The following is a 57340-nucleotide window of genomic DNA, read 5'->3' as shown; positions in this document are numbered from 1 at the left end:
AAGCCAACGTCGTCTGGATCAGCGCGACGGTCAGATTCGGCAGAGCACTCAGATCACGCATAGTTTTTCCGCTGCTTCACGCAGGGTCTCCTCGCGTTTGGCAAAGCACAGCCGCACCAGGCGCTGGCCGAGCGGAGGTGACTGGTAGAACACCGAGATCGGAATACTCGCCACGCCATGCTCTCGGGTCATCCACAACGCCATCTCGACATCATTGAGATCCGGACGAATCTGCGAGTAATCGACCAACTGGAAATAGGTGCCCGCTACCCGGGTGAAACTGAAGCGCGACGGCGAAAGCAGATCGCAGAACAGGTCGCGCTTGGCCTGATAGAAGGCCGGAAGCTCTTCGACGTGTTGCGGCTGCTCGGCCATGAAATCAGCCAATGCGTACTGCAGCGGCGTCACACCGCAGAAACTCACATATTGGTGAACCTTGCGCAGCTCCGCCGTCAGCGCCGGTGGCGCGACTACATAGCCGGTTTTCCAGCCGGTAACGTGGTAGGTCTTGCCGAACGAGCTGACCACAAACGCACGTTGATACAGCTCTTCATGATTGAGCACACTGACGTGGGGTACGCCGTCAAACACCAGGTGTTCATAGACTTCGTCGCTGACCAGATAGATATCGCGATCACGGATCAAATTCGCCAGCTGATCCAGCTCGGCACGGTTGATCAACGCGCCGCTCGGGTTGTGCGGAGTGTTCAGCACAATCATCCGCGTGCGCGGCGTAATGGCTTCAGCCAGTTTCTGGAAATCGATAGAGAAGTCATTCAGCCCGAGCTGCACATGCACACAACGACCACCGGCCAGCTCCACCGACGGCTCGTAACTGTCGTAGCACGGATCGAAAACGATCACTTCGTCGCCGCTGTGGATAACGGCCTGAATCGCGCAGAAGATCGCTTGGGTAGCACCAGGAGTGATGGTCACTTCGTTGTCGGCATCGACATGCACGCCATAACTGCGAGCAATCTTCGCCGCCACTTGCTGACGCAGTGCCGGCAGCCCGGTCATCGGTGAATACTGGTTATGCCCATTGGCAACGTGACGCCCGACTGCATCGCACAGGGCCTGCGGGGCAGCGAAATCAGGGAAACCCTGGGACAGATTGATGGCCCCGGTTTGCGCCGCGAGCTGAGACATCTGAGTGAAGATAGTGATGCCGACATTCGGCAGCTTGCTGGTGATCATCGGTGATTCCCTGCTCTACACCCGGCTCTACGACGGCGCGGGAGAGCCCGAGGATAGCCCAAACGGCAGGCATGAAAAAGGGCGCCTTAAAGACGCCCTTCTTCAATTGATCACCACCAAACCTGTGGCGAGGGAGCTGGCTCCCGCTGGACCGCAAAGCGGTCCCAAGATCAGCAACCGAGAATGATCAGATTAAACGCATCGACTGTTTTTGCGACTGCTGCGCAGCCGAGCGGGAGCAAGCTCCCTCGCCACAGAGTGCCCACACACATATGTGTGGGCTGGCTTGAATCAACGCTTGTCGCGGCGTTTCTTGTCGGCCTTCTTGTGGTGCGACATCAAGCGACGCTTCTTGTTGACCTGGCGGTCGGTGAGCGAGTTCTTGTTGCCTTCGTACGGGTTCTCGCCGCCCTTGAACTCGATACGGATCGGCGTACCGACCAGTTTCAGGACACGGCGGTAAGTGTTCTCCAGATAGCGCACATACGACTTCGGTACTTTCTCGATCTGGTTACCGTGGATCACGATGATCGGCGGGTTGGCACCACCCAAGTGCGCATAGCGCAGCTTGATCCGGCGGTTGTTGACCATCGGCGGCGCGTGCTCGCCAACTGCATCTTCCAGAATCTGGGTCAGGCGGTTGGTTGGCCAGCGGGTGACTGCGGACTTGAACGAATTCTGTACGGATGCGTAGAGGTTGCCCACGCCCGTGCCGTGCAGTGCCGAAATGAAGTGGATGTCGGCGTAGTCAACGAAGAACAGGCGACGCTGCAGCTCGACCTTCACGAAGTCGCGCTCGCTCGGCGTCATGCCGTCCCACTTGTTGATCGCGATAACCAGTGCACGACCCGACTCAATGGCGAAGCCCAGCAGATTGAGGTCGTGATCGACCACGCCTTCGCGGGCGTCCATCACGAAGATCACCACGTTGGCGTCTTTGATCGCTTGCAGGGTTTTGACCACGGAGAACTTTTCGACTTCTTCGTGGATCTTGCCGCGCTTGCGCACACCCGCGGTGTCGATCAGTGTGTACTTCTCGTCGTTACGCTCGAACGGGATGTAGATGCTGTCGCGGGTGGTACCGGGCTGGTCGTAGACGATGACTCGATCTTCACCGAGCATGCGGTTGACCAGGGTCGACTTGCCGACGTTCGGACGGCCGATGATGGCGATCTTGATCCCGTCTTTTTCGCTTGGGCCAGGAATGCGCTTGGCTTCCTCGCCTTCGGCAACGATCTCTTCCTCGCCTTCTTCCGGCTCTTCTTCGTCTTTCGGGAAGTCGCTCAGGGCGATTTCCAGCATCTGGGTGATGCCACGGCCATGAGCACCGGCGATCGGGATCGCGTGGCCCATGCCCAGCGGAGCGAATTCGGCGCGGGCCATTTCAGGGTCGATGTTGTCGACCTTGTTGGCAACCACGTAGGAACGCTTGTTACGTTTGCGCAAATGCTCGGCGATCATCTGGTCGGCGGCGGTGAAACCGGCCTTGGCATCTACCAGGAACAGAACAACATCCGCTTCTTCAATGGCCAGCAGCGACTGCTCGGCCATTTTTTCGTCCATACCGTGCTCGTCACCGGAGATACCACCGGTGTCGACCAGAATGTAGGAACGCCCTTGCCACTTGGCCTCACCGTATTGGCGATCACGGGTCAGACCGGACAAGTCGCCGACGATGGCGTCGCGAGTCCTGGTCAGGCGGTTGAACAAGGTGGACTTGCCGACGTTCGGTCGGCCCACCAGGGCGATTACGGGAACCATGCGGCTCTCCACTTCGTTATTTCAGAAAATACAAAAGCCGCTGCGAGGCAGCGGCTGGTGCTCGGGGCAGCGCCTGTAAGCGCTGCGAGCCCCGCAAAACGGGGCCGCTTGGGGATTAACCCCAAGCATAGTCAAACCTTTACTTAATGGTCAGGGCTTCCAGTTTGCCGCTGTTGCCATATACATAAATCGTGTCACCCACCACCAGCGGACGAGCGCGAAGGCCGTCGCTGTCGATGCGCTCGCGGCCGACGAAACGACCGTCCACCTGACTCAGCAAGTGCAGGTAACCTTCCAGGTCACCGACTGCAACGTAGCTGGAGAACACTTCCGGAGCCGACAGTTGACGGCGGGCCAGCGAGTCGTTGCTCCACAATGCGGTGGTGGAACGCTCGTCGACGCCTTCAACGGTGCCCGAAGACAGGCTCACATACACGGTACCGAAACCCTGGGCGACACCGGCATAGCTGGAAGCATCACGCTGCCAGAGCTGACGACCGCTTTCCAGGTCCAGTGCCGCAACGCGACCCTGGTAGCTGGCGACATACAAAGTACCGCCGGACAGCAGCAAGCCGCCGTCGATGTCGACAACACGCTCCAGTTCCGAACGGCCTTGCGGGACCGCTACACGCTGTTCCCATACCGGCACGCCGTTGGAAATATCCAGAGCAACCACTTTACCGGTCGACAGGCCAGCCACCGCGAGGCGGTTGGTTACGATCGGCGCACTGGTGCCACGCAGGGTCAGCACCGCAGGTGTGCTGTCATACAACCAGCGCTGGTTGCCGGTCGCGGCATCCAGACCGATCAGACGATCATCCTGGGTCTGAACCACCACAACGTCGCCGTTGTTGGCAGGTGGTGCAAGAACTTCGCTGGACACGCGAGCGCGCCATTTCTCTTCGCCGTTGATGGCGTCGAGGGCAACGATTTCACCCTTGGTCGTACCAATCGTCAGCAGACCGTAACCTACGCCAACGGCGCCGGAAACAGGCAGTTCGAGATCTTTCTTCCACTTGACGTCGCCGTTGCTGCGATCCAGTGCCATCACCACACCGGTCACGTCGGCGGCATAGATGGTATCGCCTTCGACTGCTGGTACCAGCATGTTGTAGGTTTCGCCCTGACCGTCACCGATCGAACGACTCCACTGTTTCTGCAGGACCACTTCTTCTTTGAAGTCAGTCAACTCGGCCGGTGGCAATTCTTTCTTGCTATTGCTGCTGCAACCCGCGGCCAGAATGGCCAGGGCCAGCAATGCTGCATGTTTCCAACGGATCACGTCACGCATCCCCTTTGGCCAGGTCGTCCAGCTTGATTTGTAGGCCACCGACCGCCGCTTCATCCGACAGTGCCGCCTTGGCTTTTTGATACGCCGCGTGTGCTTCATCGGTACGACCCAACTGCACCAGCAGGTCACCCTTGAGTTCTTCACGAGTGGCCAGGAACGCCTTGTCGGCATCGCCTTCGAGCAGTTTCAGGGCTTCATCGACCTTGTTCTGCGCGGCCAGCACCTGAGCCAGGCGTTGACGGGCGATTTCGCCCAGCGCCGGGTTGGCAGGCTTGGCAACAATGGCTTTCAGTTCGCTGGCTGCGTCATCGAGCTTGCCGCTGTCGACCGCGACTTTCGCCACGAACAGGCTGCCGTACTGCGCGTAGGCGCTGCCGGCGAATTCGCTGTTGAGCTTGCCGGCCAGATCGGAAACACGCGCCGCATCAGGCTTGCCGTCAGGCGTCAGCGTGGTTTCCAGCAATTGCTGATAGAGCATCGAGGCGCCTTGCGACTGGTTGCTCTGATACTTCTGGAACGCCTGCCAGCCGAACACGATGACCAGCGCCAACAGGCCACCAGTGACCAGGGGCTTGCCGTTGCGTGACCACCAATCCTTCAAATCCGCCAAATTTTCGTCTTCGGTACTCGACACCCCAATACTCCTTAATCGCTAATTCGGCTGTTTAAGACAGCTTCAACCCTGCACGACGCAGGTGGCCAGGTGATCCGCAAGCGCATCCCAGGCAATGCTTTGTTGTTCGCCCTGGCCACGCAGGGGTTTGAAACCTACCACTTGCTGGGCCATCTCGTCGTCGCCGAGGATCAATGCATACAGCGCACCGCTCTTGTCGGCTTTCTTGAACTGGCTTTTGAAACTGCCGGCGCCAGCATTCACTTGCAGACGCAGGTTGGGTAATTGATCGCGCACACGTTCTGCCAGGGCCAGGCCGGCCAGTTCGGCTTCTTCGCCGAAGGCGCAGAGGTAGACGTCGACCTGACGGGCGATCTCAGCCGGGATCTGCTCCAGGGTTTCCAGCAACAGCACCAGACGCTCGATGCCCATGGCGAAACCGACGCCGGCAGTAGGCTTGCCGCCCATCTGCTCGACCAGGCCGTCGTAACGACCACCGGCACACACGGTGCCCTGGGCGCCGAGTTTGTCGGTGACCCATTCGAAAACGGTCTTGCTGTAGTAGTCCAGCCCGCGAACCAGCTTCGGGTTGATCACATAAGGAATGCCGGCGGCGTCCAGGCGAGCCTTGAGGCCCTCGAAGTGCACGCGAGAGTCATCGTCGAGGTAGTCGGCCATCTTCGGCGCATCGACCAGAATCGCCTGTGTGTCGGCGTTCTTGGTGTCCAGGACCCGCAGCGGATTGGTCTTCAGGCGGCGCTGGCTGTCTTCGTCCAGCTTGTCCAGGTGCCCGGACAGGAACTCGACCAGTGCTTCGCGATAACGACCACGGGACTCGCTGGTGCCCAGGCTGTTGAGTTCGAGCTTGACCGCATCACGGATGCCCAGCTCACCCCACAGGCGCCAGGTCAGCACGATCAGCTCGGCATCGATGTCCGGACCGTCGAGGTTGAACACTTCGACACCGATCTGGTGGAACTGGCGATAACGGCCTTTCTGCGGACGCTCGTGGCGGAACATCGGGCCGATGTACCAGAGTTTCTGTACCTGGCCACCGCCAGTGATGCCGTGCTCGAGCACTGCACGCACACACGCCGCCGTGCCTTCAGGACGCAGCGTCAGGGAATCGCCGTTACGGTCGTCGAAGGTGTACATCTCTTTTTCGACGATGTCGGTCACTTCACCGATGGAGCGCTTGAACAGCTCGGTGAACTCGACGATCGGCATGCGGATCTGCTTGTAACCGTAGTTATCCAGCAAACGCGAAACGGTGCCTTCGAAATGACGCCACAGGGGTGTCTGTTCGGGCAGGATGTCGTTCATGCCACGAATGGCTTGCAGAGACTTGCTCACTATAAATCCTTAAATTCGTTCGTCAGCCGCGCGCAATAACGGCAGCGTCAGCTTCGACCTTTTCGGCCGCTTTCTGGCGGATCAAGCGTTCAAGCTCATCCACCAGATTGTCATTCGTCAGTTTCTGCGACGGCTTGCCGTCGATGTAGATCAGGTTCGGCGTGCCGCCAGTCAAGCCGATATGGGCTTCCTTGGCTTCACCCGGACCGTTGACCACGCATCCGATGACCGCGACATCCAGCGGCACCAGCAAGTCTTCGAGACGCCCTTCCAGCTCGTTCATGGTCTTGACCACATCAAAGTTCTGCCGCGAGCAGCTCGGGCAGGCGATGAAGTTGATGCCACGGGAACGCAGGTGCAGGGATTTGAGAATGTCGTAGCCGACCTTCACTTCCTCGACCGGGTCGGCCGCCAACGAGATGCGGATAGTATCGCCAATCCCTTCGGCGAGCAGCATACCGAGGCCCACGGCAGATTTCACTGTGCCGGAGCGCAAACCACCGGCTTCGGTGATGCCCAGGTGCAGCGGCTGGACGATTTCCTTGGCCAGCAGGCGGTAGGCTTCGACAGCCATGAACACGTCGGAGGCTTTCACGCTGACCTTGAAGTCCTGGAAGTTCAGGCGTTCAAGGTGCTCGACGTGGCGCAAGGCCGATTCGACCAGTGCAGCCGGGGTCGGCTCGCCGTATTTCTTTTGCAGGTCTTTTTCCAGGGAACCGGCGTTGACGCCGATGCGGATCGGAATCCCGCGATCGCGGGCAGCATCAACCACCGCACGCACGCGGTCTTCACGACCGATGTTGCCCGGGTTGATTCGCAGGCAGTCGACGCCGAGTTCGGCTACGCGCAATGCGATCCGGTAATCGAAGTGGATGTCGGCAACCAAAGGTACTTTGACCAGTTGCTTGATCTTGCCGAACGCTTCGGCAGCGTCCATGTCCGGGACGGAAACCCGCACGATGTCGACACCGGCCGCTTCCAGACGATTGATCTGGGCAACGGTGGCCGCGACATCGTTGGTATCGCTGTTGGTCATGCTCTGCACAGCGATGGGCGCATCGCCGCCAACAGGAACGTTACCGACCCAGATCTTGCGCGATTCGCGACGTTTGATTGGAGATTCGCCGTGCATGACTTATTGACCCAACTTCAGGCGAGCAGTCTCGCCACTGGTGAACGGAGCAACATCAACCGCCTGACCGTTGTAATTGACCTGCGCGCCACGGGCATAACCCAGACGTACAGCGAACGGCGGTTTGCCGCTGACGGAAACATTGTCGCCTTTACGCTTGAGACCACTGAACAGCACTTTACCGCTACCGTCGGTCACTTGCGTCCAGCAATCAGCCGTGAACTGAATTTGCACCTGGCCTTGACCGGCAACAGGAGCCGCAGCAACCGGGGCGGGTGCTGGCGTGCTCGGCACGACCGGGGCAGTCACGACCGGCGCTGGAACGACAGGGACTGCAGGGGCTGGCGTGGCCGGTGTAGCCGGTGTGGCGACAACCGGGGCGGCATTATGCGCAGGCGCGGCAGGCGTTGTAGCAGTCGGAGCAGCGGGTGCGGTTGCCGGGGTTTCAGCCGGCACCTCAGCCGAGGTTTCGGCCTGCGGCAATGCCAGAGCAGTCTCGCCTTCGGCCTGCCCTTGCGCCACAGCCTGGTCTTCCGGCTCATCCAGCGGATGAATCTGGGTGGTGCCATCGGCGCCTTCGACTTCAACGTGTTCCGGAGTGAGGCCGATCAGGTCCTTGGTGCGCAACGAGGTTTGATCCTGCCACCAGACAAAACCACCGCCAATCACCGCCACCAGCAACAACAGGCTGACGATGCGCAAAATGGTATGGGAAACCCGCACCGGCTCTTCGATTCGACCCAGGCTATGTACGCTGCTGCCTTGGGAGTCGGTACCGGTGGATTGGTCGAATTGCTGAACCAGAACGGCCTGGTCCATGCCGAGCAATTTGGCATAGGCGCGAATATAGCCACGGGCGAAGGTGTGCCCAGGCAGCTTGTCGAACTCACCGGCTTCCAGATTGCTCAGGGAATTGACGGTGAGGTTGAGCTTGAGAGCCACTTCGGCCAGCGACCAGCCATTGCTTTCGCGGGCCTGGCGCAAGGTCTCACCGGGGTTAACGCGATTCGCTGCTACAACTTCGGGATGCGCCGCTTTCATCATTGCTCCGACAGGTATTGCTGATATTCCGGTGTACCGGGATAGAGTCGTTTTAATTGCAGGCCATAACTGGCTGCCTTGTCGCGATCTTCAAACACTTTTGCCAGCCGAACGCCGAGCAATAGACTACGTGCATTTTGCTCTGTGAGCTGGCTAAAACGGTCGTAATAGTCACGCGCGGGCACATAATGCCTGTCTTCGTAAGACAACTCAGCCATTTCCAGCAATGCGCGTGGTTGTTGGCGGTTCAAACGCAAGGCTTTTTCCAGTTGCTGCTGGGCCAACTCACGCTGGCCGAGCATTGAAGCCGTCATGCCCAGGTTCTCGAACACTCGCGAACGCTCAGGATACAGGGTATCGGCGGCGGCCTGCTCGAAGCGCTCGTAGGCTTCTTTATAGCGTTTTTGCTCGAACAGAAAGCTGCCGTAATTATTGAGGATTCGCGCGTCGGCGGGACGAGAAGACAGCGCTTTGCGAAAATGCTCGTCGGCCAGCTCGGGCTCCATTTCGGCCTGAAACACCAGCCCCAGCGCAGCATTGGCATCAGGGTCGGCGCTGTCGAGTTCCAGCGCTTTTTTCAACGGGACCTTGGCGCGCTCGGTCATGCCTTGCTGCAGGTAACCAATGCCCAGTTGCACATAGGCGGCCCGCGCTTCATCACGGCCTTTGCTGGTCTTCATCGGGTTGTAATCGCCCGAAAGCACGCAGCCAGCACACAGGCTGGCCAACAGCAAAAGCAGCGCAAAGCGCAGGGACATAGAGATCCTCTCTTGGTTATTTCGCGGCGTTCTGCGCCATATCGTTGTCGGCGCTGAGTTCACGCACGGCGATATAACGTTCGCTGCGACGGGTGCGATCCAGCACCTGCCCTACCAACTGACCACAGGCGGCGTCGATGTCTTCACCACGGGTGGTGCGGACGGTGACATTGAAGCCGGCATGATGAAGCTGATCCTGGAACCGGCGGATAGCGTTGTTGCTCGGCCGCTCGTACCCGGAATGCGGGAACGGGTTGAACGGGATCAGGTTGATCTTGCACGGAATGTTCTTCAGCAACTCGATCATCTCGACCGCGTGCTCGACCTTGTCGTTGACGTCCTTGAGCAAGGTGTACTCGATGGTCAGCACGCGCTTCTCGCCCAGGGACGACATGTAGCGCTGGCACGACTCGAGGAGCATCTTAAGCGGATATTTCTTGTTGATCGGCACCAATTGGTTACGCAATGCGTCATTCGGTGCGTGCAGGGACAACGCCAGGGAGACGTCGATGTGCTTGGACAGCTCATCGATCATCGGCACCACGCCGGAGGTCGACAGGGTCACGCGGCGCTTGGAAATGCCGTAGCCCAGGTCATCCATCATCAGGTGCATGGCAGCGATGACGTTGTCGAAGTTCAGCAGCGGCTCACCCATGCCCATCATCACCACGTTGGTGATGGCACGGTCGACGGTCGCCGGGACGCTGCCAAAGGATTTGTTGGCAATCCACACCTGGCCGATGACTTCGGCGGCAGTGAGGTTGCTATTGAAGCCTTGCTTGCCGGTGGAGCAGAAACTGCAATCCAGGGCACAGCCTGCCTGGGACGAAACGCACAAGGTGCCGCGCTTGCCCTGGGGAATGTACACGGTCTCGACGCAGCTGCCGGACGCCACGCGCACCACCCACTTACGGGTGCCGTCGCTGGAGATGTCCTCGCTGACCACTTCCGGACCACGGACCTCAGCAACAGCCTTGAGCTTTTCGCGCAAGGCCTTGCTGACGTTCGTCATGGCGTCGAAATCATCGACGCCAAAGTGGTGAATCCATTTCATTACCTGACCGGCACGGAAACGCTTCTCCCCGATCGAGTCGAAGAATTTTTCCATTTCCTGTTGAGTCAGCCCCAGCAGGTTGGTTTTTACAGTCGATGTAGTCATGGATTCACCTTCACTCTTTAAGCCAATGCTTAGCGAGTGGTTACTTCAGTAGCTGCGAAGAAGTATGCGATTTCGCGAGCAGCAGCGGCTTCGGAGTCCGAACCGTGAACAGCGTTGGCGTCGATCGATTCAGCGAAGTCAGCACGGATGGTGCCAGGAGCTGCTTCTTTAGGGTTGGTAGCGCCCATCAGCTCACGGTTGCGAGCGATAGCGTTTTCGCCTTCCAGAACCTGAACGACAACCGGACCGGAAGTCATGAAGGCAACCAGGTCACCGAAGAAACCACGAGCGCTGTGCTCAGCGTAGAAGCCTTCGGCTTCGGCTTTGGACAGTTGCTTCAGTTTCGAAGCTACAACGCGCAGGCCAGCGTCTTCGAAGCGAGTGGTGATCTTGCCGATCACGTTTTTAGCAACGGCGTCAGGCTTGATGATGGAGAAAGTACGTTGAACAGCCATGGTGTAACTCCAGAAACGGTAATTTGCGAAAAATTAAACCCGCGAATTATACGCGGGTTCTTGGGTATTGCCTAACCTGCAGCGTGGCTCAGTCGCGTTCTTCGATCCAGTGGGCCTGAATGGCCTCCAGGATCTTCTCGCCACAATGCTCAGGCTTGTCGTCGAACTCGGGCAATTCCATCACCCATTTGCGCAGATCGACGAAGTTGACCGACATAGGGTCCACATCGGGCTTGCTTTCAGCCAGCTGGATGGCGATTTCCAGCACATCAGTCCACTTGAGACTCATGACAATTCCTTGAATCAATGCGGCGCTTCGGCTGCGTGGTTGAGCGAGTATTTCGGAATTTCGACGGTCAGGTCTTCGGTACCGACCTTGGCCTGGCACCCCAGGCGGGACTCACGCTCAAGACCCCAGGCCTTGTCGAGGTAGTCTTCTTCCAGCTCATCGGCCTCTTCCAGCGAGTCGAAACCCTCGCGGATGATGCAGTGGCAGGTGGTGCAGGCGCAAACGCCACCGCAAGCGCTTTCCATCTCGATGTGGTGCTCGTGGGCCAGTTCGAGAATCGAGATGCCGGGTTCGGCCTCGACTACCATGCCTTCAGGGCAGAACTTCTCGTGTGGCAGAAAAATGACCTGCGGCATCGTTATTCCTCAATCTCATTCAGGTTGCGCCCCGCCAGCGCGGCTTTCACCGTCGAGTCCAGGCGGCGGGCAGCAAAGGCATCGGTCACTTGCGACAGACGCTTGGTCTGCTGCTCGATGGCATAACCATCGGTACCTTTCATCAGTTCAGTCAGTTCCTGCACCTGCGCATCGATGACCATGCGCTCTTCGGCGTCGAGCAAACGCTCGCCGTCAGCTTCCAGAGCCGCCTGCACCGCTTCGATCAGGCGCTGGGCATCGACCTGCTGCTCACGCAGCACGCGGGCAACCTTGTCGTCATTGGCGTGCTGGAACGAGTCCTTGAGCATTTTGGCGATTTCGCCGTCGGTCAGGCCGTAGGACGGCTTGACCTGAATGCTCGCCTCAACGCCCGAACCCAGCTCGCGAGCCGAGACACTGAGCAGACCGTCGGCATCGACCTGGAAAGTCACGCGAATCTTCGCTGCACCGGCAACCATCGCTGGAATACCGCGCAGCTCGAAGCGTGCCAGGGAACGGCAGTCGCTGATCAGCTCGCGCTCGCCCTGCAACACGTGGATCGCCATGGCCGACTGGCCGTCTTTATAAGTGGTGAAGTCCTGTGCACGAGCGACGGGGATGGTGGTATTGCGTGGAATCACCTTCTCCATCAGGCCGCCCATGGTTTCCAACCCCAGGGACAACGGAATCACGTCCAGCAGCAGCAATTCGCCGCCGTCACGCTTGTTGCCGGCCAGGGTATCGGCCTGGATCGCAGCACCAATGGCTACCACTTGATCCGGGTCGATTTCAGTCAGAGGTTGGCGACCGAAGGCTTCGGCGACGGCTTCGCGTACGCGGGGAACGCGAGTCGAACCACCGACCATGACCACGGCATGCACGTCTTCCAGTTCGATACCGGAATCGCGAACAGCGCGGCGGCAGGCTTTCAGACTGCGTGCAACCATCGGCTCGATCAGCGCATTGAACGCTTCGCGGGTCAGCTCGGCTTTCCAGTCGCCATACGTGACTTCGACAGCCGCAGCACCGGTCAGCGCTTCTTTTGCGGCACAGGCGGTTTGCAGCAAATTGCGTTGCGCGCCCGGATCGAGATCGGCGGACAAGCCGGCGCTCTCGATGATCCAGCCAGCGATGGCATGGTCGAAGTCATCGCCGCCCAGGGCACTGTCGCCGCCAGTGGCCAGCACTTCGAAAACACCGCCGGTCAGGCGCAGAATCGAAATATCGAAGGTACCGCCGCCCAGGTCGTAAATGGCGACCAGGCCTTCGGCGTGCTGGTCCAGGCCGTAAGCCACAGCAGCTGCGGTCGGCTCGTTGAGCAAACGCAGCACATTCAGACCGGCCAGCTTGGCCGCATCCTTGGTCGCTTGACGCTGCGCATCGTCGAAATAGGCCGGAACGGTGATCACCGCACCGACCAGTTCGCCACCGAGGGTCGCTTCAGCGCGCTGACGCAGGACCTTGAGGATATCGGCGGAGACTTCGACCGGGCTTTTCGGGCCCTGGATCGTGTCGATGAACGGCATGTGCGACTCGCCGCCGACAAAGCGGTACGGCAGCTGGTCGCCCAATTGCTTGACGTCGGACAGACCACGACCCATCAAGCGTTTGACCGACAGCACAGTGTTCAGGGGATCGGTAGCGGCCGCCAGTTTGGCGGACTCGCCCACTTCGACGCGATCAGCGTGATAGCGCACGGCAGACGGCAGGATGACCCGCCCCTCTGCGTCGGCAAGCGGCTCGGAAAGACCACTGCGCAATGCAGCGACCAGCGAATTGGTAGTGCCCAAGTCGATCCCCACAGCCAGACGACGCTGGTGCGGTTGAGGACTTTGGCCGGGTTCGGCGATCTGCAGTAGGGCCATCGTTATCAGGACTTATCTGTATATCAGGCGTGCGACCGGAGCGGCACTGGGTTAATCGTCGAGGCGCTCTTCCAGCTGGCGCACTTCGTAGGTGAGCTTGTCGAGGAACTGCATGCGCCGCATCAGGCGTTCGGCCTGTTCACGTTGCGCGGCATCGTTCCAGCAAGCCGAGAAGCGTTGGTTCAGTTCATCCTGGGCAGCTTTCAGGCGACGCTTGAAGACGGCAACCCCATTGAGGTCGGCGCTGTCCTGCAGGTCTTCGAGCTCTTCACGCAACTCCATCTGTTGCAGAAGAAACTCCGGATCATGCACCGTGACCTCCAGCGGCAGCTCGCCACCATTCAAGGCGAGCAGGTAACGCGCGCGCTTGGGCGGATTCTTGAGCGTCTGGTAGGCCTCGTTGAGGCTCGCGGATTGCTCTAGCGCCAGCCGCTGCTCACGCTCGGAAGCATCAGCGAAACGGTCCGGATGAACGCTGCGCGCCAACTCACGGTAGCGCGTAGCCAGCTGATCGAGGTCCAGATCGAAACTCGGTTGCAGCTCAAATAAAGCGAAGTGACAAGGAGTACCCACGACAAGCCTCAGATGTTGAAGCTTTCGCCGCAGCCACATTCACCGCGTACGTTGGGGTTGTTGAACTTGAAGCCTTCGTTCAACCCTTCCTTGACGAAATCGAGCTCGGTGCCGTCCAGATAGGCCAGGCTTTTCGGGTCGATGATCACTTTTTCGCCGTGACTTTCGAACACCTGGTCCTCTGCAACCACCTCGTCGACAAACTCCAGCACGTAGGCAAGGCCGGAACAGCCTGTGGTGCGAACACCCAGACGAATCCCTTCACCTTTGCCGCGCCCGTCGAGGGAGCGCCGCACGTGTCGAGCAGCCGCTTCTGTCATGCTGATAGCCATCGGTGACTCCTTACTCGTCGCCAAAACTCGAAAATCAGATCAAGCCTTTCTTCTGCTTGTAGTCGCGAACGGCCGCTTTGATAGCGTCTTCAGCGAGTACGGAGCAGTGAATTTTCACTGGCGGCAGGGCCAGTTCTTCAGCCAGCTGAGTGTTCTTGATGGTTTCTGCTTCGTCCAGGGTCTTGCCTTTCATCCACTCGGTGGCGAGGGAGCTGGAAGCGATAGCCGAACCGCAGCCATAGGTCTTGAACTTGGCATCTTCGATGATGCCGGCGTCGTTGACCTTGATCTGCAGGCGCATGACGTCGCCGCAAGCCGGCGCGCCGACCATGCCGGTGCCGACATCAGGATCCTGCGCGTCCATCTTGCCGACGTTGCGCGGGTTTTCGTAGTGGTCGATGACCTTTTCGCTGTAAGCCATGATTCTTAATCCTCACTCATCAGAGAGTCGCTCTTTGAGCCCCGTAACCGAAGTTCGCGGGGCCGGTTCGCGGCGACTTGAAATCAGTGTGCCGCCCACTCGATTTTCGAAATGTCGACACCGTCTTTGTACATGTCCCACAGCGGCGACAGAGCGCGCAGCTTGGTAACGGCCTCGCAAACTTTCTGCGCGGCGTAATCGATTTCTTCTTCGGTGGTGAAGCGGCCGAAGGTGAAGCGGATCGAGCTGTGTGCCAGTTCGTCGTTGCGGCCCAGGGCGCGCAGTACGTACGAAGGCTCCAGCGATGCCGAGGTGCAGGCCGAACCGGACGAAACCGCCAGATCCTTGAGCGCCATGATCAGCGACTCGCCTTCAACGTAGTTGAAGCTCAGGTTCAGGTTGTGCGGAACGCGGGCAGTCAGGCTGCCGTTGACGTACAGCTCTTCCAGATGCTCGACCTGCTTGTAGAAACGGTCGCTCAAGGCTTTGATGCGCACGTTCTCGGCAGCCATGTCTTCCTTGGCCACACGGAAAGCTTCACCCATGCCGACGATCTGGTGGGTCGCCAGGGTACCCGAACGCATGCCGCGCTCGTGACCGCCGCCGTGCATGGTCGCTTCGATGCGAACACGCGGCTTGCGGCTTACGTACAGGGCGCCGATGCCTTTAGGACCGTAGGTCTTGTGGGCGGAGAACGACATCATGTCGACTTTCAGTTTCTGCAGGTCGATTTCGACCTTGCCGGTGGACTGAGCGGCGTCGACGTGGAACAGGATGCCCTTGGAACGGAGCAGTTCGCCGATCGCTGCGATGTCGTTGATGGTGCCGATTTCGTTGTTCACGTGCATGACCGACACCAGGATGGTGTCGTCACGCAGTTCGGCTTCGATCATCTCAGGCGTGACCAGGCCATCGGTGCGAGGCTCGATGTAGGTGACTTCGAAGCCTTCACGCTCCAGTTGGCGCATGGTGTCGAGGACAGCCTTGTGCTCAATCTTGGTGGTGATCAGGTGCTTGCCTTTGGTGGCGTAGAAATGTGCCGCACCCTTGATTGCCAGGTTGTCGGATTCAGTGGCGCCAGAGGTCCAGACGATTTCACGCGGGTCGGCGTTGACCAGGTCGGCCACCTGACGACGGGCGTTTTCGACGGACTCTTCAGCTTTCCAGCCGAACACGTGGGAACGGGACGCCGGGTTACCGAAGTTTCCGTCGACCAGCAGGCATTCACTCATCTTTTGCGCGACACGCGGATCAACCGGGGTAGTCGCAGAGTAATCAAGGTAAATCGGCAATTTCATGGACTATCTCCTAAATCAGGCTGGCTGGCGCGCCGTTAGCTCTGTGGCTGTCATTCGACGGCGGACGCTTCAATCTTGTCCAGGCGTGGCGCCTTGCTGTTGCAACGGCGTTGATCCTGACGCTGGGCTACTTCTTGCACCTCACGGCGAGTCACAAGGTCAGCCAAGCTGATACCGCTCAGAAATTCGTGGATCTGCAGGCTCAGGTCGCACCACAAGTGGTGAGTCAGGCAAGTGTCACCGGAATGGCAATCACCCTGGCCCTGGCATTTGGTTGCATCGACCGATTCGTTCACCGCATCGATCACCTGGGCGACCTGGATGCCCTGCATGTCGCGGGACAATTGGTAGCCACCGCCCGGACCGCGGACACTGGACACCAGATTGCTGCGGCGCAACTTGGCAAACAGCTGTTCGAGGTAGGACAGGGAGATGCCTTGGCGCTCGGAGATATCGGCCAGGGACACGGGCCCGTGCTGCGCGTGCAACGCCAGATCGAGCATGGCGGTCACGGCGTATCGGCCTTTTGTAGTCAGTCGCATGGACGTTTACCACGGAGTTCGGAATGGGGCGAGTATGCAATTCCCGAGTATTTAAGTCAACTATAAGACCTAGTACTTTAGTCAGGTTTACCCGCAAAAGAGCGGCCGCATCATAGCAAAGGCTGACCGGTTACAGCCAGCAATTGCGCGTTATCGTTCATCGCGGGCAAGCCCGCTCCCACAGGGATTGTGGGCGCTCACACAATCGGCGCCTCACTGGAGACCTTGTGGGAGCGGGTTTGCCCGCGATGAAATTGACTCGGTTCAGCTGGCCTGACTCTGATCCTTGTCCTTCACACAGGCGAAGTCTTCTTCGCGCAGTTCAGGCAGATCTTTCGCACAGTAATTGCTGCCCAGATCCTTCAACGCCCCGCACATGCCCTCCAGACGACCGTCGACTGCCTGCAGGTGATCGAGCAACTGATTGATGGCGCGAGCCACCGGGTCCGGCATGTCTTCGGTCACGCCGTAGGCATCGAAGCCGATTTTCTCGGCCATGGCCTTGCGCTTGGCGTCCTGTTCTTCGTCGGGTTTGACGATGATTCGCCCCGGAATACCCACCACCGTAGCGCCCGGTGGAACCTCTTTGGTCACCACGGCGTTGGAGCCGACCTTGGCACCGGCACCGACAGTGAACGGGCCAAGCACCTTGGCGCCGGCGCCGACAACGACACCATCACCCAGCGTCGGGTGGCGCTTGCCTTTGTTCCAGCTGGTACCACCGAGGGTCACACCCTGATAAATGGTCACGTCATCGCCAATCTCAGCGGTTTCGCCAATGACGATGCCCATGCCGTGGTCAATGAAAAAGCGACGCCCGACCTTGGCACCCGGATGAATCTCGATCCCGGTCAACCAGCGACCGAAGTTCGACACCAGCCGCGCCAGCCATTTCAGGTCCGCACGCCACAGCATTGCCGACAAACGGTGAATCCAGATCGCATGCATGCCGGGGTAGCACGTCAGGACTTCAAAAGCGTTACGCGCCGCCGGGTCACGATGGAAAACACTCTGGATATCTTCACGCAAACGCTCGAACATCATTAATCCTTCCGCTTAAGAAGCTCACCACGGGCCGCTTTCTGGGTTTCCGTGAGGATGCCACGCAAAATATTCATTTCCGCCCGGCTAACCGAGCTGCGACCGTACAACCGGCGCAGGCGCGCCATCAAGTGCCGTGGCTTTTCCGGGTCGAGAAACTCGATGCTCACCAGGGTTTGTTCCAGGTGCTCATAGAACCGCTCAAGCTCATCCATCGTTGCCAGCTCGGCGCTTTTGACGGAAGCCACTTCTTCCTTCTCGACCTTGGTCGGCTGACCTTGCGCGGCCAGCCAGGCCATGCGCACTTCATAACTCAACACCTGCACCGCCGCCCCAAGGTTCAGCGAACTGAACTCAGGGTCTGAGGGGATGTGCACGTGATAATGACATCGCTGCAGCTCTTCGTTGGTCAGGCCGGAATCTTCACGCCCGAACACCAGGGCGATTTCCGCGCCCTGCCCGGCTTCCTCGACCACTTTCGTCCCGCATTCGCGGGGATCGAGCAGCGGCCATGGAATCCGACGATCACGGGCGCTGGTGCCCAGCACCAGATTGCAGCCGACCAGGGCATCTTCCAAAGTGGCGACGACTTGCGCGTTTTCAAGGATGTCACCGGCACCGGAAGCACGGGCGTCGGCTTCGTGATGCGGGAACAGACGAGGCTCGACCAGCACCAGCCGCGACAGGCCCATGTTCTTCATGGCACGCGCAGCCCCGCCGATATTGCCCGGATGGCTGGTATTGACCAGGACGACACGAATGTTTTGCAGCAAGGGAGGCGCTCTCGAACACAATAATCGGGAGCAGAATCTTACAGCTCATCCTACCGTTAAGCCATGAAAGCGAACGTCGTCCTTCTCCTGTAGAAACTTTCTGATAGAATGCCCGGCTTTCTTTAACAACCTTAGGTGACACATCCATGCAGCCCATGCTGAATATCGCGCTGCGCGCCGCCCGCAGCGCCAGTGAATTGATCTTCCGCTCCATCGAGCGCCTGGATACCATCAAGGTCGACGAAAAAGACGCCAAGGATTACGTATCCGAGGTGGATCGCGCCGCCGAACAGAAAATCATCGACGCCCTGCGCAAGGCTTACCCTAATCACTCGATCCTGGGTGAAGAAACCGGCCTGCACGCCGGCACCGGCATCGAAGGCGAAGAGTACCTGTGGATCATCGATCCGCTGGACGGCACCACCAACTTCCTGCGCGGCATTCCTCACTTCGCTGTCAGCATCGCCTGCAAATACCGCGGTCGTCTTGAGCACGCTGTTGTTCTGGACCCGGTTCGCCAGGAAGAATTCACCGCCAGCCGTGGTCGCGGCGCTCAACTGAACGGTCGTCGCCTGCGCGTCAGCGGCCGCACCAGCCTGGACGGCGCCCTGCTGGGTACCGGCTTCCCATTCCGTGACGACCAGATGGACAACCTCGACAACTACCTGGGCATGTTCCGCGCCCTGGTGGGCCAGACTGCCGGCATCCGCCGTGCCGGTTCGGCGAGCCTGGACCTGGCCTACGTGGCCGCCGGCCGTTTCGATGCGTTCTGGGAGTCGGGCCTGTCCGAGTGGGACATGGCGGCAGGCGCCCTGCTGATTCAGGAAGCAGGCGGTTTGGTGAGCGACTTCACCGGTGGTCACGACTTCCTCGAGAAAGGCCACGTCGTTGCCGGTAACACCAAATGCTTCAAGGCCGTTTTGACGGCCATCCAGCCGCACCTGCCCGCCTCGCTGAAGCGCTAAGCTTCCCGCGACAGAAAAAAGCACCCTGCGGGGTGCTTTTTTTATGCCCGAAACTGCCAACCCTTGTAGGAGCCGGCTTGCTGGCGATTCGATCTGACATTCACCATTGATGTCGACTGTTAGACCGCGATCGCCAGCAAGCCGGCTCCTACAGAGGCGGAATGCTGGCGAACCGATCTGACATTCACCATTGATATCGACTGTTAGACCGCGATCGCCAGCAAGCCGGCTCCTACAGAGGCGGAATGCTGGCGAACCGATCTGACATTCACCATTGATGTCGACTGTTAGACCGTGATCGCCAGCAAGCCGGCTCCTACAAGGGGGATTGGTAGTGATTCAGAAATTGCGGATACAAAAAAAGCACCCCGCAGGGTGCTTCTTTTTTAACCGACCTCAGCGCTTCACTGAGCCGCCTGATTCTCCGACAAGACCAACTTGCCCTCTTTATCCACAGGGATCTGGTTGCCTGGATCGCGATCCATGCGCACCTTGCCTTCCTTGCCGTCCAGCGAATAACGCACGTCGTAACCCACAACCTTGTCGCTGATGTCATTCACCGTATTACAACGGGTTTGGGTCGTGGTGTAGGTGTCACGCTCCTGCATGCCCTCCTGAACCTTGTTACCGGCATAACCACCACCGACCGCGCCCGCAACCGTGGCAATCTTCTTGCCAGTGCCGCCGCCGATCTGGTTACCCAGCAAACCGCCTGCCAGCGCACCTACCACTGTACCGGCGATCTGGTGTTGATCTTTCACCGGCGCTTGCCGGGTGACCGTGACGTCCTTGCACACTTCACGTGGAGTCTTGATTTGAGTCTTCACCGGCTCAACAGCGAGTACTTGCGCGTACTCAGGACCGTTATCTTTAACCAGGCTGTAGGTGGCCACAGCACCCCCGGCAGTCACACCGACAGCACCCAATACCGCACCAACCAGCATCGACTTGTTCACATGAACCTCCTGACCATCACCCGCGGAACATGTCCACGCTTCTCCCAGCCTTGGAGCATAAAAAAAGGCGCGAGTTCAACTCGCGCCTTTTTCGGCTGACAGCTGGAAACGATGGCCGTTATGGACGGTCGTCGACTTCCTTCTCGGTATTCGCCGGAGGAATCAGGTCTTCAGTGCTCAGGTTCAGCCAGATCAGCACCACGTTGGCGATGTAGATCGACGAGTAGGTACCCGCCAGAACACCGATGAACAGGGCAATGGAGAAGCCGAACAGGTTGTCGCCACCGAAGAACAGCAATGCTGCGATCGCCAGCAAGGTGGAGATCGACGTCGCCATGGTCCGCAGCAGGGTTTGCGTGGTCGAGATGTTGATGTTCTCGATCAGGTTGGCCTTGCGCAGGACCCGGAAGTTCTCACGAACCCGGTCGAATACCACGATGGTGTCGTTGAGCGAGTAACCGATGATCGCCAATACCGCCGCCAGCACCGTCAGGTCGAAGGTGATCTGGAAGAACGACAGGATACCGATGGTCACGATCACGTCGTGGATAAGCGAAACGATCGCACCGACCGCAAACTTCCACTGAAAGCGGAAAGCCAGGTAGATCAGGATGCCGCCCAGCGCCATCAGCATGCCGAGGCCGCCCTGGTCGCGCAGCTCTTCACCCACCTGCGGGCCGACGAACTCGACACGCTTGACCGTTGCCGGGTTCTCGCCACCGACCTTCTGCAAGGCCTCGGCGACCTGGTGCCCCAGTTGCGGGTCTTCGCCAGGCATACGCACCAGCAGATCGGTGGTCGCACCGAAGTTTTGCACGATGGCTTCGTGATAGCCGGCAGTCACCAGCTGTTCACGCACCTTGGTGACGTCGGCCGGACGCTCGTAGGTCAGCTCGATGAGCGTACCGCCGGTGAAGTCCAGGCCCCAGTTCATGCCCTTGGTGGCGACGCTGAACAGGGCCAGCACGGTAAGGAACAATGTGACGCCGAACGCGAAGTTGCGAACGCCCATGAAGTTGATTGTACGTAACATGGCAGCCCCTTAAATCCACAACTTCTTGAAGTCACGACCGCCGAAGATCAGGTTGACCATCGCGCGGGTCACCATGATGGCCGTGAACATCGAGGTAAAGATCCCGAGGGACATGGTCACTGCGAAGCCCTTGACCGGGCCGGTGCCCATGGCAAAGAGGATGCCGCCGACCAACAGGGTTGTCAGGTTGGCGTCGAGAATCGCAGTAAATGCCCGGCCGAAGCCTTCGTTGATTGCACGCTGCACGGTCATGCCGGCGGCGATCTCTTCACGAATCCGCGAGAAGATCAGCACGTTGGCGTCGACCGCCATACCCATGGTCAACACGATACCGGCGATACCCGGCAGGGTCAGCGTTGCACCCAGCAGCGACATCAAGGCCAGCAGCATCACCATGTTCACCGCCAGCGCGACGGTGGCGATGATGCCGAAGAAGCGGTAGATGGCGATGATGAACAGCGAGACGAACAGCATGCCCCACAGCGACGCATCGATACCCTTGGTGATGTTGTCCGCACCCAGGCTCGGGCCGATGGTGCGCTCTTCAGCGAAGTACATCGGCGCCGCCAGACCACCGGCACGCAACAGCAGCGCCAGTTCGGACGATTCGCCCTGGCCGTTCAGGCCGGTGATACGGAATTGCGCACCCAGCGGCGACTGAATGGTCGCCAGGCTGATGATCTTTTTCTCTTCCTTGAAGGTCTGCACCGGCACGTCTTTCTCGACGCCGTTCACCACTTGCTTGGTGTAAGTGGTCACAGGACGCTGCTCGATGAAGATCACCGCCATGCTGCGACCGACGTTCGAACGGGTCGCACGGCTCATCAGCTCGCCGCCGTGGCCGTCCAGACGAATATTCACTTCCGGAGTGCCATGCTCGCCAAAGCCAGCCTTGGCATCGGTTACCTGGTCACCGGTGATGATCAGGCCACGCTCGATCAGTGCCGCTGGACGATTGCCTTCACGGAACTCAAAGGATTCGGAAGTGGCTTTCGAAGCACCCGGCTCGGCCGCCAGACGGAACTCGAGGTTGGCCGTCTTGCCGAGGATACGCTTCGCTTCTGCGGTGTCCTGCACGCCCGGCAACTCAACCACGATACGGTTGGCGCCCTGACGCTGAACGATCGGTTCGGCAACACCCAGCTCGTTGACGCGGTTACGTACCGTGGTCAAGTTCTGCTTGATGGAGTATTCGCGGATTTCCGCCAGCTTGGCCGGGGTCATCGCCAGACGCAGTACCGGTTGACCATTGAGGTCGGCCGGAACAATGTCGAAATCGTTGAAATTCTTGCGGATCAGGCTACGGGCCTGTTCGCGGGTCGCTTCATCACTGAAGCCCAGCTGAATGGCACCATCGAGTTGCGGTAGGCTGCGATAGCGCAGTTTCTCTTTACGCAACAGGCTCTTGACGTCGCCTTCGTAGACTTTCAAGCGTGCGTCGAGGGCTTTGTCCATGTCCACTTCCAGCAGGAAGTGCACACCACCGGACAAGTCCAGACCCAGCTTCATCGGGTGCGCGGCGAGGTTGCGCAGCCATTGCGGGGTGGTTTGTGCCAGGTTCAGCGCGACGACGTAGTCATCACCCAATGCCTTGCGCACGACGTCCTTGGCTGGCAACTGATCCTCAGCCTTGGTCAGGCGAATCAGCCCGCCCTTGCCGCCGGCAGCCAGCGTGGCAGCCTTGACATTGATCCCGGATTCCTTGAGCGCAGCGCTCACACGGTCCAGATCAGCCTGATTGACCTGCAGTGCTGTGCTGGCACCGCTGACCTGAATGGCCGGGTCATCAGGATAAAGATTGGGAGCGGAATAAATCAGACCGATCGCCAGCACCGCCAGGATCAGAATGTATTTCCACAGAGGATATTTGTTCAGCATCACGCCGCCCGTTTATGACGCGGGGCGCCTTGCGCGCCCCGTCGATTGAAAATGAAGATGAAACTTAGATCGCTTTCAGCGTGCCTTTTGGCAGCGTGGCGGCGATGGCGCCTTTCTGGAATTTCATTTCGACGGTGTCGGAAACTTCCAGAACCACGAAATCATCAGCCACTTTGGTGATCTTGCCGGCGATACCGCCAGTGGTCACGACTTCGTCGCCTTTCTGCAGGCTGCTCAGCAGGTTTTTCTGCTCTTTGGCGCGCTTGGCCTGTGGACGCCAGATCATCAGGTAGAAGATGACCAGGAAGCCGACCAGGAAAATCCACTCGAAACCGCCGCCCATTGGGGCTGCCGCAGGTGCAGCAGCGTCAGCCATGGCATTAGAGATAAAAAAGCTCATTTAGCACTCCAGTTGCAAATGTTGAATCTTGGGGTCAGAAAACTCAGTCCAAAGGCGGAACAGGTAACCCGCGTTTGGCGTAGAAGGCATCGACAAAGGCGGCCAATGTACCCTGTTGAATAGCCTCGCGCAAACCAGCCATAAGCACTTGATAATGACGCAAGTTATGGATGGTATTAAGCATGCTTCCCAGCATTTCGCCGCACTTGTCCAGGTGATGCAGATAAGCGCGGGAGAAGTTCTGGCAGGTATAGCAATCGCAGGTCGGATCGAGCGGCGAATCATCATGGCGATGGAACGCGTTTCGGATCTTCAGCACACCAGTATCAATGAACAGATGCCCGTTGCGGGCATTACGGGTTGGCATCACGCAATCGAACATGTCCACACCGCGGCGCACACCCTCAACCAAGTCTTCGGGTTTGCCAACGCCCATAAGGTAACGAGGTTTGTCAGCCGGCATCATGCCCGGCAGATAATCCAGCACCTTGATCATTTCATGCTTGGGCTCGCCCACCGACAAACCGCCGATGGCCAGGCCGTCGAAGCCGATCTTGTCCAGGCCTTCCAGGGAGCGCATGCGCAAATCCTGGTGCATGCCGCCCTGAACGATACCGAACAGCGCCGCTGTGTTGTCGCCATGGGCGTTTTTCGAGCGCTGAGCCCAACGCAACGACAATTCCATGGAAATACGGGCGACGTCTTCGTCAGCCGGATACGGCGTGCATTCGTCGAAAATCATCACGATGTCGGAGCCCAGGTCGCGCTGGACCTGCATCGACTCTTCCGGGCCCATGAACACCTTGGCGCCGTCGACCGGGGAAGCGAAGGTCACGCCCTCCTCCTTGATCTTGCGCATGGCACCCAGGCTGAACACCTGGAAACCACCGGAGTCGGTCAGGATCGGGCCTTTCCACTGCATGAAATCGTGCAGGTCGCCGTGCTTCTTGATCACTTCCGTGCCCGGGCGCAGCCACAGGTGGAACGTGTTGCCCAGAATGATCTCGGCACCGGTCGCCTCGATATCCCGTGGCAGCATGCCCTTGACCGTGCCATACGTGCCCACTGGCATGAAAGCCGGGGTCTCGACGGTACCGCGCGGGAAGGTCAAGCGACCACGACGAGCCTTGCCATCAGTGGCCAGCAGCTCGAAAGACATACGACAGGTGCGACTCATACTGTTTCCTCTGGGCCCGATTCTTTAGGGGCAGTCGGCGCAGGATTACGCGTGATGAACATCGCATCACCGTAGCTGAAAAAGCGGTACCCGTTGTCGACCGCGGCCTTGTAGGCCGCCATGGTCTCGGGATAACCGGCGAACGCCGAAACCAGCATCAACAGCGTGGATTCGGGCAAATGGAAGTTGGTGACCAAGGCATCGACCACATGAAACGGCCGGCCAGGGTAAATGAAAATGTCTGTATCGCCGCTGAACGGCTTGAGCACGCCATCGCGCGCGGCACTTTCCAGCGACCGCACGCTGGTGGTCCCCACGGCCACCACACGACCGCCACGAGCACGGCAGGCGGCAACCGCATCGACCACGTCCTGGCCGACTTCCAGCCATTCGCTGTGCATATGGTGGTCTTCGATCTTCTCGACCCGCACCGGCTGGAACGTACCCGCGCCAACGTGCAAGGTCACGAACGCCGTCTCGACGCCCTTGGCGGCAATCGCCTCCAGCAGCACCTGATCGAAATGCAGCCCCGCCGTCGGCGCCGCCACCGCGCCCAAACGCTCGGCGTAGACGGTCTGGTAACGCTCGCGGTCAGCGCCTTCATCCGGGCGGTCTATATAAGGAGGCAACGGCATGTGCCCGACACGGTCGAGCAGCGGCAACACCTCCTCGGCAAAGCCCAGCTCGAACAACGCATCGTGCCGCGCCAGCATCTCGGCCTCGCCACCGCCGTCGATCAGGATCTTCGACCCAGGCTTGGGCGACTTGCTGGAACGCACATGGGCCAGCACGCGATGACTGTCGAGCACCCGCTCCACCAGAATTTCCAGCTTGCCGCCGGAAGCCTTCTGGCCAAACAGCCGCGCCGGAATCACCCGGGTATTGTTGAACACCATCAAATCGCCGGGGCGCAAATGCTCCAGCAAATCAGTGAATTGACGGTGTGCCAGGGCGCCGCTGACCCCATCCAGGGTCAACAGGCGACTATTGCGACGCTCGGCCAAAGGATGGCGGGCGATCAGCGAATCAGGGAGCTCGAAAGTAAAGTCAGCAACGCGCATGATGGGGTTCGTCTAGCAGGGCCGGGAAGTCTAGCGGAAATATCAAAAATTCTCCATGTACCTGATTGACCGACGGTTATCTCATCTCTATACTTCGCCGCCATTGAGCCCTGATGGCGGAATTGGTAGACGCGGCGGATTCAAAATCCGTTTTCGAAAGGAGTGGGAGTTCGAGTCTCCCTCGGGGCACCAAAATTAAGAAAGGTCTTGCTTAGCAAGGCCTTTTTTTTCGCCCGCAGAAAAGCACCGGCCCCCACCGCCATCCTGTGGGAGCTGGCTTGCCAGCGATGCTTTTGATCTCCCTCACCCTCGGTCAGTAAAACACTCATCAAGGATTCCCCATGGAATTGCACCTGGAAACCCTCGCCCTCTTCTCCCTCAAACTGGCTTACGAATCGGAAGGTTCAAGCCCGATTTTGCGTGATGACCTGGTCATGGGCGATTACCAGCGCGATGTGTTTGAGTTGCTGGTGCGACGAGGGGATGTCGAAGGGATTCAGGTGAAGGTGGGGGAATGTGTGGGGTTGGCGTTGGAGGCGGTCGGGGGTGTGGAAAAGCCGTTGGGGCGGGAGTTGGGGAGGTTGGCGGGGGAAGTTGCTGGGGTTCGGGGGATGGAGGAGCTTGGTGCTCCGCTCGTTGCGCTTAAGGAATATCTGAAAGACATTCAATGAATGAAGGCGAGCCGCCTGAAAACCGGCAGCGTCCTATAGCAGGACCGACATTAGCCCCCTTCTTTTATACCCAATAATAAAATCCGTCCCCTTTTCCGTCCCACACGCACACTTTTTTCAGCCAAAAAATTAACGCAAACTCCGCAATGGACGATTGCATGGCAGTTTGCTACGTTCATCCGCAGACTTGTAGGAAAAATCACCACCGAACTGATTGGGCTCCAAGATCCATGCTGAACGCTCAATGAAAAATTTTGCGCGTCACGCCCATCACCGGAATAGACCAAGGATTGTGATGACAACAAAAACTCAAAAAACATTATGGGTCACAGGTGTCCAACCGGTAGAAGTTGATGGGAGTCGCTATATCCCTACAGCTCTAATGTACGGAAAGGATGGAACTACAACTTTCGGACTACCCGCCTCCTCTTCCACCTCAGGAATACTGAACAATAACTTTAAAATCGATTTAGGCGACATCTCGCCAGGCTCTCCAAGCCGTAAATTATTTCCAACAGAATCCGGCTCCGAAAAAAGCGCCTATGAGCTTAGCAAAGATTTTATTGAACTATCCTTAGCATCGATAGAAAAAGAGTTAAACCCCGAAAACAAAACCAAAATACCAGCAAAAATAATTGTTGCAGAACCTCTAAATTTTCAACTTCAAGAAAACTATAAAGCATGGGTTCAAAATTATCGAGGCAACATACGCCGCATACTCAGCAGATATGAAGAAGTAGAGTTTCTCCCAGAACCTTTTGCCGTTTATCAATACTACCGGTATGGTCAACGAATACCACACCTACAGGAAAACGCTAAACACATCGCCCTAGTTTTAGACTTTGGAGGCGGAACTTTTGATGGATGTATAATCGAATCCACAAACAAAGGAGACATCAGCTTAGCGGGTAAACACTCCAAGCCACTGGGCGCTGACTCAGTACCGCGCGGCGGCTTCTACATTAATCAATGTATCGCAGAATACCTAATAAAAAGAAATATAGACCCACGCAACAAAGCAGATGCTGACAGCTGTATTAAAAACCACCAAAGGATTCGCACCGGCGAACTCGACATTGCAAGCCTCAGTGACAGAAAGCAGACATTCCTAAAAAATTTCCGCCACTTAATACATTTATGCGAACGTTATAAAATTGACTTGGTATCTTCGGTAAAGAACTGGAGCTTACACAATGAAGCATACGAAAGAATTAGCATTACTTTACCGAAAGACCCGTTCACTAACGAACCATGGATCCAAGATGAGCTTTTCGCACAACAACTGCGGAACATTTTTATTGAAAAAGTGTGGGACCAGCACCTAGCCAAGGTGATAAAAAAAGTATTTAAACTCGCCGAAACCGAATTAATCGGCAAGGAAATTACTACCGCACTAATCTCAGGGGGATCATCCAACATCCGATGGCTGCTAGAGTTGCTAAAGAGAGATTTTGAGAGCGATCTTTCCGGGGCCGAACCAATACCCATTAGCCAATCATTCCAAGAGGTTGTTGCTACCGGATTAGCCATTGAATGTGCCCGCAGATATTATGAGGAACAGTCGGAGTTTGTTGGCGTCACTTATAATCCAATACGGCTAAAATTGGATCCCGACAATAAAGGATTTGAGACCAACAAAACTTTCATCTCCGTAGGCGACAAAGTAGACATGAAAGGTGCAAAACCTACGGACTTGATGCCCTCCGCGCTAGCACTCAATAATTTTATTAACGAACCTCTCCAGTGGAAGATCAGACTTAATAGCCCTCCTAAAAATCATCTCCGGTATGAATTTTCTAAACCTTCAGCCTCTGGCGAGGACGATGTATACAACGCAGAGTCCCAAATTGTCCACACTAGGGAAAACAAGCAATTTGACTCATCCGTAACTGTCCAACTGGTGGTAAGCGAAGATGGGACTGCGAAACCAACGTTCATATACAAAATACCAAATTCAGAGTACGGAATATCGGGTAACATTGTTGAAGGAAAAGCTTTCGCCATTGACATGACTGCCCCCACAAGCAACATCAGCCCATCAGCCAATTATATCGGGTATGATTTCGGCACCAGCTGCTCCGCGATATGCATGATCACCCAAGACCAAGTAAAGACTACAAATTTACGAACAACCAAGTCTACTTGGCTAGAATTAAGCGATGCATTATCGAAGCTTCCTTATCCGGTTGCGTATCCTTTAAGAAAATATCTAGATGTAAAAAATTCCAGTCAATCCACAACGGTTGCACGTGAAGCATTTGAAGCAGCACTCGCTTTTCTCGCTTATTCAGCTGCTGCAGAAGCTCTATCACTAAAACCGTCAGAGCGCTTTTTCAAAAGTTTCCAACATCGGTCCATGGGCCCCCTAAAAGACCTTCTTATTAGATCGATTGAGCACGGAGGTAAAGACTTAATTTTTTGCCTCCGACTTTCCGAAATATTACCCAAGCATTTAGATCAACTAGAAAGAGCAATTTTAGACTTCACTCAACACAAACATGAAAAGCTCGCGGACGATGCTTTCGATAGTCATAGCTACCTCTTCCTCATCATAAACCTATGCCTTGAAATTATGAGAGGACGGAAATTCGGATATGCGTCAGAAACGCGACCTATGCCATTTAATCCTGGAAATTTCGTAGGTCTATTCAAAGTTGCGAATGACATCCAACCTTTCATTGAGTCGCTGGGATTTAGCTCACAGATTCATCTTGCTCGTGAGACACCTATCATACTAGACCCTGAAACTGGTGTAGGGTTATCGCTATTTCCGTTGGTATTTTGGAGTGATGATTCGGAGATCTCCTCAGGATTTGAGTGTTACTGGTTTGATAAACCGATCGAAAAAGACAGTAGCTCTAACTTTGTTAAGCCCTGCAGCCGAAAAAAAGAGACACTGGCAAATTCAATCAACCCATACTTAGATGAAGCAATTGATAACATGGTTAAAAAAGGTTGCTTACCTTTTGGAAAAGTAAACATTCGGATAGATGAAATATCTACAGATGTTTAAAAAAGCTGTGTGGTAGACGTTCACAATCCTCGAGCAAGCTCTTCTGGGCCTTCCTCGAAGGCGCTTCTCCTAAGTAATCGTGAGAGATAGCAAAAGACGTGTGGGGTGGGGCGGAGGTTGCAAGAACGGGACCTGCACGATACCCTCCCACCGTCGCTGCCAATTCAGCGACCGGGTGTGGTAACCCGAGTTATTCAAGGCGCAACAGCGCCCCAGTCACGTCATCAGGCGCTTTTTTTCTGCCTGCAGCGTGAGTCATGGCGGCTGTGCGTGGGACGCCCTCGGGCGTGCCGGTTTCCTTGATTCCCGGTTTACCACCCTGCGCACAGCTGTCACCCATTCGTGTGGTAACGAACGTGGCAGCTCCTCATATCAAGGAGTTGGATAATGCGCAGTATCAATCCGTTTGAAATTTGGCTTTTCCCCCTACGCAATCCCCAATCGCGTACTCCCCTCCCCCATTGCCTCTCCATCTTCGGAGATGGCCAATGACTGACCAATCTGAACTCAAAACCATCGGCCTGACACCGGCCATCTACTGTGCGGATCAAGCGCTGTTCCATGTCACTCGTGATGTTCCCCTTGGGGATGCGTTGGCGATGGCTTCTGATTTTCTGTTTCTGGCCAAGGCGTTGAGCAAGGATGCGGCTTATGCCAGGGATACGGACTATCACGCCTGGGCTGCGCATTACCTGACTTCGATGAGTAAGGCGTTGGTGGATGATGCGGTGAAGGTGCTGACGCGGGATCGGGGTTGTGCGGCGGTATCCAAGCGGGCGGGGGCGAAGGCTGAGGGTTAGTGGTTGAGGCCTGTGGGTGTGGTTTGTGAGGGTGGTGGCTGGTTCGGCATTTTTGTTGACTGAGCGGACGCTATCGCTGGCAAGCCAGCTCCCACAGGTATTGCGGTGGGCTGTCGGGGGTGGTTGGGCTGGCGGTATCGCCAGCCATCCTGCGCTGAAGAAATGTCCTACGGGTTACTTCAGCGCTTTTACGACGCGAACGTCGATGGGAAAGCCATCCGCACCGGCCAGTTTCTTCCATCCCACGTACTGAAAAATCCCTTCCTGATCAATGAAGTCGCCTCGCTCCACGGTTTCACCGCCCAGCACGGCGACGTATTTGTAGACGCCGCAGCTGCCATCGGAACGATGGACGGTGTACACCACATAGGGTTTGACGTATTGCGCGGCGCGGAAATGGCGGCCGCAGCCAAAATCGACTGTGATCATCAAGGTCTTCAGATTGTCTTCGCCATCCAGCTCGGCGTGCTGGTCGAGGGCGCCGACTTCGCCGACGTCGGTGAAGCCCATAGAGCGAGCACGTTTGTATTCCGGTGAGTTCAGGTGCTCGGTTTGGGCTTGGCGGAAATGCTGATCCATCGCCTCGTCGTTTTCAGCACCGCCCTTGGCCGCTAGGTCTTTGGCTTGGGAGACGACGCTTTCACAACGGGCGTAATCGGGGGAGCCGAGGCTTGGCTGGGCCAGGTTCTTGCGGTGTACCGTAATGGTTCGCAGAAAACCCTGGATGTTGGGCAAGACATCCATGGCCAACTTGCGCCCGTTCTGTACATCGGTCACATCCCGCTGTAACTGCTGGCAATCGGAGAGGTAGGTTTTCCAGGCGTATTCCGGGGATTCTTCCCAATCGGCGAGTGCCGGGGTCATCACGACGGCGAAAGTGATCGCGCAGAACAGACGCGAGGCTGGAGCGAGAGTGCGCATGTGTAGTCCGTTACAGAGTTGAGGGCAGTGGCGCGACGCTACTGCTTTGTCATTTTGCTGTCCACTGGCAGCCAAGGGGACAGACTCGGACGAAGAAGTGGGACAGATTTATTTCTCAAGCGGAAGAGGAAAATAAATCTGTCCCCTTTTACGTGTGAATCAGCTACTTTTTCAACCGCAGTCGAAAAACACATTTAACTATAGAGTAGTTGGAAACTTACATCCAAGAAAGGAACAAGAAAGGGGCCAGATTTATTTCTCAAGAAAAAATAAAATTACTCCCTTTTAGCGGTCCACTTTTAGCGTTAGTGTCGTCCACTTTTTAGCATCCAAAGATAATAAGCACGCTTTTCACTACATGCTAAAATCAAACGACCAAAAGCCAAAAAACAAACGCAAAAAAAAGCAACATTCCAGCGGTAATCCAGAGTGCCAACAGCTTTCTCTTTAGGCTTAATGGCAAATTCAACAACTCATCCTTTTCAATTAGACCACGCCTCTCGCAAAGTTTAGGACATAAGAACATCAATGCCACCGAACCGTTTCTCACCGGCTTACCGAGCAATCCAAACCCAGACAAAGCCTTACGATTACTCGCTACAAACTTACTCTTATCTAAATAACTCTCTATCAACTCAGTAAACAGATAAGAAAACACATACATCCAACATGAAGTCACCATTGCGAAAAAAATTATGAAAACCCCGATACCTGCCAGTACAATCTCACTCATTGTTGCAATGACTCATAGACCACTTCACCTACCCATTCTCCAGCACTCTCGCCAACTTCGCCTCCAGCCCACGCACCGAGCCCACCGCCAATCACAGCACACCCCAGCAATCCGGCGCCACCTGTAACGAAACCGATAGCAACAGCACATCCGAACGTAGCCACCATACTACCAACATTGCCTCCCAAGCTTCCTAATGCAAGACTTCCAGACAACTTACCACCCTCAACATATTTAGCTTTTCTGCATTCCGTTTCGCGCCCAGTCGTGCATGCAGTGTAGATAGACGTTCCAGCTCCAGCCACACTGAGACCAACACCCAGATAAGTACCTTTTTTCATGAGATTCGAAGCTTTCGCCACTCCATTAATAGTGTCGGCATAACCTGTAATCACCCCTGAGTGCAAATAGCTTTTCGTGGATATCCCAAGCATATTTTTTATCGAGCCTTGATTACGCAGGCCCGAGCCGTATTTAGCAAAACCTTCCAATTGATGATCAAGCTGTTTAAATAGAAACTCGCGCTTCGTCAAAAACTCATTTCGAGCCTGAGCCGTCCCACTTCTAATGTGATAACGATGAGCCGCTTCGATCTCTTCAAGAGTTTGCTTGATACCATCAAGGTGCTTACTCCAAGCACTGCCAACGCTACCTATTCCAATAGATGAATACCCAAGCGCTCTTGTTATGAGTTCATGATTCTCTAATAGAAATCCATCACTTTGCATTCCATTGACCATGAGTGCCAAGTGGATTTCAAAGGCCTTCTTCATGTAGAACGCTTCTTCAGCCGTACACGACGGTGTTGAATTATCACCTACGATTACCAGCTCGCCTGGCAGTACCACCGAATTGACAACATGTGCATTCAACACATCGAATTTTGACATCGAGTTCTTGCCAAGCTGCAAGGTCGATTTCAAATAGGAATAAGGTTGCATTCTTGAATTTATAAAACTATAGGTCTCTGACATGGATGGCACCTCAGCAGTATTTTTTGTTGCTGATGCGATCCCAACCACCCGCCACATTACCTCCGCCAGCACCGTCCGTTCTTTTTTGCTGGATATAGATCGTTTTAATCCGCCCATAATTCAAGCTGATGCTTTCGGTAGGTACACCTTCATTTGCGGCTTGTGCGTAACTTGAAATGATGACTTCTTCCAGCACAACTTCGAAGTACTTCTGCTTCTCGCCTCCAGCGCGATGCAGGGTCAGGACGACTTCTTTTAGATGGTCCCCTGCGCAACTGGCCTCTATGAGCTTGCAACTGGACTTGTCCAGATTCTTGGTGAATGTGAAGTCGCTAACGGTCGTGCGCCCCGATGAGGCACCGCCTGCGGAACTGGCAGTAGACGAGGCTTCCTGGTGAGTGCTGAAACTGTACCCGGTAATTTCTATCCAGTCCTTGTGTTGGTCATCAAGCGCTTCGCCTGGAATACCTTCGATTTTGACGTAAGCGTCGAACGCCATGTGACCGTTCCTTGCAGTAGTTGTTTATCAAACTTACAGGAGAGAATTTACGTATTTCGGAACGAGTATTCGCTCATTCGGATATCGTTAAACTGACGATTCGGACCTTTCCTATTTTGTAATGGCTGGCGGGATGTAGGATGTTTCCGGCGTCACTACCTTTTTCTTCGAGGTTGGTGGTGGTTCGGCTGGCGCTATCGCGAGCAGGCTCGCTCCTACATTTGGCGTGCGCGCCCGATAGACATCAGGCGCGCACGTCCATGGGTCAATGCCCCCGCGCCACTCTCATCTAGACTCAATAAGAGGTCGTAGGCAGAACCAAACACGTCGCTTTGGTGCAGGTCATTCAATAGCGGCGTGGCAAGCTGCCTTTTATGCCCAGTCGAGGTGCGGCGAAGACCGTGCCGGGCACAACAAGATGCCCGCTCAGGGTGCCCTGGCCAACGGCCTGAATTGCCACGATACCGTGACGTGGTGTAAGTGCCGCAGCCGACACTTTCGGACGACCGACAGCCATCTGGTTTGTCCGTGACCGTGAGGATTGCTGAATGCCTGATGAGATGTTGCACCTGCCGGTGGTCAACAGTTTGCTGGAGCGCCACAAGGGCTCTGCGGGTGCGCTGTTGCCTATTCTTCATGATATTCAGGAGCGTATTGGGTACGTCCCCGATGTCGCCGTCCCCGAGATTGCCCATGCCCTGAACCTGAGCCAGGCCGAGGTGCGTGGGGTGATCAGTTTTTACCATGACTTCCGTACTGCGCCGCCCGCGCGGCATATCCTGCGGCTTTGCCGGGCCGAGTCGTGCAAGAGCCGTGGTGCCGAGCAGTTGGCGGCGCAGTTGCGTGAGCGCCTGCAACTGGACGACCACGGCAGCAGTGCCGATGGCAGCATCAGCTTGCGGCCGGTGTATTGCCTGGGGGCATGCGCCTGTTCGCCGGCTCTGGAGCTGGATGGCCGGGTGCATGCGCGGCTGAGCGCCGAGCGTCTCGATGCCTTGCTTGACGCTTGCCGGGAGGACGCGTGATGCCGACTCTTTATCTGCCCTGTGATTCGCTGGCCCGTGCTGTGGGTGCCGACGAGGTCTCCACGGCCCTGATCACTCAAGCCCAGGAATGCAATCTGCCGCTGGCGTTGCAGCGCACCAGTTCCCGTGGCCTGTACTGGTTGGAACCGCTACTGGAAATGGACACCCCGCAAGGTCGTATTGGCTTCGGCCCTTTGACCGCTGACGATGTGCCCTCTGTGCTCGATTCATTAAAAGACGAACCTTCAAAGCATCCACTGGCCTTGGGTCTGGTGGAAGAGTTGCCTTATCTGAAAACTCAGCAGCGCCTGTTGTTTGCCCGCGCTGGCATCACCCAGCCGCTGTCGCTGGAGGATTACCGGGCCCACGGCGGTTTCGAAGGTTTGAACCGAGCCGTCGCCATCGGCGGCGAGCAAACTGCCACGGCAGTGTTCGACTCAGGCCTGCGTGGCCGTGGCGGTGCAGCCTTCCCCGCCGGGATCAAATGGCGCACGGTGCGTGCGACCGAAGCGGCGCAGAAGTACATCGTGTGCAACGCCGACGAAGGCGATTCCGGCACCTTTGCCGACCGCATGCTGATGGAAGGTGACCCGTTCCTGCTGATCGAAGGCATGGCGATTGCCGGCCTGTGCGTCGGCGCTACCTACGGCTACATCTATGTGCGCTCAGAATATCCGGATGCCGTGGCCACGCTGCGCAACGCGCTGCAGATTGCCCGGGAGAACGGTTACCTGGGCGCCAATGTTGGCGGCAGCGGTCAGGCCTTCGATATGGAAGTGCGGGTCGGTGCCGGTGCCTACATCTGCGGTGAAGAAACCGCGCTGCTGGACTCTCTGGAAGGCAAGCGCGGGGTCGTGCGCGCCAAGCCGCCGATTCCTGCCTTGAAGGGCCTGTTCGGTCAGCCGACGCTGGTGCACAACGTGCTGACGTTGGCTTCGGTGCCGCTGATTCTGGCCAAGGGTGCGCAGTTCTATCGCGATTACGGCATGGGCCGTTCCCTGGGCACCATGCCTTTCCAGCTGGCGGGCAATATTCGTCACGGTGGACTGGTGGAACGGGCCTTTGGCCTGACGCTGCGGGAGTTGGTGGAAGATTACGGCGGCGGCACCGCCAGTGGCCGGCCGCTGAAGGCGGCGCAGGTCGGTGGCCCGCTCGGCGCCTGGGTGCCGCCGTCGCAATTCGATACGCCGCTGGATTACGAAGCCTTCGCCGCCATTGGCGCGATGCTCGGTCACGGTGGTGTGGTGGTGGCGGACGACACCCTGGACATGGCGCAGATGGCGCGTTTTGCGATGGAGTTCTGCGCCGAGGAATCCTGTGGCAAATGCACGCCGTGCCGCATCGGTTCTACCCGCGGTGTCGAGGTGATCGACCGCATGCTCGCCGCATCGGACCAAAGTGTCCGCGATGAGCAGGTGATCATCCTCAAGGACCTGTGCGACACGATGCAATACGGTTCGCTGTGCGCGTTGGGCGGCATGGCGCCCTTCCCGGTGGTCAGCGCCCTCAAGTACTTCCCCGCCGACTTCGGCTTGCAGCCCTCGGAGGCCGAGCAATGATCACTCTCTTCGACCCGAAAACCGATATCGATCTGGGCACGCCGGCCCGCGACAGCCAGGTGCAAGTCACCTTGAATATCGACGGTCGCAGCATCAGCGTGCCCGAAGGCACCTCGGTGATGCGCGCCGCTGCAATGCTCGGCACCACCATCCCCAAACTCTGCGCCACCGACAGCCTGGAAGCCTTCGGCTCGTGCCGCATGTGCCTGGTGGAGATCGACGGCATGCGCGGTTATCCGGCGTCCTGCACCACGCCGGTTACTGAAGGCATGAGCGTCCACACCCAGACGCCGAAGCTTGCGACGCTGCGGCGCAATGTCATGGAGTTGTACATCTCCGATCACCCGCTGGACTGCCTGACCTGCTCGGCCAACGGCAATTGCGAGCTGCAAACCGTGGCCGGCCAGGTTGGTCTGCGGGAAGTGCGTTACGGCTATGAAGGCGAGAACCATCTGGAGGACGTGAAGGACACCTCCAACCCCTACTTCGACTACGACCCGAGCAAGTGCATCGTCTGCAACCGCTGCGTGCGCGCCTGCGAAGAAACCCAGGGCACCTTCGCCCTGACGATTACCGGTCGCGGTTTTGAATCCCGCGTGGCCGCTGCCGGTGGGGATAACTTCCTCGATTCGGAATGCGTGTCCTGCGGCGCCTGTGTACAAGCCTGCCCTACTGCGACGCTGATGGAAAAAAGCGTGGTCGAAATGGGCCAGCCCGAACACAGCGTGATCACTACTTGTGCCTATTGCGGCGTGGGCTGCTCGTTCCGCGCCGAGATGAAAGGCGACCAACTGGTGCGCATGGTGCCGGACAAGAACGGCCAGGCCAACCACGGCCATTCCTGCGTCAAGGGCCGCTTTGCCTGGGGTTACGCGACCCACCCGGATCGCATCACCAAGCCGATGATCCGCAAACACATCAACGATCCGTGGCAGGAAGTCAGCTGGGATGAAGCGGTGACCTACGCCGCCAGCGAATTCCGTCGGTTACAGCAAAAATACGGCCGCGATTCCATCGGTGGCATCACCTCCAGCCGCTGCACCAACGAAGAGACCTACCTGGTGCAAAAACTGGTGCGCGCCGCGTTCGGCAATAACAACGTCGACACCTGTGCGCGGGTCTGTCACTCGCCGACTGGCTATGGCCTGAAACAAACCCTTGGCGAATCGGCGGGCACCCAGAGTTTCGATTCGGTGATGCAGGCCGATGTGATCCTGGTGATGGGCGCCAACCCCAGCGATGCCCACCCGGTATTCGCCTCCCAACTCAAACGTCGCCTGCGTGAAGGCGCACGGCTGATTGTGATCGATCCACGGCGCATTGATCTGGTGGACTCGGTGCATGCCCGCGCCGAGCTGCACCTGGCGCTACGCCCGGGCACCAACGTCGCCATGCTCAATGCCTTGGCGCACGTGATCGTCACTGAAGGGCTGCTCAATCAGGCCTTTATCGACGCCCGTTGCGAAGGCAGCGATTTTGCCAATTGGCGCGAATTCGTCAGCCGCCCGGACAACTCGCCAGAAGTACTGGGCGCCATCTGCGGCGTGCCTGCTGCCGACATTCGTGCCGCAGCGCGGCTGTATGCCACAGGCGGCAACGCGGCGATCTATTACGGCCTGGGTGTGACCGAGCACAGCCAGGGCAGCACCGCGGTGATGGGCATCGCCAACCTGGCCATGGCCACCGGCAACATCGGTCGCGAAGGTGTAGGCGTGAACCCGTTGCGCGGGCAGAACAACGTGCAGGGCTCTTGTGACATGGGCTCGTTCCCCCACGAACTGCCTGGATACCGGCATGTCTCCAACGTGGAAGTGCGCACCCAGTTCGAACAGGCGTGGAACGTCACCCTGCAACCCGACCCGGGCCTGCGTATCCCCAACATGTTCGAGGCCGCGCTGGGTGGCAGTTTCAAGGGTCTGTATTGCCAGGGCGAGGACATCGCCCAGAGCGATCCGAATACTCAACACGTCACCGCGGCGCTGTCGGCCATGGAATGCGTGGTGGTGCAGGACATTTTCCTCAACGAAACCGCCAAGTTTGCCCATGTATTCCTGCCGGGCAGTTCGTTCCTGGAAAAGGACGGCACTTTCACCAACGCCGAACGGCGCATCTCGCGGGTGCGCAAAGTCATGGAGCCGTTGGGTGGCAAGGCCGACTGGGAAGGCACTGTGGCGCTGGCCAACGCATTGGGCTACCCGATGAATTACCGGCATCCGTCAGAAATCATGGATGAAATCGCCAGCCTGACGCCGACCTTCACCAACGTCAGCTACGCCGAACTGGAGCGTCACGGCAGCGTGCAATGGCCATGCAACGCCGCGGCACCTGACGGTACGCCGACCATGCACATCGAGCAGTTCGTACGCGGCAAGGGGCGCTTCATGCTCACCGGTTATGTGCCTACCGAAGAGAAGGTCAACACGCGTTATCCGCTGCTGCTGACCACCGGGCGCATCCTCAGCCAGTACAACGTCGGCGCCCAGACCCGGCGCACAGAGAACGTTGCCTGGCATGATGAAGACCGCCTGGAAATCCACCCGACCGACGCCGAGAGCCGTGGCATCAACGAAGGTGACTGGGTCGGCATCGGCAGCCGCGCCGGGCAGACGGTGCTGCGTGCGCGGATTACCGAACGGGTTGCGCCGGGCGTGGTGTACACCACGTTCCACTTCCCCGAATCAGGGGCCAACGTGATCACCACCGACAACTCCGACTGGGCCACCAACTGTCCGGAGTACAAGGTTACGGCCGTCGAAGTCAGCCGCGTTTATCACCCTTCGGAGTGGCAAAAACGCTTCCAGGCATTCAGCGACGAACAGGACCGCTTGCTCAAGGACCGCCGCAAGGCCCGTGGCGATAAAGCGGAGGTACGCCGATGAGCACCGACAACCTGATCAAGATGGCCAACCAGATCGCCCAGTACTTCGCCACTCAACCGGACCAGGAGCAGGCCGTGCTCAGTGTGCGTAATCATCTGCAGATGTTCTGGGCGCCGAGCATGCGCAAGGAGTTGTTGGCCTGGCAGACGGAGCATAAGGGCGCGGACTTGCACCCGCTGGTGCAGGCCGCGGTGAGTGGGGCTGGTTGGGAGGCTTAGCCTGCCGATCCCTGGAAATTGACTGCAAAACCTGTGGAAGCGGGCTTGCCCGCGATGAGGCCATCACATTCAACATTAATGTCGACTGGACTGACGCCATCGCGGGCTTGCCCGCTCCCACAGGGGTGGGTTGAACCCGTTACTTGTCTGCGCCTGTCACACGCACGGCAATTTCAATCGCCCTGACGCTGATTGCCGCAAAAATCGCCGTCAGCAGCACGCCATTGAAGCCCAGCAATATTGCCAAAAGCCGCGACAACGGCAGTTTCGGCACCAATTCGCCATAGCCGATGGTCAAGCCCGTCACGAAACCGAAATAGATGCCGTCGAACGGGTCCCAGCCTTCCAGGTAGCTGATGATCAGGCCGAATATAACGATGACCACCAGCATGGTGGACAGAATCGGCCAGACGATTCGAAGGGAGTAGCCGACGGCTTTGTAGAACTCTCGACGGATGTGCGACGTGTGGATGAGTTTCATGTGCTGGGTTTCCTGGCGGCGGCAGGCGGATTGGCATCCGAACAGCTTGGCACAAGAATCGCCAACCGGAAGCCGGACCAACGGAACGTGGCAGGCGCGTAACAGCGATTAAGCTGCAATGACCCGGCACTGGAAAATCCCCATGTCCAAGCACTTGCTCGCGCCTCTCCTGTTCGCCGTGGCCGTGGCCATCAGCGGTTCGTCCTGCCACGACAGCCGTCAGGACGATCAGGCGCGGCCGTCCGCCAACGGAGGCAGCGGCAGGATTATCCCGCCGCAACAACGCATGCCCTCGACCATGCCACGGCCGAGGATGTAGCGCTTAGTTCGCTTCGCTTTCGCGGATCAGTTTCTTGTTGATCTTGCCGACGCTGGTCTTGGGGATTTCGGCGACGAACTTGAACTGCTTGGGGATTGCCCATTTGTTGATACGGCCGCCGTCGACGAAAGCTTGCAAGTGAGTTTCCAGCATCTTGCGATCCAGGTATTGCCCCGGCTCGCTGACGACCATGGCCATGGGACGCTCGCCCCATTGTTCATCGACGATACCCACCACCGCGACCGACATCACCGCCGGGTGTTCACTGATCAGGCTTTCCAGTTCCAGGGAGCTGATCCACTCGCCGCCGGTCTTGATCACGTCCTTGATGCGGTCCTTGATTTCCACGCAGCCGAGCGTGTCGATGGAGGCCATGTCGCCGGTGTGCAGCCAGCCGTTTTCCCAGAGCTCGGCGCCTTTTGCCGGCTCCCTCAGATAGCCTTGGGTCAGCCACGGCGCCCGGACCACGATTTCACCCAGGGATTCGCCGTCGTGGGCGACGTCGTTGCCGTTGGCATCGATGATTTTCAAGTCGACCATCGGCACCGTCGTGCCGGTCTTGATGCGGATCGGCAACTGCGCTTCGCGTGACAGCGCGAGGTCTTCATCACGCAGGTAAGTCAGGCACAGCAGCGGGCAGGTTTCCGACATGCCGTAACCGGCGTGCACGTGCATACCTTTGGCGCAGGCTTCGCTGGCGATGCCGAGGGTCAGGGCACTGCCACCGAGGAGCATTTTCCAGCCGTTGAAACGGGTCGCCTTGCCTTCCTCGCAGTTGAGGATCATCTGCAAAATGGTCGGCACGCAGTGGGAGAACGTAACCTTCTCTTCGCGGTACAAGCGCACCAGGCTGTTGGGTTCGTAGCGGCCGGGGTAAACCTGTTTGATGCCCATCAGCGTTGCGACATACGGCACGCCCCACGCATGCACGTGGAACATCGGCGTGATCGGCATGTATACGTCGTCGGAGCGCAGCAGCGGCTGGCCTTGGTACACGCCCAGGGTGCCGACGGCATTCAGGGTATGCAGGACCAATTGGCGATGGGTGAAGTACACGCCTTTCGGGTCGCCGGTGGTGCCGGTGGTGTAGAACAGGGTCGCCACCGAGTTCTCGTCGAAGTCGGGGAAGTCGTATTGCTCGGATGCCTCGGACAGCAGGTGCTCGTATTCACCCAGCACCGGCAACGAGGTGGCAGTCGCTTCGTCATCGGTGAGTTGCAGGTAGCCTCTTACGGTTTGCAGTCGACCGTGGATTTGTTCGACCAGCGGCAAGAAATCATCATGCACCAGCACCAGGTCATCCTCGGCGTGGTTCATGGTGAACAGCACCTGCTCCGGTGACAGGCGAATGTTCACCGTGTGCAGCACCGCGCCGATCATCGGCACGGCAAAGAAGCACTCCAGATAGCGGTGGCTGTCCCAATCGAGCAGCGCCACGGTGTCGCCCGCCTTGACCCCGGCCGCCGTCAGCGCATTGGCCAGGCGGCGGATACGCTCGTTGAGCGTCTGGTAGGTGTAGCGCAGTTTGTCGGCGTAGACGATCTCCCGGCCCGGTTCATAGCGCACGCCGGACAGCAGCAATTGCTTGATCAGCAAGGGGTAGGCGTAAGCGCCTTCGGCGGGTGGAATTATTTTTGTCGCCATCATGTCGGGGTTCCTTGTCCTTTCAGAACTGCTCGGCTTGCATCGCAAACAGGCATTCGCTGCCGGCCTTGGCCGATGCGCTCAGCGAGTGGATACGCGGCAGCACACGGGCAAAGTAGAAGCGCGCGGTGGCCAGTTTGCTGACGTAGAAGTCGTCAGTGGAATGGGTGCTCATGGCCGCCTTGGCCATCCGCGCCCACATATAGGCGTACGCGGTGTAGCCGAACACGTGCAGGTACTCGACCGAGGCCGCGCCGATTTCATTCGGGTTGCTTTGCGCCCGGTCCAGCAGCCATGCGGTGAGTTCGTCGAGGGTGTCGACGGCGGCGTTCAGTGGCTGGGTGAACTCCTTGAGATCGGCGCAGGCGTTGGCAGTGAAGTTGCGGATTTCCGAGGCGAACAACCGGTACAGCGCCCCGCCGCTGCCGACGATCTTGCGCCCGGCGAGGTCAAGGGACTGGATGCCGTTGGTGCCTTCATAGATCTGGGTGATGCGCACGTCACGCACCAGTTGCTCCTGGCCCCACTCGCGGATGTAGCCGTGGCCGCCGAACACCATTTGGCCGTGCAAGGTGGTTTCCAGGCCCATGTCGGTGAGGAATGCCTTGGCCACCGGCGTCAGCAGGGCCACCAGTTCCTGGGCGCGGTTACGGGTGGCTTCATCTGCGCTGTATTTGGCGGTGTCCAGTTGCAGGGCCACGTAGCTGGAGAATGCGCGACCGCCTTCGTTCAGCGCTTTCATGGTCAGCAGCATGCGGCGCACATCGGGGTGGACGATGATCGGGTCGGCGGATTTTTCCTTGAATTGCGCCCCGGTCGGTGCACGACTTTGCAGGCGATCACGGGCGTATGTGACAGCGTTCTGGTAGGAACGCTCGCCCTGCGCCAGGCCTTGAATGCCCACGCCCAGGCGCTCGTAATTCATCATGGTGAACATCGCTGCCAGGCCTTTGTTCGGTGCGTCGACAATCCAGCCTGTCGCGCCATCGAAGTTCATCACGCACGTAGCGGAAGCCTTGATGCCCATCTTGTGTTCGATGGAACCACAAGACAGCGCGTTGCGTTCGCCCAATGAACCGTCGTCGTTGACCAGCACCTTGGGCACCAGGAACAGCGAGATGCCTTTCGGTCCTGCCGGCGCATCGGGCAGGCGTGCAAGCACCAGATGGATGATGTTCTCGGTCAGGTCGTGGTCGCCGCCGGTGATGAAAATCTTGCTGCCGCTGACCTTGTAGCTGCCGTCAGCCTGCGGCTCGGCGCGGGTGCGGATCAGCCCCAGATCCGTGCCGGCATGGGCTTCGGTCAGACACATCGAACCGGTCCAGGTGCCGGCGTACATGTTCGGCAGGTATTTGGTTTTCAGCGCTTCGCTGGCGTGGGCGTTGATCGACAGGCAGGCACCGGCCGTGAGCATCGGGTACAGACCGAACGACAGGCTGGCCGAGTTGACCATCTCTTCGACCTGCGCCGAAATCGCCTTGGGCATGCCCATGCCGCCGAATTGGGGATCACCGCCGACGCCGACCCAACCACCCTCGGCAAACGCCTGATAGGCCTCGGCGAACCCGTCCGCTGCACTGACTGCGCCGTTGTTCCAGGTGCAGCCCTGTTCGTCGCTGGCGCGGTTCAACGGCGCCACCACTTCACCACTGATCTTGCCGGCCTCTTCGAGGATCGCGGCAGCGGTTTGTTCATCGATCACGTCGGCCAGGCCAGGCAATTTGGCCCACAGCCGGGATACCTGGAAAACCTCGTTGAGTACGAAGCGCATGTCGCGCAGGGGAGCTTTGTATTCAGACATTGTTGGCTTACTCGGAAGTGGTCAGGGCATTGGGCATGCCGGGACGTTCAGTGGTTTCGGTGGTTTCGGCCGGCATGACAGGCGCCGTTTGCGGCACCCGTTCGCGCAGCAGGAAGTACGACAGGGCCGGGATCAGGATCAGCGCGCCGAGCATGTTCCACAGGAACATGAAGGTCAGCAGGATGCCCATGTCGGCCTGGAACTTGATCGGTGACCAGACCCAGCACACCACGCCCGCCGCGAGGGTGATGCCCACCAGCCCGACCACACGGCCGGTGAAAGACACCGCATTGCGATAGGCCTGGGACAGCGGCAAGCCCTGGCGCTGGAAGTGCAATTGCACGCTGAGCAGGTACAAGGCGTAGTCGACGCCGATGCCCACGCCGAGGGCGATCACCGGCAAGGTCGCGACCTTGACGCCGATGCCCATGGCGACCATCAGCGCTTCACAGAGGATCGAGGTCAGCACCAGCGGCAACAGCGCCACCAGCGTGGCGCGCCAGCTGCGGAAGGTGATCAGGCAGAACAGCGTCACCGCTGCATAGACGTACAGCAACATGGTGCGATTGGCTTCGCGTACGACGATGTTGGTCGCCGCTTCGATGCCGGCGCTGCCGGCCGCCAGCAGGAACTGCCGATCTTCTGTGCTGTTTTCCTTGGCGAACTTGTCGGCAATCGCCACCACGGCGTCCAGGGTTTCAGCCTTGTGATCCTTGAGGAAGGTGATCACCGGCATCAGCGAGCAGTTGTTGTTGAACAGCTCCGGCGAGTTGACCGAGGCCTGCTGCGCGGCGTAGTTGAGCACGTCCTGGTTGCGCTGGATGCTGTTGAGCTTGGGGTTGCCTTCATAGGTGCCGGCGGTGATCTGCCGCACGGCGTTGACCAGCGAGGTCGTCGCCTGCACGCCCGGGTACTGTTGCAGCTCCCAGGCCAGGCGATCGGCGAGCACCAGGGTCTTGTAGTTCAGGCAGCCTTCCGGCGCGGTCTTGATCATCACCGCGAACAGGTCGCTGGACAGCGCGTAATGCTGGGTGATGTAGGCGTTGTCGCGGTTGTAGCGCGAGTCGGCACGCAGCTCCGGCGCACCGCTTTCGAGGTCGCCGATCTTCAGGTTGAGGCTGACCATGAAGCCGCCAATGCCCATCAGCACCGCGACCAGAACCGCGCCGGTCGCCCACTTGGCGGTGGTGAAGCGGTCGAGCAGGTCCCACAATTTGCCGAACCCTTTGTGGTGTTCGGCGCGGTTGTCGATTTTCAGGGCGCGCTCGGCCGCTTTGGCGCCAACGCCCACGTAGGACAGCGCCACCGGCATCAGCAACAGCGAGGTGAAGATCAGCACCGCGACACCGATGCTGGCGGTGATCGCCAGGTCCTGGATCACCGGAATGTCGATCAGCATCAACACCGCAAAACCCACCGCGTCGGCCAGCAACGCGGTGACACCGGCGATGAACAGGCGGCGGAAGGTGTAGCGCGCGGCGATCAGTTTGTGGGTGCCACGGGCGATGTCCTGCATGATGCCGTTCATCTTCTGCGCGGCGTGGGACACGCCGATGGCGAAGATCAGGAACGGCACCAGCACCGAATACGGATCGATGGCATAACCGAGCCAGGCGACGATGCCCAGTTGCCAGACCACCGCGATCAGCGAACAGCCGACTACCAGCAAGGTGCTGCGCACGCAACGGGTGTAGGCGTAGATGATCGCCAGCGAGGTGATCACGGCCAGGCCGAAGAACATCATCACCTGGATCAGGCCGTCGATCAGGTCACCCATCAATTTGGCGAAGCCGATCACCCGCACCTTGTACTGGCCCTTGCCCTCCTCCCCGGATTTACGCGCGGCGCTGTCGCCGGCGAATTCGATCTTGTCGCGCAACTGCTCTTCGAGCATCTGCGAGAACGCGTGGTAGTTGATCGGTTGGCCACCCGCGGCGGCTTTGTCCAACAGCGGTACGATCAACATGCTCGACTTGAAGTCGCTGGCGACCAGGCTGCCGACGATGCCGGCGCGGGAGATGTTCTGGCGCAACTGCTCGATTTGCTCCGGCTGTCCGGAATAGGTATCGGGCATCACCGGGCCACCCTGGAAACCGTCCTCGGTGACTTCGGTCCAGCGTACCGCCGGGCTCCACAGCGATTTCATCCACGCGCGGTCGACGCCTTCGGTGAGGAACAACTGGTCGTTGACCTGCTTGAGCACGTCGAGGTACGCGGGGTCGAAAATATCGCCTTGGGTGTTCTCGACCACCACCCGCACCGAGTTGCCCAGGCCGCGCAATGACTGGCGGTTTTCCAGGAAGTTCTGGATGTACGGCTGGCTCTGCGGAATCATTTTTTCGAAGCTGGGGCGCAGTTCAAGGCGGGTCACGGCCATGAAGCCCAGCACCGCGGTGGCCAGCGCCATCAGCAGCATGAACAGCGGGCGGTAGTTGAACACCAGCCGTTCGAGGAGGTTGCCGGAGTGTCGATCGAAATCCCGCAGCTCGCGGATGACCGGCATGGCGTCTTGTTTGATATTGCCCATGTCTGGGTTCTCGCTCTTAGGGTTCGAGGGCTAGCGTCTGGGCGCCACGGCTGCCCGCGACCACCAACGCGCCAGTGGCGGACTGGGTAGCACCGGCGACCGGAGTCGGCACCGGTTGGCGCAGCAGGCGCAATTGCGCGCCCGTGCCCTGGCTGACCAGCATCTGCCCGCCCTGGGTGAACAGGCGGTAATTGCCACGGGCATCGATCAGCCCAGCGGTAATGCTCACGCGCAGGCCGCTGTCGAGCGCGCTCCAGTTGTGGCCGCCATCGGTGCTGCGCAGGACGTTGCCGCGCAAGCCATAGACGAGTACTTCGCCCGGCTTGCCGAGCACACCGAAGAAGCTGCCTTGATAAGGCGTTGGCACAGCAGCGAAGCGTTGGCCTTTGTCATCCCATTTGAGCAACAGGCCTTGTTCGCCCGCGATGTACAACGCGTCGCCAGTCGACGCGATGGCGTTGAGGTGGAAACCTTGCGGGTTGTCGGTGCGATCCTGATAGGGCGTCCAGCTCTGGCCAGCGTCTTCGGTGCGCAGGATCAGGTTGAATACGCCGACCACATAACCGACTTTGTCATTGGCAAACCAGACATCGAGCAGCGGTTTGTCCGCGCCTTGCTCGACCAGTCGCTCGCCCTCGGCCACCAGCAATGGCCACTGCTCGTTGGCCGGTTCGGCACTGGCCAGTGCCGTGTAGTGCTTGACCAGGATGTCGCCGATCTGGCGGCCGTCGAGCTGCTTGTGCCAGGTCGCGCCGGCGTCGCTGCTGTGCAGCACCACGCCGTCATTGCCCACCGCCCAGCCTTGGGTGGTGGTCGGAAAATTCACCGCTGTGAGATCGGCACTGACGGGCACGGCGGCCTGTTGCCAATGCTGGCCGGCATCGTCGGAAAACAGAATATGGCCGCGCTGGCCGACGGCAATCACGCGCTCACCGGCGCGGGCCATGCCGGACAACGGGCTGTTGATGGCCAAGGCGCTGACCCTGGCGGGCAGGTCCAGCACGTCGACATAATCGGTGGCGTGGGTGACGCCCTGTAATACGCCGAGCACTATGCCCAACGCCAGCTGCAAGCAGTTTTTATACGAACACATACCGCGTCCTCTTCGGAAAGCCGCGTCGGGACACACAGGCGTGTGCCCGACGTTCATGCTGTTGTGGGAGCGAGCCTGCTCGCTCCCACAGGCTTAGCGAATGCCGGCGCCGGCCAGGGATTCCGACGACCACTGCGCCTTGGAGAGCGGCTCGATGTACTTGATGCCGCCGTACGGGCCGACGACGCCGTTGATGTTGTAGGAACCGCCTACCAGGTCGTAGATCATGAACGGCGTGGAGTCCGGCACCTGCTTGTCGTAGCTCTGGCTGAGGAAGGCGAAGGAGCCGCGATAGAGCTGTCCACGGGCGTCGTACTGGTCAGAGGCCAGAGCGCTCCAACTGTCTTCGTCGAGGTAGAAGCGGCGCTTGGCGTAGATGTGCCGGGCACCGGCCTTGAGCGTGCCTTCGACGACCCATACACGGTGTTTTTCCCAGCGCACGAAGTCCGGCGCGAGGTGGTTGGCGGTGGTCAGCGACTTCGGATCCTGGGCGTAGGTCAGCTTGTAGGTGTTGTAGGGCACGATCATTTCCTGCTTGCCCACCAGCTTCCAGTCGTAGCGATCCAGCGCCCCGTTGAACACGAACACGTCATCGTAGGTGCCCGCACCGGCGGTGCCCGGGTTCGGTGTGTCGTAAGCCAGGTTCGGCGCCAGTTTCACCCGACGCTGACCCGGCAGGTATTGCCAGGCGCGGCGTGGTTGTTGCAGCGGGTTGGCGGCGTCCTTGAGCATCACCGCTTCGCCTGCTCGGCGCGCGGGGCCGGTGTACGACAGTTTCATCTGGTAGTACACGTCGGCGCTGCTGATCGGCTGCGAGAGGTTTTCGTAGATCGGGTAGGAAATGAACGCCTGCCCGGTGGTCGCCAGGCTCGGCACACCCGCGGAGTCGACGTTCCAGGAGTCGTACTTGGAGTTGATGCTCACGCCCTGATAACGCAACAGGAAGTTCCACATCGCTTCGTTGCCCGACTGAGGGATCGGGAACGGTACGCCCGGCAGCACGTTGTCGATGGCCAGGCCGTTTTCCAGGGACTTGGCACCGCTGGCGTTCTTCACGCCGTTGTCCAGAATGGCCTGTGGCAGCGAGACGGTACGGTGAGTCGGGAACACATCGACACGGAACGTCGGGAAGCGCTTGGCCAGTTCAACGGTGGTGGCGCTGAGCAGGTTCTTGTACTGATCGACGTTCTTGCCGTCGATCACCAGCAGCGGTTTTTCGCTGGCAAACGGGTCCGGGCGCATGCTGTCACCGGATTTGAAACTGGCCGGTGGCGTGGTCAGGCCACCGTTGTAGGCCGGAATGGAACCATCAGCGTTCCCGGCCTTTTCAGCGCCGACCAGCGTCAGGCTGCTGCCCAGCTTGGCGGCTTCCTGGGTTGAAACAGCGGCCTGTGCCTGAGCGGCCAGGACCATGGCCAGCGAAACGGCCAACACGGTTTGTGCGAATTTCATCTTGTTATTCTCCTGCTTGCATTGAGCAAATCAGTGGTGAATCAAAAAGTGGTTTTCATCGTCAGGTAAACGGCGCCACGGTCCTCAGTCGTTGCGCCACCTCCGGAGAAGGCCGAGTAGCCACCGGCGTAACAGGCGTAGTTTTCGTTGCCGCTGAAAGCGTTCGGCGTAGAGCCGTCGCCACCGGTCGGGCCGGTGCTTACGCCGCTGACATTGCACTTGTCGGTTTTGCCGAAGGAGTCCACGTACTTCAGGTCGACAAAGTATTTGTTGTACACAACGGCACCGAGGCCGACGGCGTAGTTGCCGGTGTCTTTGGCACCGCCACCGGAGACCGGTGACACGCCATCGAGGCCGACGTTGACGGACATCGGCGCGTTGAGGTCAACACCGGGGAACACCTGGTACCAGGTCGGGGTGAAGTTGACCGCGATGCCCCAGTTGTCCCGGGTCGGTGCGTCGATGCCGCGATAGCTGTCCTTGCCTTTGTAGAGCGCCTCGTTCTTGCTATCGAGCTTGAGCAGGTTGCTGTAATACAACTCGCCGAGCAGGGTTGCCGAATCGAACAGCGGCGTATCGGCAATGGTCATCAGGCCATTGATCGTCCAATGCAGGGTGTCGCCGGTGGCAGCCATGCTGTCGCCCTTTTCCGGCGTGTCATAAATCACACCCGTGGCAGCAGTTCGCGCCGGCAGCAAGCCAAGACCCTGACCCAGGCCCAACGGGCTGTTGGTGCTGACGATCGCCGGAATACTGGCCAGCGGCATGTTGTGGCGAATGTTCAGGTCCGACCCCACACTCACACCGCCGACATCCTTGGACAGGCTCAGGCCGACGATCTTGATGTTGTCGGCGTAGGCCATCTGATAGGTGGCGGTGTTCAGCGAGTTAAGGGTGTTGATCACCGCAGGCACTTGACCGGCCGGGCGGGTGCCGTTGGGGTTGGCCGAGGTCAGGCCACGGGCGTCCAGCCAGGCTTGCGGCAGGATCTCCGATGTTTCGCGGTAGTAAACGCCGAGGGTGCCGTCCAGCCAGGCTGGCGACCACTTGGCCATGACGCCCCAGTCACCGCGCTTGTCCGGCGTCAGGTCATGGCCGCGGCGGACGTTGGTCAAACCGTTGCACGGCGCCAGGCCACAACCGAGCGGGCTGCCCGGAACCACGGCGTTGGTGTTGCCGAGCAGGAACGATTGCGCACCGAAACCGACGAGGTCGGAACCACCGTAGTAAGTGCCCGCTTCCGGCAGGCGCGCCTCATCCCAATCGAGGAAGTACTGCGCGCCGACGGTCAATTCCGGGTTGACGGTGAACGACATCGACAGCTGGTTGCGCGGGACGAACAGTTCCTTGGCTTCGGTGCCCGGCGATGCGGCGAGTTTGGCCAGGTCGAGGCCCGACTGGCCGTAACTGACCGAGTGCACCGGGTTGAGAATGGTCTCGCCCCAGAACACGTTGTGCTGGCCAGCCTTGACGCTGAGTATCGACTCCTCGCCCACTTCGGTGCTGTAAAACACGAAGGCATCGAGGATTTCGCCGGACGGGCCGGTGTAGTAGCGCTGGGCGTAGTTGCTCAGGTGCGGGCTGCCGGTGCCGACGTTGTCACGGGTGACGCCTGCCAGGCGCGGGTCGTTGGCGATCAGGCCCGAGGTCGAACCGTTGCCGTTGACGAACGGGTTGGAATTGGAACCGGTGTTTTCGTACGCCTTGTCGTACCAGCTGGCGGCACTGACGCGAAAGCCCATGTGGTTCTGGTAGACCACGTCCATCTCGGTCAACAGGTCGACGCGGTTGGTGATGTTGGTGCCGGCCTTGCGAAAGTTGTAATCGCCGTCGTTGTTGTTTGGCGTAGCCAACATGCGTTTGTCGGCACTTTCGGTGCGCACGCCATAGTTGTACTTGACTGTGTTATCCAGGCGAACGGTCCAGTCCGGGTTACCTGTCTCGATCTCGGCCGCATGGGCCATCGGCACCGTTGCCGCGAGAATGGCCGAGGCCAGCAATGTGTAGCGTGATGCGGTGAACCCGTGACTCTTGTTGTTGTGCATTGCGTTGTCTCCGCCTTTTTGTATTTGTTTTAAGCGCAGCCGCCCTCGCGCATTCCTCTTCGGGTCTGCGTTTTCAGGAGTGAGGGCAAATGCCGACTGGCGTGATGCCTGCCGGCTCCTGTATTAGCGGTGCTGTTTTATTGGTCCAATCGCAGGATCAGTGCCTCGGCTTGCGCCCAGTGGCCAAATCCTGCGGCCGGATTGAGATGGCCGACATCGCCCAGATCGAGCAATTCGGCGCCCCAGTTTTCAGCCATGCGGGTCACGGCGGAAAAACTGGCCAGGTGATCGTTGGTGCTGCCGGCCACGATGCTGCGGAATGGCAGCGGGCCTTGTGGCAGAGGATTCCAGCCTTGGTTGCTGAGTGTTTCCGAAGAGGGATAGTTGGCCGGCCAGACTGCATCGAGGTCCGGTGGAGCGGCCAGCAATGCGCCCTTGATTGGACGGCTGTACTGCGCCGCCCAATGCGCGACCATCAGCACGCCGGCACTGTGGGCTACCAGAATCACCGGGCCGTCGATCTGCTCCAGTTCGTGCTGGATAGCCCGTACGCGAGCACCGCAGTCGAGCTTGTCGGTCTCCAGCGGCGGGACGCTGCGTACCTTGGCGAGCTTGGCTTGCAGCAACGTTTGCCAATGCTCGGCAACGTGCTCGCGCAGGCCCGGTACGATCAGAACGGTGGCGGCAGTTTGCAATTTGTCCACGGTCAACACCTTCGCTTTCTCGATATCTCGACTGGCTGTTTTCGCCAGAGGCTTTTTGTAGGGTCGACATTAAAGAGCGCCCACTCGAGGCGCTTTACATTGGACGTCAGGCACTTTTCTTTTGATGACAAATTGTCCGACACTTTATCGCCTCGACCGCTGGTCGAATAACCCCACAGGTTGGCGCAGGGTCACTGTAATCAACGGATGAGCCTGGATTGCTCGCGCAAGCAGCGCTGATTCAACGCCCGCCAGCGTGATGTCCATCGCCAACAAGACAACTGTTCAACGGTCGATGCGCTGGATATAGTCGCCACGCCCGCCCATCAGAAAAAGAAGCCATCGGCCCAGGGAAGACCTACGCATGCCCAAGCTTGTTCGCGCTGCTGTACTGACCAACTACCTGGAGGTCACCCAGTACTTGGGATTCAACCCGCGCGATGTGTTGGCCGCCGTCGGCCTGAGCAGGGCGCAATTGCAAGCCCCCGAGCATCGCATTGCGATCGACGCCGCCGTACGCTTGCTGGAAGACTCGGCCACCGCCAGTGGTTGCCAGACGTTCGGCTTGAGCATGGCCGAGTCGCGCCAGCTTTCGGACTTCGGCGTGGTCAGCCTGTTGCTCAGCCATCAGCGCACGTTGCGCGATGCCTTGCAGGTGGTGGTGCATTACCGGCACCTGATGAACGATTCGCTGGCGATCTTCATTGAAGAGGCCGGCAAGATGGTGATCATCCGCGAAGAAGTCGTCACCGAAACGCCGATGCCCAGCCGCCAGGCCACCGAGCTGGCCATCGGTGTGATGTTCCGCTTGTGCGCGGCGCTGCTCGGTTCGCACTGGCACCCGTACAGCGTCAACTTCATGCACAAGGCACCGGACAACCTGCAACTGCATCGCCGGCTGTTCGGCTGCACCCTGGAATTCGGCAGTGAGTTCAACGGCATCGTCTGCTCAGATGCCAGCCTCGACATGACCAACCCCAACGCCGACCCGGCCATGGCCCGCTACGCCCAAAGTTATCTCGATTCTTTGCAAAGCCACGATGGCACCTCGATGCTGTTCGAAGTGCGCAAAGCCATTTACCTGCTGCTGCCCATGGGGCGCGCGACCATCGAGCAAGTCGCGCAGAGCCAGGGCATGAACGTGCGCACCCTGCAACGTCGCCTCAAGGACGACGGCTGTGCGTTCAACGACGTGATCAACGATGTGCGCCGCGATCTGGTGCTGCGTTATCTGGACAACCCGAACTACTCGCTGAGCCGTATTGCCGACATGCTCGGCTATTCGATGGCAAGTTCGTTCACGCGGTGGTTCATCAGCCAGTTCGGCATGCCGCCGGCGACGTGGCGGGCGCAGAAACAGAAACCGTCCTGACAGCAGGCAAAAAAAAACGGCGACCGCTGGCACGGTCGCCGCAAAGAGCGAAATCAGCATTCATTTCTCTGTGGCTGTCCGAAAACTCGATAAACAACCCTCTCCCTGTAGGAGCAAGGCTTGCCCGCGATGAGGCCGGCACATCCGGCATCAATGGCGCCTGACCCGGCGCTATCGCGGGCAAGCCTTGCTCCTACGGGTTTCGTGGCTGGTTGCATCGAGCGCTCTGTGTGAATCCTAGAAACCCCAGCGCAGCAGCAACAACACCAGCACGACGAGGAATACTGTCTCCCCCACCATCAGCAAAATCGGCTTGATCCCGACCGCTGCCAGCTCCTTCAAGCGGGTCTTCATGCCCAGGGCACTGATGGAAACCACCAGGCACCAGCGTGACAGTTCATTGACCGAGCCCTGCACCGCCGGCGCCACCCAGCCGGTGCTGTTGATGCAGGCCAGGATCAGGAAACCGACGGCAAACCACGGCAGCAATGGCGGGCGCTTGCCGGTCGGGTCGGCGCCCTGCATGCGGGTGATCATCGCGGCGGTGACGATCACCGGCAGCAGCATCGCCACGCGCATCAGTTTGACCACCGTGGCCGTGTCACCGGTTTCGGTGGACATGCTGTAACCGGCGCCGACCACTTGCGCGACATCGTGAATGGTCGCGCCGAGGAATACACCTGCCACCTGCGGCGACAACTCCAGCCAGTTGGCAATCATCGGGTAGACAATCATTGCCAGGGTCGACAACGCCGAGACACCAATCACCGTGAATAACGTAGCGCGCTCTTTTTGCGGATGGTTGGGTAGCGCCGCCGCCAGCGCCAACGCCGCCGAAGCACCACAGATCGCCGTCGCCCCACCGGTCAGCATGCCGAACAGGCGCTGGAAGCCCAACGCCTTGGCCGCGATCACTGACACACCAATGGTCACCACCACCAGAATCACCACCAGCGCAATCGGCTTCCAGCCCAGCGCCGCCATTTGCTCCAGGGTGATGCGCATGCCCAGCAGTGCGACCCCGATGCGCAGCACTGTGCGGGCGGTGAACTCGACACCGGCCTTGCACGGGCCGTCATCGGCCAGAAAATTCAGGGCCATGCCCAGCAGCAAGGCAAACAGCATGACCGGCGCACCGTAATGCTCGGACAGGAACGACGCGGCGGCCGCCACGATCAGGCTGACGATAAGCCCCGGCGCCAGTTCGCGCGTGCGACTGTGGATACGGGTGAGAGCGATGGCGCTCATGGCGCGGACTCCTCGCAAGTGATGACGATAAACGCCTGGTCGTCGATGATCTCGACCGGGTAGTGGGTGACTTTGACCAGCGTGGAATTGAGCATGTAGCCGCTGCGCAGATCGAATCGCAGGCCATGGGCGCAACACTGAATCACGCAGCCCTCAAGCCGCCCGCCGCACAACGAGGCGCCCTGATGCGGACAGCTGTCGTCGATGGCAAACAACTGCCCGTCGACGTTGAACAACGCCAGGCTTTTGTCTTCGAATTCGAACAGCGCACGGCCACCGGCCTGCGGGTGTTTGCCAGCAGGTACGGGAATGCGCCGGGTCATGCCGGCTGCCGCTCGCGCTCACTGTGCTTGAGGGCTTCGTTCATCGCCCCGAGCAGCGCCTGGGCCGGTTGTGCACCGATGACGGTCACGCGCTGGTCGAACTGGAAACTCGGCACACCACTGGTCGCCTCCGGTGGCGCTGCAAACGGTGTGGCGTCTCCTTTCAGACAGTCGACCAGGGTGTCCGGGTCAAGGCCGCAAGAGCGGGCAATGGCGAGCAGGGTCTCGCGATCACCGAGGTTTTCGCGTCTCTGGAAATAGCCGGCGAACAGGCGTTCAAGCAACATTTCACGCTGAGCCGCATTGCCCAGCGCCGTGGCACGCTGGAACAAGCGATGGGCGTCGGCAGTGTTGGGCATCGTTTCGATGCGGCTCAGATCAATCGCCAGTCCAACCGCCCTGGCAGCCTCCTGTACCTGGGCCTGGCGCATGGTCATGGCGTCGGCATTGCCCAAGCGCTTGCGGTAGAAATCGGCGAATGGCTCACCCTCCACCGGCAACTGCGGCAGCAACTGCACACCGTGCCACGCCGTGGTGACCTGTACATCCGGATGGCGACTGCGGAACTGCACCAGCGCATGCTCCAGTTGGCGTTTACCGATCAGGCACCAGGGGCAGATGAAATCGAAAAACACATCAATACGTAAACGACGACTCACAACTTCACCTCTATCCCGGCTTCACGGACAGGGTCAGGCACGCTCTGACCCTGAAGGCGGGCAATATCTTTGTGGTAATGACACTTGGCATAAAAGAACACCGCTGCTGCCGCGAGGCTGACCAGCGGCACCAGTTGAAACGCGGCATGCAAACCGATGAGATCGGACACCCGGCCGGTAATGAACGGCCCCGGTGCCAGGCCCAGCATGTTGTTGGCCAGGGTCAGCGTGGCGAACGCCGTGCCGTGGACCGAGTAATGCGTCAGGTTGGCAACCATCGCGCCGCATGGGCCGGTGGTGCCGGTGGCGATCAACATGCCCAGGCAGATCAGCGCCAGTTGCAACGGCCCTGCTTGCAAGGCAAATGCTGCTGACAACAACAGGCAACTGCCCAGGCAAAAACCGATGGCCAGGCTGACTTTGCGCTCCGGCGAGTGACGGCACAGGCGATCGCTGAGCATGCCGCACAGGATCATCCCCGCGCCGCTGCACAACACGATGATCGCCGCCATGCCGCCAGCCTTGTCGGTGGGCATGTCGTAGTAGCGATTGAGGTAGCTGGGAATCCACACCATCACCGTGCCACCGACGAACAATTGCAAGCCGCTGGCGACGTAAGTTGCCACCACCGAACGGCTGGACCACAACGTGCGCAACGGCCGCTTGACCACCGCGACAGCCTTGGCGGCGCGTTGCGGCGCAATGCGTGCTTCCTTGACGATCAGCGGATAAAGCATCGCCAGCACCAGGCCGAACAGCGCCATGCCGGCAAACGACCAGCGCCAGCCCAGTTTGGCGGCGATGGCCCCGCCCAGCGCCATGCCCAGCACCGAGCCGAACATGCCACCGGCCATGAAGGCACTGGCCAGGGTGGCACGCATGTGTTTCGGAAACACCGAAATCACCACGGCGATGCCGACGCTGCCATAGGCTGCCTCGCCGACGCCGACCATGAAACGCGCGATGAACATCTGCTGGTAATCCTGGGCCAATGCGCAGCCAAGGGTCGCGAGACTCCAGAGCATCGCCATCAGCGCCAGGCTCTTGACCCGGCCGAAACGGTCGGCCATCAGCGACAGCGGAAACGTCAGCAGCCCGACCATCAGCGCAACGATGCCACTGAGCAGGCCGAGTTGGCCGTCGCTCAGCGCCCACTCGCTTTTCAGCAGCGGGAACACCGCGTTCAGTACCTGGCGCGACATGTAATCGGAAATCAACAGGCTGAACGTCAGGGCAAAGACGATCCAGGCATATTTACGCGCAACAACGACTCCACCGGAGTCGTCATCGTCGGCGATTGGGTGAAAGGCCATGCAGCCTCCTCAAAGCTTTGTTTTATTGTTGTTATCAAGCGTGTAGCAGTGCGTCGAGCGAGCGGTCACGGCCGCTCGCTCGCCGTGTCGGTCAGCCGCGTTGCGGCACGCCTTTCTGCCCGGCCTTGCGGTTGGGCGCCATGCCGTTGGCCAACAGGGTTTCCTCGATGCTGTCGTACTGCACACCGATGCGATAGATCTCACGGGCTTCTTTGCCCGTGGCGATTTCGCGACCCAGTTCGTGGGCAATGCGCACGGTTTGCTTGATCTGCGCCACCGAGCCGAAACGCTCGCCCTTGTGATCAATGATAGTGTCTTCGTTGCCCACGCGCGGGTGCATGCCCATGGCCATCGACATGGTGTTGAACGGCATGACGTTCTTGAGCAGCGATTCGGAGGTCAGGGTGCAACCGTCCGGCGCGCGGTGGATGAAGTTGAAGAAGTTGAACGGGTTCGGCCCGTCGAAACCACCGCCGATGCCGATCCAGGTCAGGTTCAGCGGGCCTTTGTAGACACCACGGCGCACCAGGCGCTCGAGGGTTTCCATGGCGTGCATGCCGGTCAACTGGAAGTGCGGCTGAATACCATTGGCCATCAGGCGCTTGAGGTGTTCGGCGACCCAGGCCGGACCTGCCGGCACGGTCATTTCGCTGTAGGCAGCCTGATACAGGGGGTTGGCCAGGGAAGTGCCTTCCAGGTATTCCGGATACAGCAGTTCCATGATGTTCATCTGGGTGGTGTTGATCGCCACCGTGACCTGATCCGGTTTCGGCGTCAGCTCGGCCAGCATGTGGCGGGTGTCGTCGGACAGCCACTTGGCCGCTTCACCGTCGCTTTCCGGGGCGAAGGAAATCGAGCCGCCGACCTGAATGATCATGTCCGGCACGGCGGCACGCACACCGGCGATCAGTTCGTTGAACTTCGACAGGCGCTTGGACCCTTTGCCGTCCAGTTCCCGCACGTGCAAGTGCAGGACCGTGGCGCCGGCTTCATAGCACTCGACCGCTTTGTGGATTTGCTCGTCCATGGTCAGCGGGATGTCTTCCGGGAAATCTTCGGGCATCCACTCCGGGCCGTACGGGGCCACGGTGATAACCACTTTTTCCATGTTTTCGGGGTGCAGGGAATCGTCGAAGAATTGCATGGTTTACTCCAGTTCTTATGATTGTCCCGCCCACCCGGGGTCGCGCCAGGCAGGCGTGTTTACGAGAGCGAATGCAGAGGCGGTGGATCAGTAAGTCTTGTCGCCGATGATCCCGGCGCGCTCCATCTTGCGATGGCACGGCGGGTAATCCATGACGGCGTAATGCTGGGTACTGCGGTTGTCCCAGATGGCGATGCTGTTGG

General features: G+C 58.9%; 56 protein-coding genes and 1 tRNA gene (2 of these 57 running past the window's edge). 11 read left to right on the top strand and 46 right to left on the bottom strand.

The window, feature by feature from the left end; translation table 11 throughout:
* From ASD60_RS17360 to trmJ, 21 genes are all read right to left on the bottom strand, one after another.
* Window positions 1-61, bottom strand: partial view of an amidohydrolase gene (locus tag ASD60_RS17360; RefSeq protein ID WP_056855261.1) — the beginning only. The gene continues 731 nt to the left of window position 1, outside the view; only the first 61 of its 792 coding nucleotides appear in the window; the start codon lies at window positions 59-61; its stop codon lies off the left edge, out of view.
* On the bottom strand, window positions 49-1197 hold the full coding sequence (locus tag ASD60_RS17355; RefSeq protein ID WP_056855171.1) for a pyridoxal phosphate-dependent aminotransferase: 1149 nt from the start codon (window positions 1195-1197) through the stop codon (window positions 49-51). Before ASD60_RS17355 ends, ASD60_RS17360 begins: the two co-directional genes overlap by 13 nt.
* 291 nt (window positions 1198-1488) lie before the next feature.
* Window positions 1489-2958, bottom strand: a complete 1470-nt coding sequence (der, locus tag ASD60_RS17350) for a ribosome biogenesis GTPase Der (protein WP_056855170.1) — start codon at window positions 2956-2958, stop codon at window positions 1489-1491.
* Between the two features lie 139 nt (window positions 2959-3097).
* Window positions 3098-4249, bottom strand: a complete 1152-nt coding sequence (gene bamB / locus ASD60_RS17345) for an outer membrane protein assembly factor BamB (protein ID WP_056855169.1) — start codon at window positions 4247-4249, stop codon at window positions 3098-3100.
* The gene (locus ASD60_RS17340; protein ID WP_056855168.1) at window positions 4242-4883 is read right to left on the bottom strand and encodes a tetratricopeptide repeat protein; all 642 of its coding nucleotides are present in this window, start codon (window positions 4881-4883) and stop codon (window positions 4242-4244) included. The genes bamB and ASD60_RS17340 overlap by 8 nt, the downstream gene beginning before the upstream one ends.
* Window positions 4884-4925: 42 nt before the next feature.
* Complete coding sequence (gene hisS, locus ASD60_RS17335) at window positions 4926-6215, bottom strand: histidine--tRNA ligase (protein ID WP_056855167.1); 1290 nt, start codon at window positions 6213-6215, stop codon at window positions 4926-4928.
* Between the two features lie 22 nt (window positions 6216-6237).
* Entirely contained in the window at window positions 6238-7347 is a 1110-nt protein-coding gene (gene ispG, locus ASD60_RS17330) for a flavodoxin-dependent (E)-4-hydroxy-3-methylbut-2-enyl-diphosphate synthase (RefSeq protein WP_003185136.1), read from the bottom strand.
* A 3-nt stretch (window positions 7348-7350) separates the two neighbouring features.
* Window positions 7351-8388, bottom strand: coding sequence for a RodZ domain-containing protein (locus ASD60_RS17325; protein WP_056855166.1), 1038 nt, complete (start codon window positions 8386-8388; stop codon window positions 7351-7353).
* Window positions 8388-9146 carry a type IV pilus biogenesis/stability protein PilW gene (gene pilW, locus ASD60_RS17320; RefSeq protein ID WP_056855165.1) on the bottom strand — a complete coding sequence of 253 codons (759 nt, stop codon included), beginning with the start codon at window positions 9144-9146 and terminating at the stop codon, window positions 8388-8390. The genes ASD60_RS17325 and pilW overlap by 1 nt, the downstream gene beginning before the upstream one ends.
* Window positions 9147-9162: 16 nt before the next feature.
* The gene (rlmN, locus tag ASD60_RS17315) at window positions 9163-10305 is read right to left on the bottom strand and encodes a 23S rRNA (adenine(2503)-C(2))-methyltransferase RlmN (protein WP_056855164.1); all 1143 of its coding nucleotides are present in this window, start codon (window positions 10303-10305) and stop codon (window positions 9163-9165) included.
* Between the two features lie 29 nt (window positions 10306-10334).
* Window positions 10335-10760, bottom strand: coding sequence for a nucleoside-diphosphate kinase (gene ndk, locus ASD60_RS17310; RefSeq protein ID WP_039765715.1), 426 nt, complete (start codon window positions 10758-10760; stop codon window positions 10335-10337).
* 88 nt (window positions 10761-10848) lie between these two features.
* Entirely contained in the window at window positions 10849-11049 is a 201-nt protein-coding gene (iscX, locus tag ASD60_RS17305) for a Fe-S cluster assembly protein IscX (RefSeq protein WP_017123703.1), read from the bottom strand.
* 14 nt (window positions 11050-11063) lie between these two features.
* Window positions 11064-11405, bottom strand: coding sequence for an ISC system 2Fe-2S type ferredoxin (gene fdx, locus ASD60_RS17300; RefSeq protein ID WP_020795601.1), 342 nt, complete (start codon window positions 11403-11405; stop codon window positions 11064-11066).
* A gap of 2 nt (window positions 11406-11407) precedes the next feature.
* On the bottom strand, window positions 11408-13270 hold the full coding sequence (gene hscA, locus ASD60_RS17295; RefSeq protein WP_056855163.1) for a Fe-S protein assembly chaperone HscA: 1863 nt from the start codon (window positions 13268-13270) through the stop codon (window positions 11408-11410).
* A 51-nt stretch (window positions 13271-13321) separates the two neighbouring features.
* Window positions 13322-13843: a co-chaperone HscB gene (gene hscB / locus ASD60_RS17290; RefSeq protein WP_056855162.1), complete on the bottom strand. Its 522-nt coding sequence runs from the start codon at window positions 13841-13843 to the stop codon at window positions 13322-13324.
* 8 nt (window positions 13844-13851) lie between these two features.
* A complete protein-coding gene (iscA, locus tag ASD60_RS17285) occupies window positions 13852-14175 on the bottom strand; it encodes an iron-sulfur cluster assembly protein IscA (RefSeq protein ID WP_003227904.1) in 324 nt (107 codons plus the stop codon).
* 34 nt (window positions 14176-14209) lie between these two features.
* Entirely contained in the window at window positions 14210-14596 is a 387-nt protein-coding gene (gene iscU / locus ASD60_RS17280; RefSeq protein WP_056721266.1) for a Fe-S cluster assembly scaffold IscU, read from the bottom strand.
* Window positions 14597-14679: 83 nt separating this feature from the next.
* Window positions 14680-15894 carry an IscS subfamily cysteine desulfurase gene (locus ASD60_RS17275; RefSeq protein WP_008057730.1) on the bottom strand — a complete coding sequence of 405 codons (1215 nt, stop codon included), beginning with the start codon at window positions 15892-15894 and terminating at the stop codon, window positions 14680-14682.
* Window positions 15895-15944: 50 nt separating this feature from the next.
* Complete coding sequence (iscR, locus tag ASD60_RS17270) at window positions 15945-16436, bottom strand: Fe-S cluster assembly transcriptional regulator IscR (protein ID WP_003227911.1); 492 nt, start codon at window positions 16434-16436, stop codon at window positions 15945-15947.
* A gap of 264 nt (window positions 16437-16700) precedes the next feature.
* Window positions 16701-17477, bottom strand: coding sequence for a serine O-acetyltransferase (gene cysE, locus ASD60_RS17265; protein WP_007998676.1), 777 nt, complete (start codon window positions 17475-17477; stop codon window positions 16701-16703).
* 2 nt (window positions 17478-17479) lie between these two features.
* Complete coding sequence (trmJ, locus tag ASD60_RS17260) at window positions 17480-18250, bottom strand: tRNA (cytosine(32)/uridine(32)-2'-O)-methyltransferase TrmJ (RefSeq protein ID WP_056855161.1); 771 nt, start codon at window positions 18248-18250, stop codon at window positions 17480-17482.
* A gap of 146 nt (window positions 18251-18396) precedes the next feature.
* Here trmJ and suhB point away from each other — a divergent pair, with 146 nt between their 5' ends.
* A complete protein-coding gene (suhB, locus tag ASD60_RS17255) occupies window positions 18397-19215 on the top strand; it encodes a type III secretion system regulator SuhB (protein WP_056855160.1) in 819 nt (272 codons plus the stop codon).
* A 404-nt stretch (window positions 19216-19619) separates the two neighbouring features.
* On the opposite strand, the gene ASD60_RS17250 is transcribed toward suhB, so the two are convergent.
* The 6 genes from ASD60_RS17250 to queA all read right to left on the bottom strand — a co-directional run bounded on the left by ASD60_RS17250 (window position 19620) and on the right by queA (window position 25720).
* Window positions 19620-20171 (bottom strand): glycine zipper 2TM domain-containing protein, encoded by a 552-nt coding sequence (locus ASD60_RS17250; protein WP_056855159.1) that lies wholly within the window; start codon window positions 20169-20171, stop codon window positions 19620-19622.
* Window positions 20172-20289: 118 nt separating this feature from the next.
* A complete protein-coding gene (secF, locus tag ASD60_RS17245) occupies window positions 20290-21204 on the bottom strand; it encodes a protein translocase subunit SecF (protein WP_056855158.1) in 915 nt (304 codons plus the stop codon).
* 9 nt (window positions 21205-21213) lie between these two features.
* On the bottom strand, window positions 21214-23082 hold the full coding sequence (secD, locus tag ASD60_RS17240; RefSeq protein WP_056855157.1) for a protein translocase subunit SecD: 1869 nt from the start codon (window positions 23080-23082) through the stop codon (window positions 21214-21216).
* Between the two features lie 64 nt (window positions 23083-23146).
* On the bottom strand, window positions 23147-23482 hold the full coding sequence (yajC, locus tag ASD60_RS17235) for a preprotein translocase subunit YajC (RefSeq protein ID WP_007956696.1): 336 nt from the start codon (window positions 23480-23482) through the stop codon (window positions 23147-23149).
* Window positions 23483-23525: 43 nt separating this feature from the next.
* Window positions 23526-24641 carry a tRNA guanosine(34) transglycosylase Tgt gene (tgt, locus tag ASD60_RS17230; RefSeq protein ID WP_162250580.1) on the bottom strand — a complete coding sequence of 372 codons (1116 nt, stop codon included), beginning with the start codon at window positions 24639-24641 and terminating at the stop codon, window positions 23526-23528.
* Between the two features lie 14 nt (window positions 24642-24655).
* Window positions 24656-25720 (bottom strand): tRNA preQ1(34) S-adenosylmethionine ribosyltransferase-isomerase QueA, encoded by a 1065-nt coding sequence (queA, locus tag ASD60_RS17225; RefSeq protein WP_056855155.1) that lies wholly within the window; start codon window positions 25718-25720, stop codon window positions 24656-24658.
* Between the two features lie 107 nt (window positions 25721-25827).
* Here queA and ASD60_RS17220 point away from each other — a divergent pair.
* The 4 genes from ASD60_RS17220 (at window position 25828) to ASD60_RS17205 (ending at window position 30204) form a co-directional block, all read left to right on the top strand.
* A tRNA-Leu gene (locus ASD60_RS17220) sits at window positions 25828-25912 on the top strand.
* Window positions 25913-26061: 149 nt separating this feature from the next.
* Window positions 26062-26391, top strand: a complete 330-nt coding sequence (locus ASD60_RS17215) for a hypothetical protein (RefSeq protein WP_056855154.1) — start codon at window positions 26062-26064, stop codon at window positions 26389-26391.
* 295 nt (window positions 26392-26686) lie between these two features.
* Window positions 26687-29404 carry a hypothetical protein gene (locus ASD60_RS17210; protein ID WP_056855153.1) on the top strand — a complete coding sequence of 906 codons (2718 nt, stop codon included), beginning with the start codon at window positions 26687-26689 and terminating at the stop codon, window positions 29402-29404.
* 488 nt (window positions 29405-29892) lie between these two features.
* Window positions 29893-30204, top strand: coding sequence for a DUF3077 domain-containing protein (locus ASD60_RS17205; protein WP_056855152.1), 312 nt, complete (start codon window positions 29893-29895; stop codon window positions 30202-30204).
* 174 nt (window positions 30205-30378) lie between these two features.
* Here the strand turns inward: ASD60_RS17205 and ASD60_RS17200 are convergent, their stop codons facing one another.
* The 5 genes from ASD60_RS17200 to ASD60_RS28895 form a co-directional block, all read right to left on the bottom strand.
* Entirely contained in the window at window positions 30379-31125 is a 747-nt protein-coding gene (locus ASD60_RS17200; RefSeq protein ID WP_056855151.1) for a hypothetical protein, read from the bottom strand.
* A 367-nt stretch (window positions 31126-31492) separates the two neighbouring features.
* The gene (locus tag ASD60_RS17195; RefSeq protein ID WP_056855150.1) at window positions 31493-31858 is read right to left on the bottom strand and encodes a hypothetical protein; all 366 of its coding nucleotides are present in this window, start codon (window positions 31856-31858) and stop codon (window positions 31493-31495) included.
* Complete coding sequence (locus ASD60_RS17190; RefSeq protein WP_056855149.1) at window positions 31855-32832, bottom strand: hypothetical protein; 978 nt, start codon at window positions 32830-32832, stop codon at window positions 31855-31857. The genes ASD60_RS17195 and ASD60_RS17190 overlap by 4 nt, the downstream gene beginning before the upstream one ends.
* Window positions 32833-32842: 10 nt before the next feature.
* Window positions 32843-33331: an Hcp family type VI secretion system effector gene (locus ASD60_RS17185; protein ID WP_056855148.1), complete on the bottom strand. Its 489-nt coding sequence runs from the start codon at window positions 33329-33331 to the stop codon at window positions 32843-32845.
* 346 nt (window positions 33332-33677) lie between these two features.
* Window positions 33678-33848, bottom strand: a complete 171-nt coding sequence (locus ASD60_RS28895) for a hypothetical protein (protein ID WP_156386278.1) — start codon at window positions 33846-33848, stop codon at window positions 33678-33680.
* A gap of 31 nt (window positions 33849-33879) precedes the next feature.
* On the opposite strand from ASD60_RS28895, the gene ASD60_RS17180 reads away from it, so the two are divergent.
* From ASD60_RS17180 to ASD60_RS17165, 4 genes are read left to right on the top strand one after another with little or no spacing between them, the layout of a single operon-like run.
* Complete coding sequence (locus tag ASD60_RS17180; protein WP_056855147.1) at window positions 33880-34356, top strand: formate dehydrogenase subunit gamma; 477 nt, start codon at window positions 33880-33882, stop codon at window positions 34354-34356.
* Complete coding sequence (locus tag ASD60_RS17175; protein ID WP_056855146.1) at window positions 34356-35915, top strand: formate dehydrogenase beta subunit; 1560 nt, start codon at window positions 34356-34358, stop codon at window positions 35913-35915. Before ASD60_RS17180 ends, ASD60_RS17175 begins: the two co-directional genes overlap by 1 nt.
* Window positions 35912-38794, top strand: coding sequence for a formate dehydrogenase subunit alpha (gene fdhF / locus ASD60_RS17170; RefSeq protein ID WP_056855145.1), 2883 nt, complete (start codon window positions 35912-35914; stop codon window positions 38792-38794). The genes ASD60_RS17175 and fdhF overlap by 4 nt, the downstream gene beginning before the upstream one ends.
* Window positions 38791-39012: a formate dehydrogenase subunit delta gene (locus ASD60_RS17165; RefSeq protein ID WP_056855144.1), complete on the top strand. Its 222-nt coding sequence runs from the start codon at window positions 38791-38793 to the stop codon at window positions 39010-39012. Before fdhF ends, ASD60_RS17165 begins: the two co-directional genes overlap by 4 nt.
* Before the next feature lie 139 nt (window positions 39013-39151).
* Here ASD60_RS17165 and ASD60_RS17160 read toward each other — a convergent pair whose 3' ends face one another.
* Window positions 39152-39493, bottom strand: a complete 342-nt coding sequence (locus tag ASD60_RS17160; RefSeq protein ID WP_056855143.1) for a potassium channel family protein — start codon at window positions 39491-39493, stop codon at window positions 39152-39154.
* Window positions 39494-39635: 142 nt separating this feature from the next.
* Between ASD60_RS17160 and ASD60_RS28890 the strand changes: the two genes are divergently transcribed.
* Window positions 39636-39812, top strand: coding sequence for a hypothetical protein (locus tag ASD60_RS28890; RefSeq protein WP_156386277.1), 177 nt, complete (start codon window positions 39636-39638; stop codon window positions 39810-39812).
* Window positions 39813-39815: 3 nt separating this feature from the next.
* Here the strand turns inward: ASD60_RS28890 and ASD60_RS17155 are convergent, their stop codons facing one another.
* The 7 genes from ASD60_RS17155 to ASD60_RS17125 form a co-directional block, all read right to left on the bottom strand.
* Window positions 39816-41459: a fatty acid--CoA ligase gene (locus ASD60_RS17155; RefSeq protein WP_056855142.1), complete on the bottom strand. Its 1644-nt coding sequence runs from the start codon at window positions 41457-41459 to the stop codon at window positions 39816-39818.
* A gap of 19 nt (window positions 41460-41478) precedes the next feature.
* Window positions 41479-43257 carry an acyl-CoA dehydrogenase C-terminal domain-containing protein gene (locus ASD60_RS17150; protein ID WP_056855141.1) on the bottom strand — a complete coding sequence of 593 codons (1779 nt, stop codon included), beginning with the start codon at window positions 43255-43257 and terminating at the stop codon, window positions 41479-41481.
* A 7-nt stretch (window positions 43258-43264) separates the two neighbouring features.
* The gene (locus ASD60_RS17145; protein ID WP_056855140.1) at window positions 43265-45784 is read right to left on the bottom strand and encodes an efflux RND transporter permease subunit; all 2520 of its coding nucleotides are present in this window, start codon (window positions 45782-45784) and stop codon (window positions 43265-43267) included.
* A gap of 16 nt (window positions 45785-45800) precedes the next feature.
* Window positions 45801-46877 (bottom strand): WD40/YVTN/BNR-like repeat-containing protein, encoded by a 1077-nt coding sequence (locus tag ASD60_RS17140; RefSeq protein WP_056855139.1) that lies wholly within the window; start codon window positions 46875-46877, stop codon window positions 45801-45803.
* A 93-nt stretch (window positions 46878-46970) separates the two neighbouring features.
* Window positions 46971-48329, bottom strand: coding sequence for a DUF1329 domain-containing protein (locus ASD60_RS17135; protein ID WP_056855138.1), 1359 nt, complete (start codon window positions 48327-48329; stop codon window positions 46971-46973).
* Window positions 48330-48370: 41 nt separating this feature from the next.
* Complete coding sequence (locus tag ASD60_RS17130) at window positions 48371-50374, bottom strand: DUF1302 domain-containing protein (protein WP_056855137.1); 2004 nt, start codon at window positions 50372-50374, stop codon at window positions 48371-48373.
* A gap of 137 nt (window positions 50375-50511) precedes the next feature.
* Window positions 50512-51078: an RBBP9/YdeN family alpha/beta hydrolase gene (locus tag ASD60_RS17125; RefSeq protein WP_056855260.1), complete on the bottom strand. Its 567-nt coding sequence runs from the start codon at window positions 51076-51078 to the stop codon at window positions 50512-50514.
* A gap of 364 nt (window positions 51079-51442) precedes the next feature.
* On the opposite strand from ASD60_RS17125, the gene ASD60_RS17120 reads away from it, so the two are divergent.
* Window positions 51443-52450 (top strand): AraC family transcriptional regulator, encoded by a 1008-nt coding sequence (locus ASD60_RS17120; RefSeq protein ID WP_056855136.1) that lies wholly within the window; start codon window positions 51443-51445, stop codon window positions 52448-52450.
* Window positions 52451-52687: 237 nt separating this feature from the next.
* Here the strand turns inward: ASD60_RS17120 and ASD60_RS17115 are convergent, their stop codons facing one another.
* From ASD60_RS17115 to ASD60_RS17090, 6 genes are all read right to left on the bottom strand, one after another.
* Window positions 52688-53698: a YeiH family protein gene (locus ASD60_RS17115; protein WP_056855135.1), complete on the bottom strand. Its 1011-nt coding sequence runs from the start codon at window positions 53696-53698 to the stop codon at window positions 52688-52690.
* Complete coding sequence (locus ASD60_RS17110; RefSeq protein ID WP_056855134.1) at window positions 53695-54021, bottom strand: Rieske (2Fe-2S) protein; 327 nt, start codon at window positions 54019-54021, stop codon at window positions 53695-53697. The genes ASD60_RS17115 and ASD60_RS17110 overlap by 4 nt, the downstream gene beginning before the upstream one ends.
* A complete protein-coding gene (locus tag ASD60_RS17105; RefSeq protein ID WP_056855133.1) occupies window positions 54018-54680 on the bottom strand; it encodes a DsbA family oxidoreductase in 663 nt (220 codons plus the stop codon). The genes ASD60_RS17110 and ASD60_RS17105 overlap by 4 nt, the downstream gene beginning before the upstream one ends.
* Window positions 54677-55993: an MFS transporter gene (locus tag ASD60_RS17100; RefSeq protein ID WP_056855132.1), complete on the bottom strand. Its 1317-nt coding sequence runs from the start codon at window positions 55991-55993 to the stop codon at window positions 54677-54679. The genes ASD60_RS17105 and ASD60_RS17100 overlap by 4 nt, the downstream gene beginning before the upstream one ends.
* A 91-nt stretch (window positions 55994-56084) precedes the next feature.
* Window positions 56085-57137, bottom strand: a complete 1053-nt coding sequence (locus ASD60_RS17095) for a 3-keto-5-aminohexanoate cleavage protein (RefSeq protein WP_056855131.1) — start codon at window positions 57135-57137, stop codon at window positions 56085-56087.
* An 87-nt stretch (window positions 57138-57224) separates the two neighbouring features.
* On the bottom strand, window positions 57225-57340 hold the final stretch of the coding sequence (locus ASD60_RS17090; RefSeq protein ID WP_056855130.1) for a TauD/TfdA dioxygenase family protein. The gene runs 733 nt beyond the window's last position; only the last 116 of its 849 coding nucleotides appear in the window; its start codon lies beyond the right edge, outside the window — the gene reads right to left on this strand; its stop codon occupies window positions 57225-57227.

The sequence above is a fragment of the Pseudomonas sp. Root562 genome, from assembly GCF_001427125.1.
In the GTDB taxonomy this organism is placed as follows: Bacteria; Pseudomonadota; Gammaproteobacteria; order Pseudomonadales; family Pseudomonadaceae; genus Aquipseudomonas.
This window is presented reverse-complemented; position numbering and strand designations above follow the sequence as displayed.

Bases quoted from the DNA above. Each gene is read 5' to 3' on its own strand.
- ASD60_RS17355 (WP_056855171.1), bottom strand. From the start codon at position 1,197: ATGATCACCAGCAAGCTGCCGAATGTCGGCATCACTATCTTCACTCAG.
- der (WP_056855170.1), bottom strand. From the start codon at position 2,958: ATGGTTCCCGTAATCGCCCTGGTGGGCCGACCGAACGTCGGCAAGTCC.
- bamB (WP_056855169.1), bottom strand. From the start codon at position 4,249: ATGCGTGACGTGATCCGTTGGAAACATGCAGCATTGCTGGCCCTGGCC.
- ispG (WP_003185136.1), bottom strand. From the start codon at position 7,347: ATGCACGGCGAATCTCCAATCAAACGTCGCGAATCGCGCAAGATCTGG.
- ASD60_RS17325 (WP_056855166.1), bottom strand. From the start codon at position 8,388: ATGAAAGCGGCGCATCCCGAAGTTGTAGCAGCGAATCGCGTTAACCCC.
- pilW (WP_056855165.1), bottom strand. From the start codon at position 9,146: ATGTCCCTGCGCTTTGCGCTGCTTTTGCTGTTGGCCAGCCTGTGTGCT.
- rlmN (WP_056855164.1), bottom strand. From the start codon at position 10,305: ATGACTACATCGACTGTAAAAACCAACCTGCTGGGGCTGACTCAACAG.
- ndk (WP_039765715.1), bottom strand. From the start codon at position 10,760: ATGGCTGTTCAACGTACTTTCTCCATCATCAAGCCTGACGCCGTTGCT.
- iscX (WP_017123703.1), bottom strand. From the start codon at position 11,049: ATGAGTCTCAAGTGGACTGATGTGCTGGAAATCGCCATCCAGCTGGCT.
- fdx (WP_020795601.1), bottom strand. From the start codon at position 11,405: ATGCCGCAGGTCATTTTTCTGCCACACGAGAAGTTCTGCCCTGAAGGC.
- hscA (WP_056855163.1), bottom strand. From the start codon at position 13,270: ATGGCCCTACTGCAGATCGCCGAACCCGGCCAAAGTCCTCAACCGCAC.
- iscA (WP_003227904.1), bottom strand. From the start codon at position 14,175: ATGGCTATCAGCATGACAGAAGCGGCTGCTCGACACGTGCGGCGCTCC.
- iscU (WP_056721266.1), bottom strand. From the start codon at position 14,596: ATGGCTTACAGCGAAAAGGTCATCGACCACTACGAAAACCCGCGCAAC.
- ASD60_RS17275 (WP_008057730.1), bottom strand. From the start codon at position 15,894: ATGAAATTGCCGATTTACCTTGATTACTCTGCGACTACCCCGGTTGAT.
- iscR (WP_003227911.1), bottom strand. From the start codon at position 16,436: ATGCGACTGACTACAAAAGGCCGATACGCCGTGACCGCCATGCTCGAT.
- cysE (WP_007998676.1), bottom strand. From the start codon at position 17,477: ATGTTCGAGCGTTTGCGTGAAGATATCCAGAGTGTTTTCCATCGTGAC.
- suhB (WP_056855160.1), top strand. From the start codon at position 18,397: ATGCAGCCCATGCTGAATATCGCGCTGCGCGCCGCCCGCAGCGCCAGT.
- secF (WP_056855158.1), bottom strand. From the start codon at position 21,204: ATGTTACGTACAATCAACTTCATGGGCGTTCGCAACTTCGCGTTCGGC.
- secD (WP_056855157.1), bottom strand. From the start codon at position 23,082: ATGCTGAACAAATATCCTCTGTGGAAATACATTCTGATCCTGGCGGTG.
- yajC (WP_007956696.1), bottom strand. From the start codon at position 23,482: ATGAGCTTTTTTATCTCTAATGCCATGGCTGACGCTGCTGCACCTGCG.
- tgt (WP_162250580.1), bottom strand. From the start codon at position 24,641: ATGTCTTTCGAGCTGCTGGCCACTGATGGCAAGGCTCGTCGTGGTCGC.
- queA (WP_056855155.1), bottom strand. From the start codon at position 25,720: ATGCGCGTTGCTGACTTTACTTTCGAGCTCCCTGATTCGCTGATCGCC.
- ASD60_RS17215 (WP_056855154.1), top strand. From the start codon at position 26,062: ATGGAATTGCACCTGGAAACCCTCGCCCTCTTCTCCCTCAAACTGGCT.
- ASD60_RS17210 (WP_056855153.1), top strand. From the start codon at position 26,687: ATGACAACAAAAACTCAAAAAACATTATGGGTCACAGGTGTCCAACCG.
- ASD60_RS17205 (WP_056855152.1), top strand. From the start codon at position 29,893: ATGACTGACCAATCTGAACTCAAAACCATCGGCCTGACACCGGCCATC.
- ASD60_RS17200 (WP_056855151.1), bottom strand. From the start codon at position 31,125: ATGCGCACTCTCGCTCCAGCCTCGCGTCTGTTCTGCGCGATCACTTTC.
- ASD60_RS17195 (WP_056855150.1), bottom strand. From the start codon at position 31,858: ATGAGTGAGATTGTACTGGCAGGTATCGGGGTTTTCATAATTTTTTTC.
- ASD60_RS17190 (WP_056855149.1), bottom strand. From the start codon at position 32,832: ATGTCAGAGACCTATAGTTTTATAAATTCAAGAATGCAACCTTATTCC.
- ASD60_RS17185 (WP_056855148.1), bottom strand. From the start codon at position 33,331: ATGGCGTTCGACGCTTACGTCAAAATCGAAGGTATTCCAGGCGAAGCG.
- ASD60_RS28895 (WP_156386278.1), bottom strand. From the start codon at position 33,848: ATGGCTGTCGGTCGTCCGAAAGTGTCGGCTGCGGCACTTACACCACGT.
- ASD60_RS17180 (WP_056855147.1), top strand. From the start codon at position 33,880: ATGCCTGATGAGATGTTGCACCTGCCGGTGGTCAACAGTTTGCTGGAG.
- ASD60_RS17175 (WP_056855146.1), top strand. From the start codon at position 34,356: ATGCCGACTCTTTATCTGCCCTGTGATTCGCTGGCCCGTGCTGTGGGT.
- fdhF (WP_056855145.1), top strand. From the start codon at position 35,912: ATGATCACTCTCTTCGACCCGAAAACCGATATCGATCTGGGCACGCCG.
- ASD60_RS17165 (WP_056855144.1), top strand. From the start codon at position 38,791: ATGAGCACCGACAACCTGATCAAGATGGCCAACCAGATCGCCCAGTAC.
- ASD60_RS17160 (WP_056855143.1), bottom strand. From the start codon at position 39,493: ATGAAACTCATCCACACGTCGCACATCCGTCGAGAGTTCTACAAAGCC.
- ASD60_RS28890 (WP_156386277.1), top strand. From the start codon at position 39,636: ATGTCCAAGCACTTGCTCGCGCCTCTCCTGTTCGCCGTGGCCGTGGCC.
- ASD60_RS17155 (WP_056855142.1), bottom strand. From the start codon at position 41,459: ATGATGGCGACAAAAATAATTCCACCCGCCGAAGGCGCTTACGCCTAC.
- ASD60_RS17150 (WP_056855141.1), bottom strand. From the start codon at position 43,257: ATGTCTGAATACAAAGCTCCCCTGCGCGACATGCGCTTCGTACTCAAC.
- ASD60_RS17145 (WP_056855140.1), bottom strand. From the start codon at position 45,784: ATGGGCAATATCAAACAAGACGCCATGCCGGTCATCCGCGAGCTGCGG.
- ASD60_RS17140 (WP_056855139.1), bottom strand. From the start codon at position 46,877: ATGTGTTCGTATAAAAACTGCTTGCAGCTGGCGTTGGGCATAGTGCTC.
- ASD60_RS17135 (WP_056855138.1), bottom strand. From the start codon at position 48,329: ATGAAATTCGCACAAACCGTGTTGGCCGTTTCGCTGGCCATGGTCCTG.
- ASD60_RS17130 (WP_056855137.1), bottom strand. From the start codon at position 50,374: ATGCACAACAACAAGAGTCACGGGTTCACCGCATCACGCTACACATTG.
- ASD60_RS17120 (WP_056855136.1), top strand. From the start codon at position 51,443: ATGCCCAAGCTTGTTCGCGCTGCTGTACTGACCAACTACCTGGAGGTC.
- ASD60_RS17115 (WP_056855135.1), bottom strand. From the start codon at position 53,698: ATGAGCGCCATCGCTCTCACCCGTATCCACAGTCGCACGCGCGAACTG.
- ASD60_RS17110 (WP_056855134.1), bottom strand. From the start codon at position 54,021: ATGACCCGGCGCATTCCCGTACCTGCTGGCAAACACCCGCAGGCCGGT.
- ASD60_RS17100 (WP_056855132.1), bottom strand. From the start codon at position 55,993: ATGGCCTTTCACCCAATCGCCGACGATGACGACTCCGGTGGAGTCGTT.
- ASD60_RS17095 (WP_056855131.1), bottom strand. From the start codon at position 57,137: ATGCAATTCTTCGACGATTCCCTGCACCCCGAAAACATGGAAAAAGTG.